This window comes from Streptomyces sp. NPDC045956 (assembly GCF_056430705.1).
Genome location: NZ_JBWKKZ010000009.1, coordinates 316,117 through 373,787, shown reverse-complemented (window position 1 = coordinate 373,787; position 57,671 = coordinate 316,117). Strand labels below are relative to the sequence as shown.

Below are 57,671 nucleotides of genomic sequence, written 5' to 3'. Positions count from 1 at the left end.
TCGAACTGAACATGCAGACCACCGCGTCGAAGGTCTCACCGAGGTCGAACGAGCGCATGTCGCCGCGGTGGAGGGTGACGCCGGGGAGCCGCTCCTCGGCGCGGGCCGCCATCCACTCGGAGAGCTCCAGGCCGCTCACCCGGTCGTAGAGCTTGGCGAAGGCCTCCAGGTGCGTGCCGGTGCCGCAGGCCACGTCGAGCAGGCCGGCGGCGTGCGGTGCCCGTTCCCGGATCAGCCCGGTGATCCGGGCGGCCTCGCCGGCGTAGTCCTTGCGGTCCTGGTAGAGCAGGTCGTAGACCTCGGCGGCACTGTCGTTCTCGTACATGGGAATCCTCCGGGCCGTAGCGGGAACCGTGGGTGTAGGGAGGGGAAGGGGAGTGCGCCGTGCGCTCGGGAGCGGGAGCGGGCGCCGTCCGCCGCCGTCCTCGCGATGATCTCCGTACGGACACCCAACAGTTCACGCCGAGTCGCGGTCAAGGAACGGCGGCTGGGTCAGTCAAGTCGGGCCGCCCGCCTTCGGGGCGGGGGCCCGCGGAAGACGGGCGCGGATTCGGACAACCGGTTGCCGGTTCTACCGAAAACGACGGTGTGCGGCCCCGGTCGCCGGGTAGCTTAAGCCTCGTTCGGTGCAACGGTTGAACAGGCAGCGTTCGACCCGGAACCGGCTTTCATGGAATTCATTTCCATCGCGCCGCGACGTCGCGGGGGCGCGGTTGCCCATCGGCCACGAAGCCCCGGCTTTTCGGCCGGCCACCCTCTCGCGGCGAATAGGTATGCCCTTCGAGGAAGCCACCGGAACCGGACGAAGGGGACGAACGGTTGGACCGGACGATCTGGACGGGGTCCGCGAAAGCGTAATAGCCTGTCAATGCTTTGGTAAAGCACAGGGATGGGGGTGCCTGCGGGATGAGTGACCTGGGTTCTGGTGAAGAAGGGTCCGACGAAGACGAGTCGGACGACGCGCTCGCCTTCCTCGAGTTCATCGCCCGGTCGGCCCCCCGGAGCGAATACGACGGCCTCATGGCACGCGCCGAACGCTCGGGCGCCGACGAGGACCGGATGCGCCGGCTGGAGCGCTTCAACCGGCTCGCCCTCACCGCGCAGTCGATGATCGAGTACCGCCGCGACCGGGAGGCGGAGCTGGCGGCGCTGGTCGACGCCGCCCACGAGTTCGTCGCCGCCCGCCGGGCCAAGGACCTGCTCGACTCCATCGCCCGCCGGGCCCGGCTGCTGCTGAAGCTGGACGTCTCCTACGTCGGCCTGCACGAGGAGGACCGGCCCGGCACGGTGGTGCTGAGCGCCGACGGCAACGCGGTCAAGGTCGCCGAGCACTACCGGCTGCCGCCCGACGGCGGTCTGGGCGCCATGGTGCGCACCTGCCGCGCTCCCTTCTGGACCCCGGACTACCTCGGGGACAACAGCTTCGTGCACGTCGAGGCCATCGACGACATCGTCCGCGCCGAGGGCCTGCGCGCGGTCCTGGCCGTTCCCCTGACCGCCGGGGGCGAACCGATGGGGGTGCTCTACGTCGCCGACCGCCAGGTGCGGCACCTGACCCCCAACGAGGTCACCCTGCTGTGCTCGCTCGCCGACCTGGCCGCCGTGGCGATCGAGCACAACCGGCTGGTCGAGGAACTCCGCGAAACCATCGGGCAGTTGCGCCAGGACATCGGTGAGGCCCGCACCGCCCTCGCGTGCACCCGCAGGTCCGCCGACCTCCAGTCGCACCTGATCACGCAGGTGATGGACAGGCGCGGGGTCGACTCGCTGCTCGCCACGGCCGCCGAGGCGCTCGGCGGCGGAGCGGGACTGTGCAGTCCGCTCGGGCGCCCGCTCGCCGAGTACGGGACCCTGCGCCCCGTCGCCCCCGCGGACCTGCGCGCGGCGTGCCGCCGGGCCGCGGAGACCGGCCGGCCCACCCCGGTGGCGCCGGGGCTCTGGACGGTGCCCCTGCTCCCCGGCGGAAACGCCGGCTTCCTGCTGACGGACCTCGGACCGGATGCCGACCACACCGCCGTCCCCCTGCTTCCGATGGTCGCCCGTACCCTCGCGCTGCATCTGCGCGTGCAGCACGACGACTCGCCCAAGGCGCAGAGCCACCAGGAGTTCTTCGACGACCTGATCGGGGCGCCGCGCTCGCCCACCCTCCTCAGGGAACGCGCCCTGATGTTCTCGCTCAGCTTCCGCCGCCCGCACGTGGTGCTGGTGGCGGGCGGGTCCCGCGGGGCCTCACCGCGGCTGGAGGCCTCCGGCGCCGACTACGCGAAGGAGCTGGGCGGGCTGTGCAGCGTCCGGGACGGCACCGTGGTGCTGCTGTTGCCCGGCGACGACCCCGTCGCCGTGGCGCAGACCGCCGCCCCGGAGCTGACCGACCGGGCCGGACACCCGGTCACCGTGGGCGTCGCGGGCCCCGCCTCGACCGTCGACGGCATCGCCGACGCGCACCGTGAGGCCGCGAAGTGCCTGGAGACGCTCCGCGCGCTCGGCGGCGACGGCGGCACCGCCTGCGCCTCCGACCTGGGGTTCCTCGGCATGCTCCTGGCCGAGGAGAACGATGTCCCGGGTTACATCCGGACGACGATCGGCCCCGTCGTCGACTACGACACCCACCGCTTCACGGATCTGGTCCCCACCCTGCGGGTGTACCTGGAGTCGGGCCGGAGCCCCACCCGGGCCGCGGAGACCCTGCGCGTGCACCCGAACACCGTCTCGCGGCGGCTGGAGCGCATAGGCGTGCTGCTGGGAGAGGACTGGCAGTCACCGGAGCGGGTGCTGGACATCCAACTGGCCCTGCGGCTGTACCAGGTGCGTTCGGCGCTCTCCTCGCACCCCTCGTCCGAGACCCGGGCCGTGCTCGGATCGCTGCGCGAGTGACCCCGGGCGCCCCCGGCGCCGTCGGCTCCCGGGCACCCGGGGCAACGGCTTCGCCCGCCGGCGCGGAATGCGCCGGCGGGCGGGCGGGCGTCGGCCGCCGGGCCCTCGCGGGGCGTGGCCCGGGGCCGGCCCGGTTCAGCCGGCACTGAACTCGGCGATGTGCCCGTCCCCCATGGTCAGCCGGGCGCCGGTGAACCGGGACCGCATCCGCCGGTCGTGGGTGACGACCACGACGGCGCCGCGGTAGTCCGCCAGTGCCTGCTCCAGCTCCTCCACCAGCACCGGGGTGAGGTGGTTGGTGGGCTCGTCCAGCAGCAGCAGGTCCATCGGGTCGCTCACCAGCCGGGCGATCTCGATCCGCCGGCGCTGCCCGTACGACAGGTCCTTCACGCGTCGACGCAGGTCGGGCGGGCTGAACAGGCCGAGCGACAGCAGCTTCTCCGCATGGTCCTCCAGATATCCCTCCCGGCCCTGGGCGAAGGCCCGCAGCACGGTCAGTCCGGGCGCCCAGGGCGTCTCGTCCTGCCGCAGGTGACCGACCCGGCAGGCGACGCTCACCGAGCCGCCGTCCGGCTCCAGTTCACCGGCCAGCACCCGCAACAGGGTTGATTTGCCTGCTCCGTTGGGTCCGGTGACGAGAAGCCGTTCGCCGGGCCGGATGGTCAGGGAGTCGACGGCGAGCCGGCCCTCGACGCTCACGTCGGTGAGTTCGGCCACCGCCTCCTCCGCCTCCGGGCCCGCGGTGTCGATGCGGGCGGCGAAGGACAACGGGTCGGCGGGAGCGTGCACCGGGTTCTCGGTCAGCTGCGCCACGCGCTGCTTCGCGTTGCGGATCCGGACCATCGCGCCGTGGTCGCGCCCCCGCCTGCGGTAGGCGCCGTGACCGAACACGGAGAGGGACATCTTGCGCGGGATGCCGTCCATCCGCGCCACGTTGGAGGTGATCAGGCCGCGGTTGCGGTCGAGTTCGGCACGCCACTCCTCGTACTCCCGCAGCCGCCGCTCGCGTTCCACGGCCTTGGCCGTCAGGTAGCCCTCGTAGCCGTTGCCGTAGCGGGTGACGCTGCCGGAGTCGACCTCCAGGATCGTGGTGGTGAGCCGGTCGAGGAAGACCCGGTCGTGGGTGACCGCGATCACCGTGCCGCGGTGGCCGGCCAGGTGGTCCTCCAGCCATTCCATCGCCCGGTCGTCGAGGTCGTTGGTCGGTTCGTCCAGCAGCAGCAGCTCCGGCGACGACGCGAGGGTCGCGGCGAGCGCCAGGCGGGAGCGTTCGCCGCCGGAGAGGGTCCCGAGCTTCCGGTCGCGGTCCAGGCTCGGCAGTCCGAGACCGTGCAGCGCGACCTCCACCCGTACGTCGGCCTCGTAGCCGCCGCGCGCCTGGTACTGCTCGACCAGGGCGGAGTAGCGCTGGAGGACGGCGGACAGCTCGCGCTCGGAGCCCTCCTCGTCGCGCTCGCCCAGCTCCGCCTCGGCCTCGCGCATCGCCGCTTCCAGCTCGCGCAGGTCGGACAGGGCCAGGTCGACGGCGTCCTGGACGGTGGCGTCCAGGGGCAGTTCCAGGGTCTGCGCCAGGTAGCCGACGCCACCGGGGGCGACCACGGTGAGCGTGCCGTTGTCGGGCTCCACGCGGCCGGCGAGGATCTTGAGCAGCGTGGACTTGCCGGAACCGTTGTCGCCGATCACGCCGACCTTCTCGCCCGGCCTGATGCTGAAGCCGACCCGGTCGAGCACGACGACGTCGTGGTAGCGCTTGGTGATGTGGTGCAGGGCGTATTGCGCAATCGACACGCGTGATCTCCTGTTTCCACGATGAGGATGAGTGGATGCGTGAGCGCGCTCGCAAAAGGAACGGGAAGCAGAACGGACGCCACCACTGCGGACATGGCCGGGCAGGGGGTGTCACGAGCGCGCTGCTGGATGCGACTGGCGGAGTCAGCTCAACGCCGGGCATCCTCATCTATCACAGAGATCCCATGCGCAGAACTATAGCCCTGCTACCCGGAGCCGCGCAACGGTATGCGTGCCGCACCGGCCGACGTGATGCAGTCGGAACGGGATGATCGCTCGTCCGGCGGCCGGGTGCCTAGCCTCGGGAGCAACCGCAGCGGTCTTTCAGGAGAGGGTCGGCCATGGGCGATCTCAGGCACCGCATCACCGAGCTGGTCCGCGCGTACCACCGGGAACAGGCGCCCGGGGACTTCGTTCCCGGGACGACGCACGTGCCGGTGTCGGGCGCGGTGCTGAGCGAGGAGGACCGGCTGGCGCTGGTGGAGACGGCGCTGGAGATGAGGATCGCGGCCGGCCCGGCCTCCCGGGGCTTCGAGCGGCGGTTCGCGCGGTACCTCGGACTCCGGAAGGCGCACCTGACCAACTCCGGCTCCTCCGCCAACCTGCTCGCCCTCACCGCGCTCACCTCGCCGCAGCTGGAGGAGCGGCGGCTGCTTCCGGGGGACGAGGTCGTCACGGTCGCCGCGGGGTTCCCGACGACGGTCAACCCGATCTTCCACAACGGGCTGGTGCCGGTCTTCGTCGACGTCGAGCTGGGCACGTACAACACGACGCCCGAGCGCATCGAGCGGGCCATCGGCCCCCGGACCAGGGCGATCATGATCGCGCACGCCCTGGGCAACCCCTTCGAGGCCGAGGAGGTGGCCCGCCTCGCGGACGAGCGGGACCTGTTCCTCGTCGAGGACAACTGCGACGCGGTGGGCTCCCGCTACCGGGGCAGGCTCACCGGCTCCTTCGGTGACCTGTCGACCGTCAGCTTCTACCCCGCGCACCACATCGCGATGGGTGAGGGGGGCTGCGTGCTCACCGACAACCTGGCCCTGGCGCGGATCGTGGAGTCACTGCGCGACTGGGGGCGCGACTGCTGGTGCGAGCCGGGTGAGGACAACCGCTGCCTCAAGCGCTTCGACCAGAAGATGGGCGACCTGCCGCCCGGGTACGACCACAAGTACATCTTCTCGCACGTCGGTTACAACCTGAAGTCGACCGACCTGCAAGCGGCCCTCGGGCTGTCCCAGCTGACCCGGATCGAGGAGTTCACCGAGGCGCGGCGCGCCAACTGGCGGCATCTGCGCACCGCGTTGGACGGACTGCCCGGTCTGCTGCTGCCCGAGGCCACACCGGGCAGCGATCCGAGCTGGTTCGGGTTCCTCATCACGGTGGACCCGGACGCCGCGTACAGCAGGGCGGCTCTGGTCGACCACCTGGAGTCGCGCCGGATCAGCACCCGCCGCCTGTTCGGGGGCAACCTCGTCCGCCACCCCGCGTACACCGACCGACGGTACCGGGTGTCCGGTTCGCTGGAGAACAGCGACCTGATCACCGACCAGACGTTCTGGATCGGGGTCTTCCCGGGCATCACCCCGGAGATGATCGCCTATGTCGCCGACACCGTGCGGGAGTTCGTGCTCAAGCACTCCTGACGGACGGCGGCACGCGGGGAGGGGAGGGCCGGGGCGGTCCTCCCCTCCAGGGCGTTCACGGCCGCGGACGTGTCCGCAGCTCCGAGGCGAGGTCGGGGTGGACCCGCGCGGTGAGCAGGGTGCCCTCCGGCGTGTGCTCGGTACTGAGCACCTCGCCCTCGTCGTGCACCCGCGCCACCAGGCTCCCCTCGTCGTAGGGGATGACGACCTCCACCTCCACCTCGGGGTGCGGCAGCAGGCGGTCGATCAGTTCCTGCAACTCGTCGATGCCCTGCCCCGAACGGGCGGAGACGGCGATCGCCTCCGGCTCCTGCTCCAGCAGCCGGGCGAGGACGTCCGGGTCCGCGACGTCGGCCTTGTTGACGACGACGACCTCGGTGGACTCGCCGGCGCCCACGTCCCGCAGCACCTCGCGCACCGAGGCGAGCTGCGCGCCGGGGTCCGGGTGCGACCCGTCCACCACGTGCAGCACCAGATGCGCGTCCGCCACCTCCTCGATCGTGGAGCGGAACGCCTCCACCAGGTGGTGCGGAAGATGCCGTACGAAGCCCACCGTGTCGGCGATGGTGTAGGAACGCCCGCTGGGCGTCGTCGCCCTCCGCACGGTGGTGTCCAGGGTGGCGAACAGCGCGTTCTCCACCAGCACGCCGGCTCCGGTGAGGCGGTTGAGCAGCGATGACTTGCCGGCGTTGGTGTAGCCGGCGAGGGCGACCGACAGCACCTTGTTGCGCCGCCGCTCCTCCCGGTTCACGTCGCGGCCGGTCTTCAGCTGCTCCAGCTCCCGGCGGAGCTTGGCCATCTTGTCGTTGATCCGGCGCCGGTCCGTCTCGATCTTCGTCTCGCCGGGGCCGCGCGTGGCCATGCCGCCGCCACCGCTGCCGCCGCCGCCCATCTGCCGGGACAGCGACTGGCCCCAGCCGCGCAGCCGCGGCAGCATGTACTGCATCTGCGCCAGCGCCACCTGCGCCTTGCCCTCGCGGGACTGGGCGTGCTGCGCGAAGATGTCGAGGATCAGGGCCGTACGGTCCACGACCTTGACCCCCACGACCTCCTCCAGGTGCATCAACTGACTGGGGCTCAGTTCCCCGTCGCACACCACGGTGTCGGCGCCGGTCTCCTCGACGATGTCGCGCAGCTGCGACGCCTTGCCCGAGCCGATGTACGTCGCCGGGTCCGGCTTCTGCCGGCGCTGCACGACGCCGTCCAGGACGAGGGCGCCGGCGGTCTCGGCGAGCGCCGCCAGCTCGGCGAGCGAACTGTCGGCCTCGGCGGCCGTTCCCGAGGTCCAGATGCCGACGAGCACGACCCGTTCGAGTCGCAGCTGCCGGTACTCGACCTCGGTGACGTCGGTCAGTTCGGTGGAGAGCCCCGCGACGCGGCGCAGGGAGGCCCGGTCCTCGCGGTCCAACTGGTCGCCGTCCCACTCCTCGGCGTCGGTGCCGGCGATCGTGTCGTCCATCAGTGCGTCGGCTCGCTGGGGGGTGCCGGCGAAGTCCTCGGGATGCGTCAAAGTACTTCCAATCTGGGGGGTGTTCGGCTGCGTTCCGGGCGCGGGGTGCGACCGGCCGGAGGTCGGGCGCGGGGCCGGGGGGGTCGGGGCCGACGGATCCGCACTACGCCGTCGGGGGCCGGTGCCGTGGAGGTCGCTGCCGGAACTCACATGCCGTCCACCCTAGCCATCCCGCCGTGGTGTGCAAGGACGTATCGGTGATCACGGCCCCAGCTGACAGAGTGTGCACCGGGTACTGCGCCCGCCGGCGCGGGGCGGGTGAGTGTGGGTGTCATGCGCGTACTCATCATCGGAGGTTCACAGTTCGTGGGCCGGGCCTTCGCCGCCGGGGCACTGGCGGCGGGGCACCGGGTCACCACGTTCAACCGGGGTGTCAGCGGCACCGACCTGCCCGGGGTCGAGGCGGTCAGGGGCGACCGGGAGGAGGCCGGCGACCTGGAGCGGCTGGTGACCGGGCGGCGCTGGGACGCGGTCGTGGACACCTGCGGTTACGTGCCCCGCACGGTGGGGGCCTCGGCCGCGGCGCTGTCCGGGCACGCGGACACCTACCTCTACGTCTCCAGCATCGCCTGTCTGCCCGACTGGTCGCGGGCGGTCCGCCCGGTCGACGACGACTCACCCGCCCACGACTGCCCGCCGGACGCCGGACCGGACCACGCCGACGGTGACTACGGCACCCTGAAGGCCGGGTGCGAGCGAGCCGTGGACCTGAACTTCGCGGGCCGGACCCTGCATCTGCGGGCCGGAGTCATCCTCGGGCCGCACGACACCATGCGGATGCTGGACGCCTGGCTGTGGCGCATGCGCCTCGCCGAAGGGGAGCACCGCCGGGTGCTGGCCCCGGGCAACCCCGAGGTGGGGATGCGCCTGATCGACGTGCGCGATGTCGCCGTCTTCGGCCTCGACTGCCTCGCCGAGGGCCGCACCGGCGCGTACATCGTCAACCCGCCGGAGAAGAACACCACCTTCGGGGAGCTGCTCACGGAGTGCGTCAAGGCCACCGGTTCGGCCGCGGAGCCGGTCTGGGTCGACGAGGCGTTCCTCGCGGAACACGAGGTGAGTCCCTGGACGGATCTGCCGATGTGGGTGCCCGACACCGCGCGGGACACCCTGGTGTGGGCGGCCGGGGCACCGCGCGCCCGCGCCGCGGGACTGACCTGCCGGCCGGTCTCCGACACCGTCCGTGACGCCTGGGAGGTGGTCCGGGACCGGCCCGTTCCGGAGCTGCCGCTAGCGGCCGGCTGCGGTCTGTCCCTGGCCCGGGAGAAGGAGCTGCTCGCCGCCTGGGACGCTCGCGGCGGTGCGGCGGGCTGACGACGCGGCCCCCGAGGAGGGCGACGCCGCTTCCCGCTCGCGGGGAGCGGCGCTCGTGCGTCCGCCCCGCGCGAGCGCGCGTCCCGCCGGCGCCTCGCACGCACCTACACGGTGAAGGTCTCGGCGCGGGCGACGATCTCGTCGACCAGCCCCGCCTGGCGCAGCGCGGCGTACGACTCGGCGGAGACGTCCTCGGCCCGGATCACCGCACGGCGGAAGACCGACAGGATGTTCACGAAGTGCCGGTCCACCGGCAGTACGCGCTCCTCCCGGTGGTCCTGGCGGGACAGCCGCAGTACGGGGTGGTGGCTGTCCGGCGTCGTGAAGACGTGGCTCAGGGCGAGTGAGCCGGTGCTGCCGTGCAGTTCGTACGCCGAGCGGTAGCCGTGTTCCATGCCGAAGGCGAGGTGGGCGGCGACTCCTCGGGGAGCGGCCAGCAGGACGCTGCCGGAGACGACCACGCCCCGGCGGCGGTCGCGGCGCAGCACGGCGCCCGTCAGCCGCAGGTCGGGACCGAGGAAGTGCAGGGCGGCCCGCAGCGGGTAGACGCCGTTGTCGAGCAGCGCGCCGCCGCCGATGTCGGGTCGGTAGCGCATGTCGTCGTCGGGGCGCGGCGGGATGGTGAAGGCGGCGGAGAAGGTGCGCAGCTCGCCGATCGCGCCCGCCTCCAACAACGCTTTGACGGTGGCGTGTTGTGAGTGGTGGAGGAACATGAAGTTCTCCATCAGGACCAGTCCGCGCTCCCGCGCCATGGCGAACAGCCGGTGCGCGTCGGCGTGGTTGGCGGCGGCGGGCTTCTCCACGAGGACGTGCTTGCCCGCCCGCAGCGCCGCCGCGGCCCATTCGGCGTGCAGCATGCTGGGCACCGCGATGTAGACGGCGTCCACGTCGGGGCGTTCCAGCAGGGCCTCGTAGGGGGCGACCGCCTCGCAGTCGAAGTGCTTGCCCAGGGCCTTGGCGCGCTCCGGGTCGCGGCTGCCGACGCAGGTCAGCACGGTCCCGGGGGTGGAGAGCAGGGCGGGCAGGGTGCGACGGCCCGCGATGTCGCCGCAGCCGATCGCTCCGAAGCGCAGCACCGGGGACGCTTCCGGCAGCGGCGGGCCGGGGGCGGCGAACGGTTCAGCAGAAGTACCCAGGGCGGTCATGGATGGTTCCGTCAATCGGTCCGGATGGTCACGGCACAGCGTGGTGAACGGCCGGCGCACACCCACGAGTCGCTTCCGGCAATGGGCGGCCCTGAAGCTATCCGGCGGCGGGACGGGACGGCAAGGCCGATCTGACACAGTGCCGCGCCGAGGGGTCCCGGGCGCCCCGCGGAACCGCTGACCTGACATGACGCCGACCAATCTGTGGACGGGGCGGCGCTCGCCCGGGTTAGGTGAGCGCGGCGCCCGCGGTGACCGCGGGCACCGGTCCGAAGCGGCCCTCGGGGCACGCCGTAGGAGAGAGGAGACGCGGGTGACGGACGCGATCACGACCGAGCTGGCCGACCGCGAACTGGGCCGCAGACTGCACCGGATACGCGGCGCCCACTGGTACTTCGGCAACTACGGTGACCCGTACGCGCTCATCCTGCGCGGCCAGTGCGACGACCCGGCGGTGTACGAGGAGCGGGTCCGCGAGGGCGGGCCGCTGTTCCGCAGCCGTACCGGGACCTGGGTGACCGCGGACCCGGAGGTGGCCGCGGCCGTGCTGGGCGACGCGCGCTTCGGCGCGCTGGACCGCGCCGGGCGGCGCCCGGAGGAGTACGTGCAGCCGTCGCCCGCCTCGGGCCTCGGGCTGGACCGTGCCGCGTACGTGCGTCTGCGGCGGGTGGCCGAGCCCGTGCTGGGCGCGGACGCCGCCGCCGAGTGGCGCCGGCTCGGCGAGGAGGCCGGGCGCCGGCTGCTCGCCGGGCGCGGTGCCGGCTTCGACCTGGCGGCGGACTTCGCCCGTCGGCTGCCCGCGCTGGTGCTGGCCGCCTGGTTCGGGGTGCCGGACGAACGGCTCGACGCGTGGGAGGAGTCGCTGCGGGCGGCGGGGCCGCTGCTGGACGGTCTGCTGTGTCCCCAGACGCTGGCGGCCACCCGTGCGGCGGACGCGGCCGCCGAGGGCCTGCGCACGCTGCTGGAGGAGGTGGCCGCCGCACGCTCCGGCGAGGGCGCGGTGGCCCGCATGACCGGCGCCGGGGCCGCCCCGGACGACGCGGTGGCCGCCGCCGTGTGCCTGGCGCTCTCGGCCGTCGAGCCGACGACGACGCTGGTGTGCGAGGCGGTCCGGTCGCTCCTCGACCGGCCCGGGTGGTGGCGGCGGTTGTGCGACTCCCCCGCGCTGGCGCCGGCCGCGGTCCGGCACACCCTGCGGTACGCGCCGCCGGTGCGGCTGGAGAGCCGGGTGGCCCACGAGGACGTGACGGTGGCGGGCCGTGCGCTGCCCGCCGGGAGCCACGTGGTGGTGCTGGTGGGCGCGGCACGGCGCGCGGGCGCCCCGGACGCGGAGCCCGCGGACCTGGCGGACGCGCCGGCGGCGGGGTTGCCGGACGACCTGTGGTTCGCGCTGTCCGGCGAGTTCGTCGGACGGACCGCGGAGACCGCCCTGGGCGTGCTGGCCGAGGCCGCCCCGGGGCTGCGGCGGGACGGGGACATCGTCCGGTGGCGCCGTTCCCCGGTCCTCGGCAGGTACGCGCGGTTCCCGGTCGCGTACTCCTGACGGGTCCGCGGCCGCCGTCCCCCTCAGTCCCCCACGAAGTCCGATGAAAGGAGTGCCGTGCGCGTCCTGGTGACCTCCATTCCGCACCACACGCACTACTACCACCTGGTGCCGCTGATCTGGGCGCTGCGCGCCTCGGGGCACGAGGTGGTGGCGGCCGGCCAGCCGTCGCTGGTCGACGCCATCACCGCCAGCGGCATCCCGGCGTTCCCCCTGGCCGAGGAGGAGTCGCTGGCGCAGATCTTCGAGGAGGTCGAGGGCGACCTCCAGCCGTACCAGCACGGCATCGACGAGTTCGACTTCCTCGGCACCCTCAAGGACGAGCTGGACTGGGAGCGGCTGCTCGCCCAGCAGGTGATCCTGTCCGGTCTGTGGCTGGAACCGCTCAACGGGGCGACGACCCTCGACAGCATCGTCGGTTTCGCCCGGGCGTGGAAGCCCGACCTGGTGCTCTGGGAACCGTTCACCTACGCGGGGCCGGTGGCGGCCCGGGCGTGCGGGGCCGCGCACGCCCGCGTCCTGTGGGGGCCGGACACGATCGGGCTGCTGCGGACGAAGTTCCTCCAGGCCCAGGCGCTCCAGCCCGCGGAGCACCGCGACGATCCGGTCGCGGAGTGGATGACCTGGGCCCTGGCGCGCTACGGGTGCGACTTCCGGGAGGAGGACGTGCTCGGTCACTGGAGCGTGGACCCGATGGCGGAGGGGGTCAGTCTCGGCCTCGACCTGCCGACGGTCCCGATGCGCTACACCCCGTACAACGGCTCGTCGGTGATTCCCGAGTGGCTGACCGAGGAGCCGAAGCGGCCGCGGGTCTGCCTGACCCTGGGGGTGTCCTCGCGGGAGCACAGTGAGGACGAGGTCCCGGTGCAGAGGTTCCTCGAGGCGCTGGCCGACCTGGACATCGAGCTGGTGGCGACCCTGGACGACGCCCAGCGGGACCTGCTGCCGCGCATCCCGGACAACACGCGGATCGTCGACTTCGTGCCCATGGACGCGCTGCTGCCGACGTGCTCGGCGATCATCAACCACAGCGGTTCGGGCACGTGCAACACCGCCGCGCTGCACGGGGTGCCGCAGATCATCCTCGGCGGCATCCTGGACGCCGCGGTGCGGCAGCACATGTTCGCCCAGTCCTCCGCCGCCCTCACCTTCGCCCCGGAGGAGGTGACCGGCGAGGCGCTGCGGAGCGCGCTGGTGCGTCTGCTGGAGGAGCCCCGGTTCCGCGACGGCGCGCGGCGGCTGAAGGAGCGGATGCGGGCCATGCCCAGTCCGGCGGGGATCGTACCGACCCTGGAGCGCCTCACGGCCGAGCACCGCCGGGCGGGCTGACCGGGCCCGCGGGGCCGTGCCGGCCGTCGGCGGTGGCCGCCTTCCCCTACTTGCGCATGTGATCGATCTCGTCGACCCAGCCGTGGACCGGTTCGCCCGTCCCCGCCCGACCCTGGAGTGCTGATGCGGGCCCTCTTCACGACCGCGCCGCTCGCGGGCCACCTGCTTCCGCTCGTGCCCCTCGCATGGGCCCTGCGTGCGGCCGGCCACGAGGTACTGGTCGCGACCCGGGAGGACTTCGTGCCGGTCGCCCTGCGCTCGGGTCTGCCGTCCGCCTCGTGCGGGCCCGCCGCGGACCTGGCCGGCGCGGTCGGGGCCGAGGATCTCGCGCGGCCCCGCGGCGAGGCCCGGGGTGTCCTGAGCGGGGCGCTCGCGCGCGTCGCCCGGGGTGGTCTGGCCGGGGTGCGCCGTTTGGCGGAGGTGTGGCGGCCGGACCTGATCGTCAGCGAACGGGCCGAGTACGCCGGGCCGCTGGTCGCGGCGGCCCTCGGCGTGCCGTGGGTCCGCTACCACTGGTCGGTCTCGTCGCTGGAGGAGTACCGGCGCGCGGCCGAGGCCGAGTTCGCGCCCGAGCTGGCCGCGCTCGGCCTCGACCGGTTCCCGGAGCCGGCGCGCGTGCTCGATCCGTGGCCGGTGTCGCTGCGCCGGCCGGACGCGGTCGCCCACGACGGTGTCCGGCACATACCGGCCCACGGGGACGTCCCCGTCCCCGACTGGGCGTTCACGCGCGGTCGGGGGCCGCGGATCTGCGTGACGCTCGGCACCCTGCTGCCCCGGCACGGCGCGGCCGGGACGGCCGGCTTCCTGGCGGAGCTGGTGGCCGAGACCCGCGGGTGGGACTGCGAGCTGCTCGCCGCGGTCGACGACGACGTCGTCGCGCGGTGGCCCCCGCTGCCCCCGGCGGTGCGGCACGCCGGCCGGCTGCCGTTGGCGGAGGTGCTGCCCGCGTGCGACGCGGTGGTGCACCACGGCGGACAGGGCACGTCCCTGACCGCGCTGGCCGCGGGTCGGCCGCAGGTCGTCATGCCCCGGCTGGACGACCAGTTCGACAACGCGCGGGCACTGGCGGGGGCGGGTGCGGCCCTGCTCGTACCGCCGTCCCGGGCCACTCCCGCGGCCGTGGCCGCGGGGTGCGCCGAACTGCTGGAGAACGCCCTGTATGCCAAGGCGGCAGCCGGGCTCGCCGAGGAGATGGCGCTGCTGCCGTCGCCGTCGGCGGCGGTCGGACTCCTGGCACAGCCGGGGCCCGGGCCGGGCATGCCGCGGAGTTACCCGAACGAGGATGCGGTGTGACGTGAATCTGGAAGTACTCAACCGTTCGAAAGATCCGCGCGGGCCGCTGATCACGGTGGTCGGCGCGTCCGGCTTCATCGGCTCGGCCCTGGTCGCCGAGCTGGCGCGCATGCCGGTGCGGCTGCGGGCGGTGGCCCGCCGCGAGACACCCGTCCCGGCGGACGCGCGGGCGGCCGTCGAGGTGCGCCGCGCGGACCTCGCCCGCAGTGGCGAGGCCGGGGCCGCCGTCGAGGGGGCGGACGCCGTCGTGCACCTCGCCGCCCACATCGGCGGGGCGCGGTCGTGGCGCGCGGCCGACGAACGGTCGCGGCGGGTGAACGTCGGCCTGCTGCACGACGTGGCGGACGCGTTCCGGGACCGGCCGGGGCCCGCCCCGGCCGTGGTCCTCGCCAGTACCCTCCAGGCCGGCGCCGACGCCGCCCGGCAGGGCGCGTACGCCCGGCAGAAGGCGGCGGCCGAGGAGGTGCTGCTGCGGGCCGCCTCCGAGGGGGTGGTCCGCGGGGTCGTGCTGCGGCTGCCGACCGTCTACGGCCGCAGCCCGCTGACCGGGTGGACGGGGCGCGGGGTGGTCGCGTCGGTGGCGCGACAGGCCGTGGCGGGCGAACCGGTCACGATGTGGCACGACGGTACGGTCGGCCGCGATCTGCTCCATGTGGAGGACGCGGCCCGCGCCTTCGCGGCGGCGCTCGGCCACGTGGCGGCGCTGGAGGGCGGCACCTGGCCCGTCGGCACGGGCCGGCCGGAGCCCTTGGGAGAGGTGTTCTCGGCCGTCGCCGGGCTGGTGGCCGAGCGGACGGGGCGGCCGCCCGTGCCGGTGGTCTCCACGGAGCCGCCCGACCATGCCGAGGCGGGCGACTTCGAGAGCACGGTCTGCGATCCCTCCGCGTTCCGCGCGGTGACCGGGTGGTCCCCCTTCGTGCCGTTGCGGACGGGGCTCGACGCCGTGGCGGAGACGATGGTGGCCGACGGAGCGAGGGGTGGGATCCGAACGTGAGCACGGACCGGGAGCAGGCCGCGCACACGCGGCTCGGCCGCAGCGCGACCCTGGTGAGCCGGCTCTGGCTGGGCACCGTGAACTTCAGCGGCCGGGTCGAGGACGGCGACGCGATGCAGTTGATGGAGGCGGCGGTCGACCGCGGCATCAACTGCATCGACACGGCGGACATCTACGGCTGGCGGGTCCACAAGGGGCACACCGAGGAACTGGTGGGCCGTTGGCTGGCCAAGAGCGCCGCACGGCGGGAGGACGTCCTGCTGGCCACCAAGGTCGGCGGGGACATGAGCGAACGGCTCAACGACGGCGGCCTGTCGGCGCGGCACATCGTCACGGCCTGCGAGCAGTCGCTGCGGCGCCTGGGCGTGGACCACATCGACCTGTACCAGATGCACCGCGTCGACCATGCCGCCTCCTGGGACGAGATCTGGCAGGCGATGGACCGTCTGGTGGCGAGCGGCAAGGTGACCTACGTGGGGTCGTCGAACTTCGCCGGGTGGAACGTCGCCGCCGCGCAGGACGCGGCCCGGCGGCGCCAGTCCCTCGGTCTGGTCTCCGAGCAGTGCCTGTACAACCTGGCGGTACGCCACGCCGAGCTGGAGCTGCTGCCGGCCGCCCAGGCCTACGGGCTGGGCGTGTTCGCCTGGTCGCCGCTGCACGGCGGGCTGCTCAGCGGGGTGCTGCGCAAGCTCGCGGCGGGCGTCGCGGTGAAGTCGGCGCAGGGGCGGGCCCAGTTGCTGCTGCCCGAGCTGCGCGCGACGATCGAGGCGTACGAGGGGTTCTGCGGCCGGATCGGCGCGGATCCGGCCGAGGTCGGCCTCGCCTGGGTACTGTCCCGGCCGGGGATCAGCGGGGCGGTGATCGGTCCGCGCACGGTGGCACAGCTGGACTCGGCGCTGCGGTCCCTGGACCTGGTCCTCGGTGCCGACGAACTGGCCGAGCTGGACGCCATCTTCCCGCCCCTGGGCAGGGGTGGCCGGGCGCCGGACGCGTGGCTCAGCTGAACGGGGCGCATCGGCCGACGTCGCGCCGGCCGATGCCGCCGGTCACACGACGTCGAGCGCGGGCAGCGGGAAGACGAGCCGGCCGCCGCCGTCGAGGTACTCCCGTTCCCGTTCGACGAACCCGTCCCGGTAGATCCAGGGCAGGACCAGCAGCTGGTCCGGCTTCTGCGCCTTGGCGTCCTGCTCGGACACGATCGGGATGCCCGTCCCGGGGGTGAAGCGCCCCGCCTTCTCCTCGCTGACCTCGCCGATGCAGGGCAGGTCCCGCTCGGTGATCCCGCAGTACTGGAGGATGACGTTGCCCTTGGTGGAGGCGCCGTAACCGAGGGTCAGCCGGCCCTCCTCGCGGGAGCGGTCGAGGAAGCCGCGCAGGGCGTCCCGCTGGTCGGTGACGCGGCGGGCGAAGGCCTCGAAGGGCGCCGTGCTGTCCAGTCCCGCGGCGGCCTCGGCGGCCCGGACGCGGGCCAGGCCGGCCTCGTCCCTCGGGTGCGGGGAGCCGGTCCTGGCGAGGACGACGCACAGGCTGCCGCCGTACACGTCGGTCGGCTCGGCACTGATGACGGTGAGGCCGACGCGGTCGGCCATCCACTCGATCTGGCGGAGCGCGTAGTACTCCAGGTGCTCGTGGCAGACGACGTCGTACGCGTCGGCTTCGAGCATCGCGGGCAGATAGCTCTGCTCCATCATCCAGACGCCGTCCTCGGTGAGGACGTCGCGGACGTCGCTCATGAAGCGCAGCGGGTCCGGCAGGTCGTAGAACATGGCGATCGAGGTGACGACCTTCGCGCGGCGCGTCCCGAAGCGGTTCTCGAAGGTCGCGCGGGTGAAGTAGTCGACGATCAGCTCGGCGTTCGGCGGGTAGAGGTCGCGGAACTTGCCGCCGGTCGGGTCGATGCCGACCAGCTGGGGGCCGTCGGCGGGGTAGCCCTTGAGCAGCGTGGCGTCGTTGGAGCCGATGTCGAGGACCAGGTCGTCCGGGCCCAGGTCCACCAGCCGGCGGACGGCGGCGACCTTGCCGTGCAGGTGGTCGACCATGAAGGGCCGGATGCCCGAGCGGTAGCCGTAGCCCTCCCCGTACATGAGGTCCGGGTCGGGGGTGTGGCGCAGTTGGACGAGGCCGCAGCCGGCCGGTGAGCACACGACGAGTTCCAGCGGCACGGACGGGACGACCTGGTCGCGGGTGGCCGGGAACACCCCGGTGAGCGCCTGTTCGCCCAGGTCGAGTACGGACAGCAGCTCCTTGTTGCCGCAGACGCGGCACGCGGTGGCGATCATGGGGTCCTTTCGGGATCCTGGGCGGGGCGCCGCCGGTCCGGGGCCAGGTCGGGAGCCTCCAGACGGAGGGTGTCGGGGGCGGGCCGGGGGGACGGCACCAGGTGCAGGCGGCCGATCGCGCCGGCGGCGGCGGAGGCGTCCTGGCACGGGCAGGGATCGTCGGTGAAACCGGCGAAGCGGTAGGCCACTTCCATCATCCGGTTGCGTTCGGTGGCACGGAAGTCGGCGCCGAGGTGCACCCCGGCCCGGTGCGCCTGGTCCGTCAGCCAGTGCAGGAGCACCGTGCCGGCGCCGACGGACACCACCCGGCACGAGGTGGCCAGCAGCTTGATCCGCCAGGCCTCGGGGCCGCGCCGCAGCAGGACGACGCCGACCGCGCCGTAGGGGCCGAAGCGGTCGGTCATGGTGGTGACCAGCACCTCGTGGTCGGGGTCGTCGATGAGGGCGCGCAGCTCGTCCTCGGAGTAGTGCACTCCGGTGGCGTTCATCTGGCTGGTGCGCAGGGTGAGTTCCTCGACCCGGGAGAGTTCCAGGGGGGTGGCGCGGCTGATCCGCATCCGGATGTCGAGCGAGCGCAGGAAGTCCGCGTCGGGGCCGGTGAAGTCGGAGCGTTCGGCGTCCCGGCGGAAGGACGCCTGGTACATGGAGCGGCGGCGGGTCGAGTCGACGGTGACGGTGCCGGGGCTGAACTCCGGGAGGCCGGTCAGCAGGGTCGCCTGCTCGGCGGCGTAGGTGCGGACCTCCGGTAGTTCGTGGTTGACCTCGGCCCGTTCGAAGGGCTGGTCGTCGATGAAGGCGACGGTGGCCGGCGCGAAGTTCAGCCGGTCGGCTATCTCGCGGACCGACTTCGACTTCGGGCGCCAGCCGATCCGCGGGAGCACGAAGTACTCGGCGACGCCGAGCTGTTCCAGCTTCGCCCAGGCGTGGTCGTGGTCGTTCTTGCTGGCCACGGCCTGGAGGATGCCGCGCGCGTCCAGCTCGGTGATGGTCCGCAGGACCTCCGGGGCGAGCCGGACCTCGTCCTCCTCGAGGATGGTGCCCTGCCAGAGGGTGTTGTCCAGGTCCCAGACCAGGCATTTGACCGGTTGCCCGGCGGCGTTGTCCCGGTGCACGTCGTTCCCTTCTCTCGCTACGGCGGTCGCGGACCGCGACTCCCCGGCCGGGCGTACTCGGCTCGCGGCCGGCGGCGACGCGGGCCGGTTCACCCGGCGGCGGACATCACGTGCCGGGCCAGGATCAGTTCGCAGATCTCGTTGCTGCCCTCGATGATCTCCATGAGCTTGGCGTCGCGGTGCGCCCGGGCGACGACGTGTCCGTCCCGCGCCCCGGCCGACGCCAGTACCTGCAAGGCCCGTTCGGCCCCGCGGGCGGCGCCGGTGGCGGCGACGTGCTTGGCCAGGACGGCGGCGACCACCATCTCGGGGCTGCCCTCGTCCCACTGGGCGCTGGCGTGCTCACAGGCCCGGGTGGCGTGCTGTTCGGCGACGAACAGCTCGGCGAGGTGCCGGGCGACGAGCTGGTGGTCCGAGAGCCGGGTGCCGAACTGCTCGCGTCCGCCGGCGTGCCGCGCGGCGGCGGCCAGGCAGCCGCGCAGGATGCCCAGGGAGCCCCAGGCGACCGACATCCGGCCGTAGGCCAGGGCGGTGGTGACCAGCAGGGCGGGGGTGCGGTCGTGGCCCTGGAGCAGGGCGTCGGCCGGCAGCCGGACCCCGTCCAGGTGGATGTCGGCGTGTCCGGCGGCGCGGCAGCCGTGCGCGTCGGTGATGCGCTCGACGCGGACCCCCGGGGCCGAGGCGGGCACCACCACGGCACCGGCGCCCCGCTCCGTGCGGCCGAAGACCACCAGCAGGTCCGCGTAGGCGGCGTTGGTCGCCCACACCTTGACCCCGTCGACGACGATCTCGTCGCCGTCGGTGGTGATGCGGGTCCGCAGGGCGGACAGGTCGCTGCCGGCGCCGGCCTCGGTGAACGCCACGGCGGCCAGCTCGCCGCCGGCCAACCGGGGCACCAGGCAGGCCTGTTGGGCCGCTCCGGCGAGCCGGCGCAGGGTCCAGGCGGCCATGCCCTGCGAGGTCATGACGCTCCGCAGCGAGCTGCACAGGGCGCCGACGTGTGCGGTGAGTTCGCCGTTGCGCCGGCTGGTCCAGCCGAGGCCGCCGTGGACCGCGGGCGCCTGTGCGCACAGCAGGCCACGGGAGCCTAGGTCGCGGAGCAGGCCGAGGGGCAGCTCGCCCGCGCGGTCCCAGTCGCCCGCCCGGTCGCCGACCAGGGCGGTGAACAGGTCCTCGGCCTCGGTGCCGTCGGCGTGGGAGGTGTCAGCCACCCGCGTGCCCGGTCGCCTCGCCGGGCGCGGTCAGCCGTCCGACCAGCCGGACCATCGCGTCGACGGTGCGGAAGTTGTCCAGCATCAGGTCGGCGCCGCTGATGACGACGGAGTAGGTCTTCTCCAGGTGCACGACGAGCTGCATGGCGAACAGCGAGGACATCCCGCCGACGGCGAACAGGTCCTGGTCGCGCTCCCAGGTGGTCCTGGTGCGGTCGGTGAGGAAGGCGAGCAGATCCTCGGCGACCTCGTCGGCGGTGGGGGTGGTGCCGGTGGGGTCCGGCCGACCGGACGTCGTGGTCATCGCGTGGCCTCCTGGTAGTCGTAGAATCCCCGGCCGCTCTTGCGGCCGAGCAGGCCCTGCCGGACCTTGTCCAGCAGCAGTTCGCTCGGGCGGAGCGCCGGGTCGCCGGTCCGTTCGTGCATCACCCGCAGTGAGTCGGCCAGGTTGTCCAGGCCGATCAGGTCGGCCGTGGCCAGGGGGCCGGTGCGGTGGCCGATGCAGTCGCGCATCAGCGCGTCCACGGTCTCCGGGGTGGCCCGGCCCTCGTGCACGACCGCGATGGCGTCGTTCAGCATCCGGTGCAGCAGGCGGCTGGTGACGAAGCCGGGGCCGTCACCGACGACGATGCCGCGGCGGCCCAGTCCGGCCAGCAGCTCCCGGGTCGCCCGGGCGGCCGCCTCCGAGCTGCGCGGGCCGAGGACCACCTCGACCGTGGGGATCACGTACGCGGGGTTCATGAAGTGCACGCCGACCAGGTCCTCGGGCCGGGGTACGGCGTCGGCCAGTTCGTCGATGGGGACGCCCGAGGTGTTGCTGACGAGCAGCGTCCCGGGGCGCGCCGCGGAGGCCAGGTCCGCCAGCAGCTCGGCCTTCCTCTTGGGGTCCTCGGTGACGGCCTCGATCACGGCGGTCGCGCCGGCGACGGCGGCCGGCGTCTCCTCGACGGTCAGCTCGCCGGGCGGGCGGTCGTGGGGCAGCGCGCCCATCAGCCGGGCCGTCCGCAGGTGCAGCGCGACCGCGTCGGCGGCGGACGCGCGCGCCTGCGGGGAGGTGTCGACCAGGGTGACCGGGTGACCGTGTCCGACGGCGAGTGCCGTGATGGCCGTGCCCATGACGCCCGCGCCGAGTACGACGAGCGGGGAATCTTCCTTGGAATCGGGCACGGATCCTCCAGAATCCCGGGGGCGGCGGCTGTGCGAAATGCTGTCCCGAATCGCTTCCGCGCTCCATCACCCGGCCGTGACTTTGTCACCTAGGAAACGGGGCGGGGCCCGGCGGAGGCTATGTCATCTCGGCCTTGTCCGCCGCGGAGTTCCCTCCCTAAAGTGCGCCCGGTGAACGCACGGCGGAATGGGCTCCGACGTCCGCCAAGGGCCCGCGGTTCGAAGGACCTCGACGCATGAAGGGTTTCACGTGGCTCATATCGCTTTCTTCATCCTTCCGGTTGCCGGGCATGTGAATCCGACCCTGGGCGTCGCCGAGGAACTGGTCGCGCGCGGCCACCGGGTGACGTTCGCGCTCTCCGAGGACCTGGCCGAGCGGGCCCGGCTGATCGGCGCCGAGGTGGTCACGTATCCGGTGGACCGGCAGCGGTTCCTGGACCAGATGGTGCCTCGGCAGGACGCGGACGAGTACACGGACGAGGACGAGTTCACACGGGTCCTGGAGTGGCTGCTGGACATGACGGCGCAGACCATGGAACCGCTGGAGCGGCACTTCGCCGGGAACCGTCCCGACGTCGTCGTCAACGACCCGTCGTCGCTGTGGACGGGGCGGCTGCTGGCGGACCGGTGGGGCATCCCGGTCATCCGCAGCACCCCGACCTACGCCGCCAACGAGCACTGGTCGCTGCATCCGCCGGTCGACTCGGCCGAGCCACCGGACGATCCCGAGCTGCACAAGCTGCTCGCGCGGATCGAGCGGCTGCTGGAGGAGCAGGGCGTCGAGCACGACCTGGCCGGCTTCACCGGGGTCCTGCACGGCGGGCCGGCCCTGCTGTACATGCCCCGCTCCTTCCAGTACGCGGGCGAGACCTTCGACGAGCAGCACCACTTCGTCGGCCCCTGCCCGCCCCGCACCGCGTTCCACGGCGAGTGGAGTCCGGGGGACGGGGACGGCCGGCCGCTGGTGCTGGTGAGTCTCGGAACCCTGTACAACGACCGGCCGGAATTCTTCCGCACCTGTCTGGAGGCGTTCGGCGACGAGCCGTGGAACGTGCTCCTGGTGCTGGGCGGCGGGGTACCGGCGGCCGACCTGGGTCCGCTGCCCGGCAACGTCCGGGCGACCGACTTCGTGTCGCTGCGCGATTTCCTGCCGCACACGGCGGTGGTGGTGAACCACGGGGGGATGAGCACCGCCATGGAGGTGTTCTCGCACGGTGTGCCGGTGGTGGCGATCCCGGTGATGCCGGAGCCCCGGGCCACCGCGCGGCGGATCGTCGAACTGGGCGTCGGTGCCCAGCTGCTGAACTCGGAGCTGACGGCCGAGTCCCTGCGCGCCACGGTACGCCGGGTGCTGGCGGACCCCGCCGTACCGGGGAACCTGCGGAGGCTGCGCGAGCAGATCACGGCGGCCGGCGGGGCGCCCGCGGCGGCCGACGCGATCGAGGGGCTGCTGCCCCGGGTGGGCTGAAGCGCCCGCGTCCGACACGCGTCCACCTACCGACCGGCGGGATCGCTCCATGCTCATCACCGAGACAGCAGTGCCCGACGTCTTCCGCATCGACCCGCAACCGCTGCCGGACCACCGGGGCCGGTTCTACGAGGCGCTGCGCCGCGGCCCGCTGGAGGCCGCCGTCGGGCACGCGGTGGAGATACGGCAGGTCCACTGCACCGTCTCCGGGCGCAACGTGCTGCGCGGTCTCCACGCCACCACCCTGCCACCGGGCCAGGCCAAGATCCTCACCTGTGTGCGGGGGGCGGTGCTGACCATGGTGGTCGACATGCGGGTGGGGTCGCCGGGCTTCGGGCGGTACGAGGCGGTGCGGCAGGACGCCGGGGCGGGCACGGCCCTCTACCTGCCGGACGGCATCGGCCTGGGCTACGTGGCCCTCGCGGACGACACCTGCATGAACTACCTGTGCACCGAGGAGTACGTCCCGGGCATGGTCATCGACGTCGACGCGCTGGACCCGGAACTCGGCCTGCCCTGGGAACTGACCGGGAAACCCGTCCGCTCCGCCAGGGACGCGGCGGCGCCGTCCTTGCGGGCGGCCGCTTCCGCGGGAATTCTGCCCACCTACGAGGACTGCTTACGGGTGCGCAGGTCCGTGCCCGCCGCTGGTGAGCGCACGGAAATCTGAACGCGATTTCCCGCCGGGCGGGGTGACTCGCCTCCGGCGGGCGGAAAGGGCCGCATCTCTTGGGTGCGGCCCTTTCCGTTCTTTCCCGTACCGCGGTTCGTCGTGAACGGTTCCTCGTGAACGGTTCCTCGTGAACGGTGAAAGCGGGCGGGCGATTTCGGCGGCCGTCCGTGCCGGGCACTCCTCCCCCGTCGCGACCGGCACGCTTTCCCGGCCGGCCGCGACGGGCGGGGTCACACCGCCGTCGCCTCACCGAGGTCGCCGCGCGCGGAGGGCTGCGCGAGCCTCAGGGTGTGGGCGATGGACGCCAGCGTCACGTGCCGGTGCCAGCCCTGGAACGACCGTCCCTCGAAGTCGCGCATGCCCACGCCCACGCTCACCCGGTCGAAGTCGGCGTCGACCTGTTCGGTGAGCATCGCCAGCCGCAGCAGGGCGCCGCGGTCCCAGGATGTGAGGTCGGTCAGCCACAGGTCGGCCGGGCGCCGCCGGTTGCCCCGCCACACCCCCATCAGCACCAGGGTCCGCCTCGGGACCACGCCCGGCAGCACGACGGGGTGCGGGACGACGAGACTGACGGAGCCCCGCCACTCCACGGGGCGGCTCAGCCGTTTCAGCTGCTCCATCAACTGCTGGGCCGAGGTGGCCCCCGTGTGGTGGTCCACCGGGCCGCGGCCGCTCGCCGACGCGAGCGGGAGGTTCCCGCCCACCCGCACCATGAAGGGCAGGCCCGCGAGACTGAGCCCTCGCACCAGGCGTGGCAGCACGGCCGCGCGTGCGTCCATCACCACGGGGCGTGCCAAGGCGCGGTTGGCCTGGGCGGCTTCGGCCACCAGGCGGACGATGTTCTCCTCCTCACCGGGTGCGCCCGGGTGCCGGGCAGTGCCCTCCCCGCTCCGGGCGCCGCCCAGCGTCAGACGCCAGCTGACCGGGGCGGCCGTCCGGCCCGAGGCCAGCCAGAGTCCGTGACTCCGCTGGCAGCTCACCACCCGGCCCAGGTCGGACACGAAGCGCCGGCTCACCCCGACGGAACGCACTCCCGCCTTGGAGACCACCATCGGCGCGATCACCCAGGCGTCGGGGGTCAGCCGGTCGTCCACGTAGCGGGCCAGCGCGGCCCGCACCTCACCCCAGTCCCAGGTCGATCCGGCGACGAAGTGGTGCAGGCTCTGTTCCGCCGCGCCTTCTCCGACGAAGGCGGCCAGGTTCCGGGCGGTCTTGCGTCCCTGGGCGGTGAGCAGTCCGCGGATGTACTGCTCCCCCCTTCTGCGCTGGTCCGCGCGGCGGAGCGAACCGAGTAACTCCGCACATGCGTCGGAGACGAGCGAGTCGAAGGTGTGCCCCGCGGCGGGGCCCGTGGGGGGCGCCGCACCGGCGGGTCGAAGCGTGCGTAAGGTCATAGGAGTCCTCGTGGGGGCCTCGTCATTGCTGCGAGTGGACTGCGACCAGCATCGCCAATGCACCCCGTCCTGCCCCAGGTACACCGGGCACACTCGTTCCGCTTCGCTCCCTGGGTGCCACGACCCGCGCGCGGAGCACTGCCACGGCTCGGCGAGGTGGGGGGAATCCCACCGCACACACCCCGGCGGGGGTGTCGGGGCACCACAACTCACCACAGGGTGCGATCAGCAGGACACGGTTCGTGACGGTCCCGCCGTCGCGCGACCCTTCTGGGTGACGGACCGTCAGAAAGACGTCACGCCGCGCACGCCGACCCCCGCCCCGGTCCCGCCCGACCACCGCCCCGCCTGTTCGACCGTGTGGGCCGACGCCCTCTTGACGGGCACGCCGTCGCGACCACCGTCCCGGGCGCCACCCGCCGCGCCCGCGCACTGCCCCTGGACCGCACCCGGACGCGGAAGGTGGCCGGCGGGCAGCCCTTGTTGGTGCTCCAGTGCTCCAGTGCTCCAGGCCCTCCAGCACAAGATTCCCGGCATGGCCACCGACTTCTACGCGGTCGTTCATGACCTGCGCGGCGCTCGCAGCCCTGGACGAGGGCCGGGAGCGGGCCCCCGCCCGCCCCTCGTACTGCCCGGCCGCCGTGCGGGCGGCCGGAGGGCCGGTGACTCTGAGAACCTACGGGAGGACGTGCGCGGTCGCCGCGCCCGACCCGCGACCGTCCGGCCGCCGCGTCAGGCGGGGGGGGGAAGAGCACGATGGGGATCAGGAGCAGCACGATGAAGACCGAGGACGAAGCAGCTCTCGACGACCCCGTCGGCCGCTCGCTCGGCGGCCGGCACGCACATCTCGCCCGTCGGCTCGGCCGGGCCGCCACCTACGTCGCGGACGTGGCGACCTTCTCCGCCGTGCCCGCCGACCCGGGCCCCGAGGACTGGGCCGACCTCGCCGGACTGCTCGGTCCGGGCGCCTTCGCCGACCTGTTCAGCGCCCCGGCGGTCCCACCGCCCGGCTGGGAACCGGTCTTCACCCTCCGGGGGCGCCAGTTGGTCCTCCCCGACGCCGGCCACCCCGGCCGTGCCCATGCCCACGACGAGCCCGGCACGAAAGTGGTCGAGCTGGGCGCGGGCGACGTGCCCGAGATGCTCGACCTCGTCGCCCGGACCGAGCCGGGCCCCTTCCGGGCCCGCACCCACGAACTCGGCACCTACCTCGGCGTCCGGGCCGGGGACACGCTGGTCGCCATGGCGGGCGAGCGCCTGCGGCCCCCGGGCTGGACCGAGATCAGCGCGGTCTGCACCGCTCCCGAAGCACGAGGGCGCGGACACGCCGCCCGGCTGGTCGGCGCGCTCGCCGCACGCATCGTGGCGCGCGGCGAGCGTCCCTTCCTGCATGTCGCCGAGACCAACACCGGAGCGATCGCGCTGTACGAGCGCCTGGGCTTCCGGACCCGCCGGCAGGTGACCTTCCGAGGCTTCCGCACCCCCTGACCGTCGCGCACATCCGGGACAAGACGCCACCTTCGCGACAGTGTTTAGGAAAAGTTAAGTAAAGAATTACGCGGACGCATTGCCAAGGACGACAGACCATTGACGCGCCCCGGCGCAGCGGCCACATTGGCGGCACATATCAAGTTCACCCCCAAGAGCTTGGACGCCCATGAGAGCAATTCGGAATTCCGCACGCCTCGCCATGGCTTTCGCGACCGTCGCCGCGACCCTCCTTCTCGGACCGGCCGCAAAATCCGCGCAAGCATTTCCCCCGACCCCGAAGCAGACGGTACTGAACCACCTCCGCTCCCTTTCCGGAAATCACATCGTTTCCGGACAGCACAACAAGGAACCCGCTTCCGCCCCGGGTCAGTACACCCAGCAGGTCAAGGACGTCACCGGGCAGTACCCCGGACTGTGGGGCGGTGACCTGATGTTCGCCGCGGCGGACGTGGCCGGCCGCCAGCGCGTCGTCGACCAGGCCAGGACGGAGTGGGCGAACGGCTCCCTGGTCTCGCTCACCTGGCACGTCTGTCCGCCGACCGGCCCCAGCACCTGCGCGTTCGAGGGCGGCGTCAAGTCCAACCTGACCAACGCCCAGTTCGCGCAGGTCCTGACGCAGGGCAGCGCCCTGAACAACGCCTGGAAGCGGCGCCTCGACGAGGTCGTCCCGTACCTCCAGCAGCTGGAGAACGCGGGCGTCCCGGTCCTCTTCCGGCCGCTGCACGAGATGAACGAGGCCTGGAACTGGTGGGGGAACCGGCCCGGCGCCAACGGCAGCGCGCGCCTCTACCAGATCACCCGCGACTACCTCGCCGGGACGAAGGGACTGGACAATCTGATCTGGGTCTGGAACGTCCAGGACAATCCGGCGGGAAACTGGAGCGGCTACTATCCGGGAGACCAGTACGTGGATGTAGTCTCCCTGGACGTCTGGTACAAGAACCACCCGAGTTCCGCCGACTACCAGCAGATGCGGAGCATCGCGGGAACAAAACCCATGGCGCTCGCGGAGCTGGGTAAAATGCCGACCGCCGCACTGCTGGACAGCCAGACGCGGTGGGCATGGTTCATGATGTGGTCCGAGCATCTGCGCGGGAACAATTCCAACGCCGAAATACAGGCGGCGTATTTCCACCCCCGTGTGCTGAACCAGGGCGAGGTCACCCTCCCCTGACCCTCCCCTGACCCTCCCCTGCACTGACCCGCACCCCGGGCCGGCCCCCACACGGGGGCCGGCCCGGGGTGCGGGAGCCGGGGCGCCGCGCCCGGTGCACACTGGAAAGCGTGACGGAGACGGATCGCCGGCTCGACCAGCGGCTGGAGCAGGCCATCAGGGACCTGCTGGAGCAACGGGCGGCCACGGCCTCCATCTGTCCGTCCGACGCCGCGCGCCGGGTCCACGAGGGTGACGACGACGGCTGGCGAGCCCTGATGGAGCCCGCCCGCCGGGCGGCCTGGCGACTGGTCGCGGCCGGCGAGGTCGAGGTGACGCAGGCCGGCCGGCCCGTCGAGGAGAGCGAGGCCCGCGGGCCCGTACGCATCCGCCGGGCGGGTTCCTAGCGGCCCTGCCCGAAGGCGCGGACGCCCGGGACGGGCGTCCGCGCCGGCCGGTGCCGGGAGGTCAGCGCCGCAGGGTGAGCACGCCCGGCCGCCACGGCAGCTGGTCGTAGGGCCCGCCCGCGGTCGGGGACTTGCCCTGGTAGAGGAGCTGCAGGTTGCAGGGGTCGATGGTCATGGTCTGGTCGGGGTTGTCGCGGACCAGGTCACCGTGGCTGATGTCGTTGGTCCAGGTGGCCCCGCTGTTGGCCTTGCCGGCGAAGGGGTTGCTCTCGCTCGCGGCCTGCGGGGTCCACGAGCCGCTCAGGCTGGAGGACGTGAAGGACCGGAAGTAGCGGCCGTTCGCGCCCATCGCCTCGACGATCATGAGGTACTGGTTCTGGCCCTGGACCTTGTAGACCTGTACACCCTCGAACAGGTTGGCCTTGGTGTCACTCATGATCGTCGTGTACGAGGAGCCGAAGTTGCCCGGGAAGTTCCCGATCGGCATGCTCGCCCGGTAGATCTTGCCGTTGTCCCCGGCGAAGAACAGATACATGTTCTGCCCGTCGGCGATCAGGGTCTGGTCGATCGGGCCGGTGTCGGAGCCGGAGATGCTCCCGGTGAACAGCGGCTGCGGGGCGGACCAGCCGTTGGGGTTCGTGGGGTTGCTCGACGTGCGGTAGACGAAGGGCGACGCACCCCACTGGTAGGCCAGCACCCAGATGTTCTTGGGCGCGAAGTAGAACAGCGTCGGTGCCACCGCGGCCTGGCTCATCCCCCGCTGGCCGGCCGACGCCATGTCCGACCAGTTCGTGAAGGGGTCGAACATCATCGAGCCGTAGGACGACCCCGACACGTTGGACGCGTAGACCAGGCGCTTGCCGTTGTGGGTCACGGCGGTGAAGTCCTTGACCGCCGCCCATCCGTTCGCCGGCTGCGCCAGTACGCCCGTCGAGTTCCACCGGTACGTCGACGGCAGGGGGCACGCGCCGTCGGTCGGCGGCGTCGCGGTCAACCCGGACCACTGCTGGCCGGCGCCACCGCCGCACGTCCCGATCCGGACCGCCGTGCCGTTGGCCGTGCCGGCGTCCGCGGCCTCCAGGCACAGCCCGGACTCCACGCCGACGACCGTGCCGTCCGTGTTCACCCGCCACTGCTGGTTCGCACCGCCGGAACAGCTCCAGATCTGCACCCGCGTGCCGGGCGCCGTGGAGTGACCCGGAACGTCCAGGCACTTGTCGCCGTACACGGTCAGCTGCCGGCTGTCCGTCAGCGTCCACTGCTGGTTGGCCCCGCCCCAGCAGTCGTACACCTGCACGTACGTGCCGTCGGTCTGGGCGCCGCCCAGCACATCGAGGCACCGGCCCGAACCGACACCCCGCAGGGCTCCGGTGGCGGCCGCCTGTGCCGGGGTGACGACGAGCAGCGCCGCCAGCACCGCGACGGCGGCGACCACCGCGGCGATCAGCGCGGACGGGCGCCCGCGGGTGGGACTTACTCTGCGCATGGGGACTTCCTCCACCGTGAGGGGACGATGCGGCACGTTCGACATGTCGAACGAGATCCGGAATATCGAGCAGGCTGAATGCTAGAGAGCGGACGAAGGGCGTCAACCCCCCTCGCAGCTATCGCTTGCAAAACCGAAACATTCAAGCCGATTCGAGTGACAAAACGTCATCGGCCCGCTCCCCCGAGCCCTCTGTCGAGCGCGAAAGCAGAGGCATGCCCGAAGCCAGGACGCTTCGAAAGTTTCGAACAAAGAACAGAAACATTTTCTGCGCCAGGTATTGACGATGCACGGTCAACGTCTAATCCTGCGCTTCAGTCCTTCCGTGATTTCGACCTTGGAGGCACAGTGATGGGCTCCTACGCCCTCCCCAGACCCGGCATCCGCCGACAGATCCGCGGCCTGCTGCTGGCGGTGCTCGTCGGCATCCTCGGTGTCGCCACCGCGCTGGTCGCACCGTCGACCGCACACGCCGCCGAGAGCACGCTCGGCGCCGCGGCGGCGCAGAGCGGCCGCTACTTCGGTACCGCCATCGCCTCGGGCAAGCTGAACGACTCGACGTACACGACGATCGCGAACCGCGAGTTCAACTCGGTGACGGCCGAGAACGAGATGAAGATCGACGCCACCGAACCGCAGCGGGGGCAGTTCAACTTCGCCGCCGCCGACCGCGTCTACAACTGGGCGGTCCAGAACGGCAAGCAGGTGCGCGGCCACACCCTGGCCTGGCACTCCCAGCAGCCCGGCTGGATGCAGAGCCTCAGCGGCAGCGCACTGCGCCAGGCGATGATCGACCACATCAACGGCGTGATGGCCCACTACAAGGGCAAGATCGCCCAGTGGGACGTCGTGAACGAGGCGTTCGCCGACGGCAGTTCGGGGGCCCGGCGGGACTCCAACCTGCAACGCTCCGGCAACGACTGGATCGAGGTCGCCTTCCGCACCGCGCGGGCCGCCGACCCGGCGGCCAAGCTCTGCTACAACGACTACAACGTCGAGGACTGGACCTGGGCCAAGACCCAGGCGATGTACGCGATGGTCCGGGACTTCAAGCAGCGGGGCGTGCCGATCGACTGTGTCGGCTTCCAGGCGCACTTCAACAGCGGCAGCCCCTACAACGCCAACTTCCGCACCACGCTGCAGAACTTCGCCGCCCTCGGTGTCGACGTCGCCGTCACCGAGCTCGACATCCAGGGCGCGTCGGCCTCGACCTACGCCAACGTGACCAACGACTGCCTGGCCGTCCCGCGCTGCCTCGGCATCACCGTCTGGGGGGTGCGCGACACCGACTCCTGGCGAGCGGAGCAGACGCCGCTGCTGTTCAACGGCGATGGCAGCAAGAAGCCCGCCTACACCGCCGTGCTCAACGCTCTCAACGGCGGTTCCACCACGCCCGAGCCCCCCACCGGCTCCGGGCAGATCAAGGGCGTCGGTTCCGGCCGCTGCCTGGACGCGCCGAGCACCACCGACGGCACTCAGCTGCGCCTGTGGGACTGCAACAGCGGCACCGGCCAGCAGTGGACCTACACCGACGCGGGCGAGCTGCGGATCCAGGGCAACAAGTGCCTGGACGCCGCCGGCACCGGCAACGGCGTGAAGGTGCAGGTCTACAGCTGCTGGGGCGGCGACAACCAGAAGTGGCGCCTCAACTCCGACGGATCCATCGTCGGCGTCCAGTCCGGCCGCTGCCTCGACGCCGTGGGGACCGGCACCGCGAACGGCACCCTGATCCAGCTCTACTCCTGCTCGAACGGCAGCAACCAGCGCTGGACCCGCACCTGACGGGTGCCGCCACGATGACGGCCTACGAGGCGGCTCCGCCCGCCCCACCGGGAGGACATGACTGACGACCCCGGGCCGCCGCCTCACCGGCGGCGGCCCTCGTCACACGGCTCACGCCCCGTGTTCCTCCCTCACGACCGGTGACTCGGGGTGCAGGAAACGCGGACCATACCGCCAGGCGCTTGGCGATGACCGGTACGTCAACCTGGTCCTGCGCGACTTCCTCGCCGAACCTGCCGACGAGCCCGCTCGGTGAGCTTCGCGTCAAGGTCGTCGTGGAGCCGGAATGTCATCGCCATACCTAGGTGGTATCAGAGCGGCGCAGTCGGCCTCGGTCGACCGGTCACGCCGCCGCCCGTGAGGAACCAGGTCGAGCCGTGAGGAACCAGGTCGAGCAATCCGCTGGAACCGAAGGAGCCCTGATCAGGACCCCTTGCCCGCAGGCTCCAGAATCGCCATGCACCTTACGTGATGCGTCATCGGAGAGATGTCACATGAGGTAGAGACATCCGTGCGAAGCGACATCATCACCCCGACCAACCAGGCGATTCCTCAAGGCGACACGGCAACCGTCGAGTCCAGCTCTCCGCCGCATCGCCCGGGTTACCGGATCGAGTGATGATCCTGGACAGACGTACTCCCGGTGGTGTCACGAGGGGAGTCGTCACTGCGTCCTCGCAGAGGCTTGCCGCGGTCGAGGCTGAAGCGTGTGGTCACCGCGCGGGGCAAGTGACGCAGCGCCTGGGACAGCAGCCGGTAGCGCAGACTCGGGATACTGATCGTGCGACCGCGCTCCATGTCCTTCAGGGCTGTGGCAACCACCTGCTCGCTGGTCAGCCACATCCACCGCGGCATGTGAGGGCTGGTCATTCCTGCGCGATGAGGGAAGGCCGTCTCCGTGTAGCCCGGAAGCAGAGCCATCATGTGTACGCCGCTGCCCTTGAGCTGGGCGGAGCGGGCGGTGGACTCGGTGAACGCCAGCACCCAGGACTTGCTCGCGGGATAGGTGCTGGCGAGCCATACGGGTCCGTGAGCCGCGACGGAGGCGACGTTGATGACGGCACCCGCTCCCCGGCTGATCATCGCCGGCAGTACCGCGTGCGTAGCGCGCAGAACGCACCCGACATTCACTTGGAGGAGCGCCCGCTCGTCGGCAGGATCGCTGAAAGGGAATGGGTCGGGCAGCCCGTACCCGGCATTGTTGATCAACAGGTCAGGGACAGAGGCGGCCAAACCGTCGGTGAGGCGGCTGACGCCCTCTTCGGTGGCCAGGTCCGCCGTCATGATCCGTGGGCTGTCACCGCCGTGGCCGAGCCGGGCGGCAACCTCCCTCAGGACCTCCGTACGACGGGCGACCAGGGTGAGTCGGTATCCAGCCGCGGCAAGTCGTTCGGCGAATGCCAGGCCCAGTCCGGACGTCGCTCCGGTGATCACGGCTGTGCGGCGGACAGTCGTGGCCGCGTCGGAAGCCTGGTGAGCGGGGACATTGATCATGTGCGCCTCCAATGCGGAGTGAGAGACGAGGGCATCGACTCGGGAGGAGCCCGTCCCCGAGGGGAGACGGCGCACAGAAGCAGAGGCGCCGATCGATCCGGGACACTACCGTCTGGTCACGACTCCCACGCTGCCCGTCACCCGAACGGCCGACTCCGCTTCGCGGATGCCTGCGCGGTGATCCCCCCGGCCGTTCACCACTGCCGGGTGGTGCGCGTGACCAGGTCCAGCGAGCACTCGTTTCCAGGTCATGATCCTTGGCGGTCCTACCGCGCCGAATACGTTCGCCTTGAGCCCGTCCCGCAGCTCGGCACCTGGACGGGTCCTGCGGTGACTGGAGGAGCCGCGCCCCCAGGCGCATCCCCCGCCGACCCCTCTGGTGTCCCTCCCGCGGGCCCGACGGCCCCCCACGACGTCATGACCGCCGTCTCCCGAGCACGCGTCGCCGGACTGGCCTGGAGCAGCCGGCCTCCGGCACATCGTCGGCAGTGGGCCGTGCGGTTCGTCGCCCTGGCTCGAAGGGACGCATCCCGACTGGCTCGCCTGGCCATGCAGACGGGCGGTCTGTGCCGTGGTGACGTCGTGACCGACCGACGCGCCGCTTTCCGGGCGTACCGGAACGGCTGGAGACGAACTCCGCGAGCCCGGGCCGACAAGCCGCCCGCGGCACACGTCGTGCTCTCCCTGAACGACGATGCCGCGCCGCTGACCCACGTCCTCAACGGGGTGGTGCCGGCGCTGCTCGACGGGGACTGTGTCGTCACCGCTGTCCCCTCACATGCCCTGCCGATGGCCGCTCACCTGCGTGCGCTGGCTCTGGAGGCCGGTCTTCCGGGCGGTGTCTGGCAACAACTGGAAGGCCAGGACCGCCGGTTGTTGTGGGTGCTGGCCGAGCACACTGATGCCTCGGTGACCGCCTGCTGCACGCCTCGGGCGGCACCGGGGAGCACCACGTGCCCTGGTCTGTTCGTCGTACGCAAGGATGCTCGCCTTCGTCCGGCCGTACGGGACGCCGTGCGATCCGCCTTTCGCACCGCCGGCAGGAGCTGCGGGGCCACGCCCGTCCTGGCGGTACACGCACACCACTACGACCGGTTCCTCGCACTGTTCGCCGCAGAGGTCCGCGAGGTCGGTGAACGAGCGCGCAGGTCACCACAGACCGTGCTGAGCGGACTGGCCTCTGCTCAGCAGGTGAACGCGGTGCGGGCGTACCTGCGTGGAGCGGCCGAGGAGAACGCTCGCGTGGTGGTCAGCGGGGAGGTCTCCTCGTCCGGCCGCCATACGCACGGTCCGGTGGTGTTGGGTCAACGAGATCTCGACCTGGTCGACACGGCCCGTATCCCTCCAGGCCCTGTTGCGGTTGTCGCGCCGTACACCGCCTGGTCGGAGGTGCTCTGGGCGGCCCGCGGAACAGGGCGACATGTGGTCGTCCACACCGCGAGCTCATTGAGCCAGCTCGCACCGCAGTTCGCCGCCCTCGGGGTGGACGACCTCCGTCTCGTACGCCCGTTCTTCACCTTGCGCCGGTGAGAGCACCCGCGCGGGACTGGGGGGCGAGACCTGGCATCAGTACAGCGCTCAAGGGCGTCCTCCACTGAGCGCGGCCGATTCTGCCGCACAGCAGAAGAAGCGAGGCCAGCGTCCCTGCCCCTGCTGCTGGTCCGGCCATCCAGGCCGTCGCGGCTACGAGCACCGCGGCGACCAGGCTGGGCAGGAGCACACCGCCCACGACGAAACCCAGGAAAGCCAGGACGCACCGGGTCGCCGAGAGTCCCTCCTGCCGTGCCCCGACCGCGTGCAGACACGTCATCACCACCACTGCAGCGGATACGCCCACCATGACGACAGCGGCCAACGCGGTCGCGACGTCGGCGCGTGCCCAGACCCCTGCCATGTGCCGCAAGGGTCGGTTTGCGCAGGAGGCAGGGTCGAAGGCCGTGGGCGACAGAAACCGGCAGTAGCCCTGGCCGTCCCAGCCGTACGTCAGCACGCCGAACGCCAAGGCCCAGGGAGCGGTCAGGTTCGCGTAAGCCGCCGGCAGACTGCCCTTCGCCAGGAGCCAGTGTCCGGCGATGCATCCAGCGATGCCGAAGGCGACGGTACTCGCACCGAAGAGCGCCCTGCCCCATACCGGTGCGCTCTGCATCACGTGCATGGTCTCCCACGCGGGGAACCGTGACAGCAGCCACACGCAGGACGGCGCCAGCAGGAGAGCGTGGAACAGCGCACACGGGACGAGGGAGGCACTGAGCCGCCTGAAGCGCCGGTTCGTCGAAGCGCGTCGTCCGCCGTGTGTCTGCCGAACGGCAGATGCCGCGAACAGGGCGCCCGTTCCATAGGCGAGGAAGAAGTCGACTTGCATCATCAGGGAACCTTTCGGTGGCATCCGGCTGCGGTGCTTCCTCAGCCGGTCGGCTCCTGTTCGTGCCGTTGGACCAGGGCGTCGAGGCGTTGGGCGACGCCGGCCAGAGTGGCCGCGCCCATGAGTTCCATCAGGGGCAGCTCGCACCCGAACGCCCGTTGCACCTGAACCTTGAGTTCGGCGCCCATCAGTGAGTCGAGGCCGAGGTCCGTGAGGTTGGCGGTGGTGCTGACGCGGTCCGGGCTGGTCTGCAGGATGTCCGCTGCGAGTGCCGTGAGAGCGTCTGTGACGAGGGTGATGCGTTCGGCGCCGCTTCCGGCCGTCTTGAGACGCTGCCTGAGGCCGTCAGCGGCTCGCGGGGAGGTTCTGCCTGTCACGTCGTGCAGTTGCGCACTGAAGCGCGGTCCGGTCAAAGCGGGCAGGATGTGGGCGAGTCGTTCCCAGTCCATGACCCCGACGGTGACGGTCGGCTCTTTGCCCAGCGCGAGGTGCCGGTCGAGGGCGGCCAAGGCCGTCCGCGGACTGATCAGGCCGATTCCGGAGCGGGCGATGGTCTCGGCCATCAGTGTCCGGGCGACGTAGCCGGTATCACTGATGCCGCCCCAGGCCAGTGCCAGGCCGGGGCGCCCCTCCGCTCGCCGCCTGCGCATCAGGCTCTCCAGGTAGAGGTTGGCGGCGGCGTACGGGGCCTGGTGGAGGTTGCCGACGAGCGCGGCGACGGAGGAGTAGGTGACGAAGAAGTCGAGTACGCAGTCCGTGCCGGCCTCATCGAGGATCTGCGCGCCCCGGACCTTGGCCGCGAGGACTCGGCGGACGCGATCGGGTGTCAGCTCGTCGAGCGGCGCGTCGTCCAACTGCATCGCCGCGTGGACGATCCCCCGTACAGGGCGCCCCTGCTCGACTGCCTCCCGGACGATCCGGGTGATGGCCTGGCGGTCGGTGACGTCAGCCGCGTGGACTGTCGCCTGGGCACCGCGCCGGCCGAGGTCTTCGAGCAGAGCTGATGCTTCGGGGGACGCGGCTCCGCGACGGCCGACGAGGGCCAGATGGCGGGCTCCGTGGTCGGCGAGATGACGGGCGGTGGCGGCCCCCAGACCGCTCAGCCCACCGCTGATCAGGTAGGTCGCCGCCGGATCCAGCGGCGCCGGGCCGACGGGCTGGTGAACCTCGACCGGCTCGGTACCGGAGAAGGTGATCACGACCTTGCCCAGGTGCCGGGAGTGACGCAGGCTGCTGAGGGCTTCTGTCACGCGGCCGGCGGGGTAGGCCCGGTGCGGTAGCGGCCGGTAGGTACCGTCGGTGACCCGGCGGGTGACCGTGGTGAAGGCGGCGGCTGCCTCGGCGGGGGTGTCGACGATCAGCCGGGTGATGTCCACGGCGTGGTAGGACAGGTTGGCGCGGAACGGGCGCAGCAGCAGTGGGCTGTTGGCGTAGATGTCCCGCTTGCCGAGTTCCACGAACCGGCCACCGGGGCGCAGGCATTCCAGGCTGCGTCCGATCGCTTCACCGGCCAGGGAATTGAGGACGACGTCGACGCCGCCTGCCGTCAGCTTTCGTACGTCGTGGGCGAAGGACAGGTCGCGGGAGTTCAGTACGTCCTCGACACCGAGAGCGCGCAGCAGGTCGCGTTTGGCCGGACTGCCGGCGGTGGCGACGACCCGGGCCCCGACCTGCCGGGCATGGTTCAGTGCGGCCAGGCCGATGCCGCCCGCACCACCGTGGACGAGCAGGATCTCTCCGGCCCGCAGCCCGGCGCAGCGTTCCAGGCTGTGCTGGACGGTGAGGTAGACGGCGGGCAGCGTGGTGGCTTCCGCGTAGGTCATGTGGTCGGGAACGCGGCCGGTCTGCTCAAGGCGCACGGTCACGTGGGAGGCCAGTGCGCCGTGCGCGAAGGCGTAGACCCGGTCGCCGACGTGCGAGGAGGCCACATCGGGTCCGACGGCGACGACATCACCCGCGCATTCCAGCCCGAGCCGCGGCGCGGCACCGGTGGCCGGTTCGGCGCCGGGCGGGAGCATGCCCTGGGCGAGCATGACATCGCGGTAGTTGAGAGCGGCGGCGCGCACCCGTACGACTACCTCGCCAGGAGCGGGGACCGGCGCGTCCGTAGCAGCCCAGGTCACGACGGGGTCGTGGCCTGTACGTTCGAGACGCAGAGCGTAATGGTCGCCGGCCCGCACGGTCCGTGTGACGGGCGGCAGGGCGGCGACCCGGGGCGTGAACCGTCCGTCCCCTGCCAGGACCACCTCGTCCTCGTCATCGGCGTGCAGGAGTTCATGGGTGAGCCGCTCGGTGTCCTGACCGATGTCACCGCTGGGATGCAGGCTGACGCGACGGACCTTCAGCAGCGGGCGTTCGTTTCCCAGCACACGGCCCACTCCCCAGGCGGCGGCGTGTACGGGAGCGGCCTCGTCGGTGTGTTCGGGCAGGGGAAACAGTCCGGTGGGGCCCGTGACCACCCACAGTGCCGACGTTCCGTCGTCGGCAGGTGTGCACAGTGCGGCAGCCGTCCTGATCAGCTCGGTGTTCTCGGCCACCGTCTCCACGTGGTCGGCGACGGCGGCCGTCTCGTGCAGGAGCGCGACCACTCCGACCGGAGGCGGCGCCGACGTGAGGGCCGACGTGAGGGGCTGTGCGACGCCGTCGGTGATACGGACGCCGGTGGCACCGGCCGCCGTGAGCGCGCGCCCCAGGTGCTGGGCGGTCGGGTGGCCGGAGTCCGCGGTGACGATGACCCAGTTGCCCGTGGCCCGTGCGGGTGCCGGTGGCGCGGCGGTCGTGCCGGGCTCGGCGCGCCGGGCGAGCAGCACGGAGTAGTCCTGGTCGGCCTCCGGCTGGGCACTGCCGGTCTGCACGACACCGTCGAAGCCGCCGGTGCGCAGCAAGGCGGGCCAGGACTCCCGGTCCAGCAGCGGGCTGCTGCGCACGTCCGTGTCCGTGAACGCCCAGAACTCCTCCAGCAGACCGAAGCAGGGACCCAGGATGTCGGTGTCATGGCTCTCGACGGCCAGCAGCTGACCGCCCGGGGCGAGCAGTTCGGCGATGCGCCCGCAACTCGCCCTGAGGTCCCGGGTGGCGTGCAGCACGTTCGAGGCGACGATCAGATCGAAACTGCCGGGCGTGAAGCCCTGTTCCCGTGCGTCGGTGTTGAGATCGAGGGTGCGGTAGGTGACGAAGTCGAAGTCCGTGAAGCGGGTTCGGGCGCGAGGGAAGAAGGCGGCGGAGACGTCGCTGAAGACGTAGGTCGTCAGGGGTGCCGGCAGGAGCGGAAGCAGGTGTCCGGTGAGGCCGCCGGTTCCGGCTCCGACCTCCAGGACGCGCAGCGGCCGGTCCTGCGGCCAGTCCCGCACCATGCGGGCCAGCAGGTCGCTCGCGTGGCGGGCATGCATCCGTACCTGCGGTGTGTCGGAGTAGAACCCCTCGACGAGGTGTCGGTCCGCCTCTGTGAACAGCAGTTCACGCGGGTCGACCCGGCCGGTGAGGATGTCGGTCAGATGCCTGCCGCAGCGGACGTAGACGGCAATGGCGGTGACCCACTCGGGGAAGTGGTCGACCAGTTGCTGTGTCTGCTCGTGTGGCTGTGCGACGCCGGTCGGGCGCCAGCGGTCCTCCCCCTCGGCGGTCACCGTACGGAGCAGACCGGCCCCCTCGGCCAGGCGTGCCAGCAGACGCATGTAGCGCCCGTGGTGTGGGCGTACGCCGGCAGCCATGAGGTCATCGATGCCGAACTCGTCCGCCTGCGGGAGAAGTTCCGTGAAAGCGGCCACCGCCCAGTGCCCGACCGCGGTCTTGACCTGGGGCGCGAAGGCCGCATAACCGTCGAGATGCCGGGCGTCCAGTTCCGAGCGCTGCCCGGCGGTGTCCCTCACGGTCTCCTCCAAGTCCGGCCAGGGGCAGGTTGCGTCGGATCGGAGAGAGGTTCTGCTGGTGGCTCGCAGGGTGTGGGTCAGCTCCTGGACCGGTGCCGGCTGTGCCGCGGCGGCCGCCACGGCCCTCATGCGGCAGCCGGTCAACTGCGCCCAGACGGTGCCGTCCTCCCCCGCGATCGTGATGTCGACGAGCGCGTCGGAGCCGGACAGGTCGCGCAGGCGTACGTGAGCGAGCCCCTGACTGGGCAGCGATCGCCACACGCGAGTGGCCTCGACAGCGGTGGGGAGGAACATCTTGCCGTCCGCCGCGGCGGCCAGCAGCGGGCCGGACGCCTGCAGCGCCCCGTCCAGGATGACCGGGTGGGCTTCGAGGTGCTCCTGATCATCCAGGGGCAGTCGGTAAGAGGCCAGTGTCTCGCCATCGCCCACGTGCAGGCTAGTCAGGACCTGGAAGGCGGGTCCGTAGGCCAGGCCGGCCCGTGCGGCACGGTCGTAGTGGGTGGTGGCCGCGATCACCGGCCCGGACAGGCGGGAGCGCACCGCGGGCGGGTCGATCGCCGAGGGAGCGGGATCGAGGAGGCGGCGTACGCGGCCGCGGGCGTGCAACGTCCAGTCGCCCGTAGGCGTGGTCCGGGAGGCGAAACAAGCCAGGCCGTCCTCCAGGGAGAGGGAGGTCTGGACGGTGACGCTCGTCGGATCGTCACCGGCCGGAAGGGCAAGGGGACGGACGATGTCCAGGTCCGTCACCTCGCATGCGGCGGTGAAGGCGGCCCGCCCGGCGGCGAGAAACGCCTCGACGTAGCCGGCTCCGGGCATGACGACGCTGCCGTCCACCTGGTGGTCGTTGAGCCAGCCGAGGCGGCTGGTGCTCAGCAGTTGGTGCCAGGCCGGTTCGGCGACCGCGGCACGCCTGCCGAGGAGCGGATGGGTGAGGGTCTTGTCCTGCGGCACGGTGACCCACCAGTCGGGCTGTCCGTTGCGGCACTGCTCGCGCTGGAATGGGTATGACGGCAGGGAGACCACTGCGCCGGGCCGGAGGAAGCAGCGGAGACGTGCGCCGGCGGCGATCAGGCGAGCGGCCCCGCGGCGGATGGCGGTGGGGGCGTCCTGCTCACGTCGGCACAGCGCTACGGTGGCGTCCGTTCCGACCAGGCGGCGCAGGTAGCCGGCCAGTACGGCGTGGGGGCCGATCTCCACGAACTGCGTGCATCCGCTGTCGGCGAGCGCACGAACGGCCTCGGCGAAGCGCACCGGTTCACGGACGTTGCGCCACCAGTAGTCGGCGTCGAGGCGGCTGCCCTCGAGGCGGTCTCCCGTCACGGTGGAGACGAACGTCCGCTGGTGGCGACCGGGTCGGAGTGGCAGCAGGCTGTCGGTGAGCTCCTGCCGGACGGGGTCCATGGCCCTGGTGTGGAAGGCGTAGTCGAGGTCGAGCTCGCGGAAGAACACCTCCCGCGTGGTGAGTTGCCGTCCCAGGTCTGCCAGCGCCTCTGCGTGGCCCGCCAGGGTGACGTCGTGGTCGCTGTTGATTCCGGCCAGCTCGATACGGCCGTGGTAGGCGGCGAGTTCCTTCTCAGCCGCTTTCGGGCCCAGACCGCATGCGGCCATGCGTCCGGTCCCGGCGGTGGCCGCCTGGGCGGTGCTGCGGGCGACGACCACCTGGCAGGCCTGCCCCAGGTCGAGGCAGCCGCTCGCGTACGCGGCGGCGATCTCACCGACGCTGTGGCCGGTCACGGCGTCGGGCTCGACGCCGTATGAGGCGAGCAGACGCAGCAGACCGATCTGCAGGGCGAAGAGCAGGGGTTGCGCCACCTCCGTCCGGGCGAGGCGTGGCGCGTCTGCGAGCAACTCGTCCAGTACCGACCAGCCCAGGTGCGGTGCGAGTTCGGAGTCGACGGCCTCGACCGCAGAACGGAAGACGGGCTCGTTGCGCAGCAGATCGGTACCCATGCCCGGCCACTGGGAGCCGTTGCCGCTGAAGACGAAGGCCACCTTCCCCGGCCGGCCGGTCACCCACGCGGAGTGGTCCCCGTCCTCAGTCCCGGCCATCGACAGCAGGGCATCGGCCGCCTCGGCGGCGGAGGCGGCCAGCACACCGGCGCGGCGTTCGTGACGGTGCCGCCGCACCGTGGCCGTGTACGCCACGTCGTAGAAGGCGTCGGTGGTGAACTGCAGGTGCTGCGCCATCTCCTGGCACGCGACCCGAAGGGCCTGGTCGGTGCGGGCCGAGACCACGACCGGCAGGACGGGGTGGCACGACGGACCCTCCGGGGTCTTCTCGGTGCCAGGGGTGTTCGGTGCGGAGGCTGCCAGAATCACGTGCGCGTTGGCGCCTCCGAATCCGAAGGAGTTCACTCCCGCCAACGGCAGACCGTCGTGGACGAGGGGCTGCGGCCGGGTCACCGGCTGCACGTTCAGGCCGGTGAAGTCGATGGCTGGATTCAGTTCCTCACAGTGGAGGGAAGCCGGGATCTGCCGGTGCTTCAGGACGAGAAGCGCCTTGAGCAGGCCGGCGATGCCCGAGGCGGCCTCCAGATGCCCGATGTTCGTCTTGACCGACCCGATCGGCAGCGCACCGGTGTTGCGGCCGCGGCCCAGCACTCGGCCGACGGCCTCGCACTCCAGCGGGTCTCCCACCGGGGTGCCGGTGCCGTGGGCCTCCAGATAGGCGAGGTCGTCGGGGAGCACACCGGCCCGTTCGTACACCTCGCTCAGCAGAGCCTGCTGGGCGGACGCGCTGGGCAGTGCCAGCCCGGGCGTACGGCCGTCGTTGTTGGTCCCGCTGCCGAGAATCACGCCGTGAATGCGGTCGCCATCGCGGCGTGCGTCGGCGAGTCGCTTCAGCAGCACCAGACCGCCGCCCTCGGCGCGCACGAAACCGTCCGCCCGTGCGGAGAAGGCACGACAGCGGCCCGTCGGGGAGAGCATCGACGCGGCCGAGAACCCGCTGAAACCCTGTGGATTGATCAGGACGTTGACACCGCCCGCCACAGCGATGCGGGAATGACCGGCCTTGAGATGCTCACACGCCTGGTGCACAGCCGTCAGCGCCGAGGAGCAAGCCGTGTCGACCATGACCGACTGGCCGCGCCAGTCGAAGAAGTGCGACAGCCGGTTGGCGACGATGGCGCCTGCCATACCGGTGACGGTGTAGGGGTTACCCGACTCCGGGGAGCACGCCTGCAGCTCACCGTAGTCCCGGCTGGAGCAGCCGATGAACACCGATGTGTCGGTCGCCTCGAGGGCCGTGGAGTCGATGCCGGCGTCGTCCAGCGCCTCGACCGCCATCTCCAGAAGCAGCCGCTGCTGCGGATCCATGCGGGACGCCTCGCGGGGCGAGATCCCTGTGAAACAGGAGGCATCGAAGCCGTAGACGTCCTGCAGGAAGCCGCCGGCGGCGGTGTAGGACTGCCCCGGGCGCCGTCGGACGGCGTCGACGAAGTCACCGGCTGGGAAACGGTCCGCGGGAACCTCACCGACCATGTCTCGCCCGGTGACCAGCACGGCCCAGAGATCGGCGAGCGAGTGAACGCCGCCGGGGAGCCGGCAAGCGGCCCCGACGACGGCGATGGAGTCATCGGACGGGAACGGCAGATGTGCAGACAAGGCTGATCTCCGGGGAGGGAACGGCGCGGAGGGGAGCAGTGGGCCGGCAGCGCGGCTTTCAGGACGTGCGGCTCGGATGGGCGTCAGGGCAGGCGAAGCCAAGGGCCCCTCGCAGGAACACGGCGTCGATCGGGGCGGGATCGGCAAGACCGGGCGTCGCCGCGGTGGCGTTCGAACGGTCGTACACCCGCTGATGTCGGCAGTAACGGAGGAAGCCGGTGAGACTTGCGGTCACGAACCGTTCAGCGTCTGTCGGGTCCGGCACGTCATCGTCGGCGCACTCGATGCGCAGACCCGGATACTGCTCCTCGATCACGGCAAGCAGGTCACGGACCGGCGTGGGTCGGGGGTGCACCACGTGGCAAGTGTGGACAGCCGCGCCTTGATCGCAGCGGTCATGACCGATACGGATAATCGCCTCGGTCGCGTACTGATCACCGACGATGTTGAAACTCGCGTTGGAGGACACTCGCAGCCGCAGAACAAGCTGCCGCGCGCCGGGGCGTTGCGCCGGAATACCAGGAGCGCCGCCATGGGACATCGCCTCCAGCATGTCCCCCAGGACGGACAGCGAGTGACCGGCTGCGCCTTCCGGCAGCGTTCGGTCAGCGGCGACGATGCTGGGGCGCAGGACCACCACCGGTCGTCCGTGCCGCTCCGCCCACTGCCGCACCAGGCACTCGGCCGTGTACTTCGAGGCGTCGTAATGGGTCTCGAAGCCGTGCACGTCACTCAGATCGCTTTCCGTGACGCGGCCGCTCGGGCGGGCGCCGGCCACCGCCACGGAGCTCACGTGCACCAGCCGGCAATGGGGCGGGGTCGCCGCCGCGAAGGCGAGCACTTGGGCCGTGCCGTGTACGTTGACCCGGTACAACCGCTCATGCTCCCCGGTCAGCGCGATGTCGCTGGCGCAGTGCCAGATGGCGTCCACTTCGCCGGCCAGGCGTGCATAGAGCGCGGGAGACAGGCCCAGCCACGGCTTCGTGACGTCCCCGCTCACGCACCGCAGGTAGCCGCCGTGACGTTCGTCGAAGGCGCCCTCACCCACCACCTGAAGGGCCTCGGCCATGCGGCTCCTCAAGCGGGACGGATCCCCGCGCCCCAAGACGACGACGGGCTCGGAGCGGGTGGTGATCAGGGCGTGCGCGATGCGGGAGCCGAGGAATCCGGTGGCTCCGGTGAGCAGAACTGTCACAGCACGTACAAGATCACAGGACCGCTACGATGGCAAAGCAGAGCGTCACCTTTCGAACACAATGCGTGATGTCCATGCGGCAGCGGGTCGGCGGTTGAGGCGTTCCGGATGAACGCGCGGGAGCGACGCGTCACTCGACCCGGTCTCTTGTCCGAGTGCCGTGAAATGACCTCATGACCGAGGAGGCCACCATGCGTTCTCTCCTTCGCAGCCGTGTGGGAAGCACGGTTCGCCGGGGTCTGCGATCGCCTGTCGTCGCAGCTCTGGCCGCTCCTCACGGCGTCGACCGGTACCTGGAGCATCTGAACCCCACGTGGACCGTGCACGAGGTGAGGGCACGCGTCGTGGATGTTCAGCACCGCACGGCGAGGTCCGTGACCATCCGATTGCGGCCGAACGGCACGTGGAACGGGTTCAGAGCCGGCCAGTACGTCCGCTTCGGGGTCGACGTCAACGGTGTGCTCATGCAGCGCTTCTTCTCTCCCGCCTCCTCGGCGCACGACACCGCGGAGGTGGAGATCACCGTGGCATCGAATCCGGCCGGGACCGTCTCCTCCTACCTCCGGGAGAACGCCCGGCCCGGGACGGTCATGACGATGTCGCAAGCCAGAGGCGTCTTCTCACTGCCCGAACGTCGTCCACAGCGCCTGCTGCTGATCAGCGGGGGCAGCGGCATCACCCCTGTGATGTCGATGCTCCGCACCTTGTGCCACGAAAATCATGCCGGGCGCATCACCTTCCTGCACTACGCGAAGTCAGCTCGGGAGATCGTCTACGGAGACGAACTCCGTGAACTCTCCCGGCTTTACCCGAACGTCGAGGTCCACAAGGTCTTTCCGGCCCGGGAACGCGGTGGTGATCTGCACGGGCCCTTCGGCATCGGGCACCTGCTCGAAGCGGCCCCCGACTTCCGCACCTCCCCGACCTACCTCTGCTCAGGATCACGTCTGCGACAGGCCGTCAGGGACCTCTGGGCTCAGCAAGGCATTGATGATCTGCTGCATACGGAGTTGTTCGCCCTCGACGCCGCCTGCCCTGCGAGTCGCGACGGCGGCCAGGTTGCGATCGACCAGGGTGTAGTGCGTCTCAGCCGCAGCGCAGTGGCCGTACCGGCCCGCGAAGGCACTCTCCTCGAGCATGCGGAGGCCGCCGGCGCCAAGCCCAGATACGGGTGCCGGATGGGCATTTGCCACACCTGCACCACCAGAAAGATCTCGGGCTCGGTGGGCAACCTGCTGACCGGCGCCGTGTCCGACGGCCAGGACGAGAACATCCAGCTCTGCGTCTCCGTGCCCCACGGAGACGTACTGCTGGACATGTGACGGAAGAATCGTGAAGGGAAGAAGGGCAGTGCATGCGACACGACCACGGCGAACCGCTGCTGTCACCGGAGCAGATGGAAGAACTCGGGCGGGAACTGGACGCGTTGCGCAGACAGGTGCTCGCGGACCTACAAGAACGCGACGCTGCGTACATCCGCTCGGTGGTGCGTACCCAACGCCGCTTGGAGATCGCGGGGCGGGGCCTCTTCTACTTCGGTTTCTTCCCGCCTGCCTGGATCGCAGGAGTCGTGTGTCTGGCGATCGCCAAAATGCTGGACAACATGGAGATCGGGCACAATGTCCTGCACGGCCAGTACGACTGGATCGGCGATCCCGACCTTCAGTCGAAAACCTTCGAGTGGGAATGGATGTACCCTGCCGAAGAATGGCGTCGATCACACAACTACGAGCACCACACCTACACCAATGTTCTGGGCAAGGACAGAGATATCGGCTACAGCGTGCTGCGCATGAGTGACGGCCAGCCGTGGCACCCGTACCATCTCGGAAACCCGCTGTACACGCTCGTCATCATGGTGTTCTTCGAGCAAGCAGCCGCTCTCCATGACGTACAAGTCGATCGACTTGTCACCAGGAAAAGAAAGTGGTCAGAAAGCCGTGAGACTCTCCTGCGGCTGCGACGCAAAGCAGGCTCCTGCGCACTCAGAGAGTACGTCCTCTTTCCGGCCCTCACCGGGCCCCTCTTCCTCAGCACCCTGCTCGGTAACGTTGCAGCAGGTTTGATCCGCAACATCGTCGCCTTTTCGGCCGCTTTCACCGGCCACACCCCGCAGGACGCGCAGACCTTCACCGAGCAGCAGGTCGAAGGCGAATCTCGCGCGCACTGGTACTACCGGCAGTTGATGTGCAGTGCCAACTTCAGCGGCGGCAAGCTCTTCCACATTCTCACCGGACACTTCGGCCACCAGATCGAGCATCATTTGTTCCCGGACCTGCCCTCCAGTCGCCTGAGAGAAATCGCACCTCAGGTACAGGACCTCTGCACCAGGTACGGACTCCCCTACAACACCGGCCCTTTCCCTCGACAGTTGGGCAGTGCTTGGCGTAAAGCCTTCATGCTCGCCCTGCCGAGTAAAGAACACGTCGCGGCACGCTTTCGACGAACCGGGTCCCGTCGCGAAACGACCTCTTGACTGAAACAGGAAACGACGTGAGCCTTCTGCTCGGCGCAGTGGACCGGAGCTTCACTTATGAAGGCAGCGAGCCACAACCGGTCACGGGCTTCTTCCTGGCCCTCGAAGGGAAGCCCCCTTCCAGGGAGTACCTGGTGGCACGGGTCTCCGAACGCGTGGGGTCGCTCCCGGCGCTGTGGCAACCACAGCCTCAGCGAGGACGCAGGCTGCGCCCCACGGCGGCGGTACGCCTCGACCCCGAGGAACATGTGCGTTGGGCCGTCGACCAGGATCTCACCGCTTTCTCTTCGGCATTGTTGGCCATGCCGCTCCGAGCAGGCGTACCGGCGTGGGATCTGTGGTGCGCACCCGGAAGAGATGACGGCCGGTTCCAGGTCGCGTTCCGCATCCACCACGCGGTCCATGACGGAATGGGCGCGGCCCATGATCTCCTGACTCTGCTTTGTGACGACTCCCCGCCGCCTTTACGTCCGGTGGAACGGAAACGGCCCACAGCCACTGGTTGTGCCAACGTCGTGAAGGATCTGACCCGTTCCCTGGGCGGCAGGCTGAAGCACGGCTCCATCCCCCTGCCACGCCCCGGCGATCCCGTGCGGTGGGCGTGGGAAGAAGTTCCCGAGCGCATCGTGCATGAGATCGCCCGTAGATCTCGGTGCACGGGAAACGACATCTGCTTGGCGGCTTTCGCATGGGCGCTGCGGCTGAACGCCTCACAGACAACGGCCGGCAACCAGGCCTGTGCACCCGACTTCGACGTCGTCATTCCCATGTCCACCCGTGACGACCGGAACAGAACGGCACCCGGCAACCAGTTGGTGGCTTTCCGACTTCGTCTGCCCGTATCGGCGGGAAGCTTCGAGGAAGCGGTGGATCGGGTGGTCGAACAGAGTCGAGCGGCACGCGTCCACCGGCGACGTGATGCGGCACGCTGGTTGCTGGAGCTGTCCCCGACCGCCGTAGGGGCCTGGGCAAGCAGAGTGATGATGGACCCCCGTACCGCGCCGGTGATCGCCAGCAGTCTGACGTTCCCCGCCGTTGGCCCGTGTCTGGGCGCGCGTCTGCTGGGAACGTCGATGATGTACAACCTCGCGGGTGGCACGAGGTCCTATCTCTCCTTCACACGAGCGCAGGGAGTGATGCGGTGTGGCCTGGCATACCGAGCCTCCTGGCAGGCGGACAGCGTTCCGGCACTGTGGCGGCACATCCTGGTACGGCTCGCGCGGCCGAAGACGTCCCCAGGCGCGAACAACCTCCTCACGGAGCGCTGATCAGGCGGCCTCCTGCGGAGCGGCCAAGCCCGTGCGGCGGTGTGCGGCTGCGGGAAGCCACCAGTTGGCGGGACCGAGCGCCGCCATGACAGCCGGCACCAGCACTCCGCGCACCAGGACGGCGTCGACGAGCGCGGCCAAGGCCACCCCTGCCCCGATCATCTTGATCACGGATACGGAGGAGGTGACCATGGCCGACGTGGAGACCGCCACGGCCAGTGCGGCGGACGTCATCAGCCGCCCGGTACGGGCGATGCCCTCCACCACAGCAGCCCGGTTGTCCGCACCGCGCTGGTACTCCTCACGGATCCGCCCCAGCAGGAACACCTCGTAATCCACCGACAGGGCCAGGGCGATGGCCAAGGTGAACAGCAGCAGCGAGACGTCGAGTGTCCCGGTGACCGTGAATCCTCCGAGTGCGCGGCGAGCCGTGCCGTCCTGGAAGACAGCAACCACCGCTCCCAGGCTCGCGCCGAGACTGACAACGGCCACGACCAGTGCCTTGAGGGGCGCGACGACGCTGCGGGTGAACAAGGCCAGGAGAAGTGCCAGCCCGATGCTCAGCAACGCCAACGCCCAGGGCAGCGCCCGCTTGGCGGCCGCAAGGGTGTCCTCGACCTCGGCGGTGAGGTTGATCCCCGGGGGTGGACACCGGGTTTCATGCGGCGAGTGACAGAGTACGTGACGTGATCAGTCGTTGTTCGAACTCGGCCGGTGTGAGGTAGCCGAGGGCGGAATGCCGACGGCGCCTGTTGTAGTACGAGAGCCAGCGGAACAGCTCGAGTCGGGTCTGTGCCTTCGAGGTCCAGCGGCGTCCGTGAAGCAGTTCTCGTTTGAGGCTCTGGAAGAACGATTCGGCCAGGGCGTTGTCGTAGCTTGAGCCGACCCGGCCCATGCTTCGGCGGATGCCGTGCCGGCGGCAGACCTCGGCGAAGGCGGCCGCGCTGTACTGGGCGCCCCTGTCGGTGTGGAAAACGACGCCGTTCACCTGGCCGCCGCGGGCGGCCACGGCCATCTCGATCGCGTCGGTGACCAGCGAGGTCCGCATATGGTCGCCGATCGACCAGCCCACCACGCGCCGCGAGCAGATGTCGATCACCGTGGCGAGGTAGAGCCAGGTCGTGCCGACGGCGACGTAGGTGATGTCACCGCACCACCTGGTGTTCAGGGTGTCCGCGGTGAAGTCGCGCACCACCAGGTCCGGCACGGGCGGCGCGGTCCTGTCCGCGATCGTCGTCCGCTTCTTCTTCCGCAGGTGCCGGCCGACGATGTCGTTGACCCGCATCAGCCGGGTCACGCGCTTGCGGTTGATCCGCTGTCCCCTCGCACGCAGCTCGGCATGGACGCGCGGGGCACCATAGGCGCCATCGTGCTCGGCGTGGATGGCGCGGATCTCGCTCACGGTCCGCTTCTCCTCGGCCTGGCGCTCGGCGCGGGCCTGCCCGGTGGCCAGATGGCGGTAGTAGCCGGCGCGGGACACACCGAGCACCCGGCAGATCCGCTTGACGCCGAAGTCGGCGCGGTGGTCGGAGATGAAGTCCCAGCGGCGAGGGCTCACTTCACCTCCCGAGCGAAATACGCGGCCGCCCGGCGCAGGATCTCGCGCTCGAGGTGCCACTCTTTCTCAGCCTTCAGCAGCCGGGCGTTCTCCGCCCGCAGCCGGGCCAGCTCATCCACCTCGCCGCCCGTGTCACGGCGTCCGGGCACGGCCTGGTTCTCGTCCTTGCGCACCCACGTCCGCAGCGACTCCGCGGTGATGCCGAGATCCGCGGCCACCGCCGCGTACGTCCGCTTCCCGGCCGCGGCACGGTAGAGCGCGACCGCGTCCTTCCTGAACTCCTCCGGATACGGCGACTTGCGTCCCACGTGGACATCCCTCCCTGGACCATCAAGATCCATTGTCAGGGTGTCCACTCCAAAGGATCAGCCTCACCGACCCACTGCTCCAGACGAACATCCCGCAGACCCTCAACGGCTACAGCAACGCCGCCCGGACCCGTCACCCAGGCGGACCCCAGCGGCCTGGGCCTGGCCTACGGCCCGCGGTTCGGTGTCGCCTGCCCGACCCGCCCCGACGGCACCCCTGGCAACGGACGCCCGAACGAAGCCGTGAAGCCGGTCTACGCATGCCCGAGCCTGATCAACCCACAGTGCCCGGAGTACACCGGCGGCACCTCAGGCGGTGGCGGGCGCGCCCGTGATAGCCAGGCCGCGCCGTCCGGTGGAGGCACCACCACGAGCGGCGGGAGCAACGCCTCCCAGCAGAAGGCTGTCCAGGTCAACGACGGCTGCAAGGACTGGGGCTTCCTGTCCTGTGTCTGCCGCAGCGTCGGCGAGGTCTTCTACGGCGCCATCAGCAACGTCCCGCACGCAGTCGAGTACGCCGGCTGGATCTGGGACGAGGACTGCTGGGGCGACGGTCCGGGAACGCCGGGCTGTGTCTACGGGGCCCAGTTCGACCAGCAAACCCGGCTTTGTATGGCGTGCCCCCAGAGGCCAGGACAGTGTACGCATCGACAAGGGGGACCCTGCTTTCGGCGCACGCCACTCAGCAGGTGCATCCCGTCGTGATCAACTCAGGCGGCAGGATCGTGCGCCGCGATGGTGTGCTGCCTCCCAAGCGACAATCCAGGACTACCCGGTCGAAGCGCACGTACCACTGAGCGAGTGGCAGACATGGAGGAGCTGGAATGCCCCCTGATGGCCCTGATGACACGGACCTGCAGACACCCTGGTTGCGTGATCAGCTTGTCGACTGGCTCCGGCAGCTCAGGGACAGGAGCCGACTGGAAGCGCTCCATGTTCCGTCCGGGAGCGAGTCCCTGGACCACCTGCTGGACTTCTTCGACGACACCGGGGTGCTGGACAACCCCGGAGCAAGCATCGGCTACCTACTCCGTGACGAAGAGAGGCAAAAGCCATGCGAAGGCTCGGCGTCGTCCTCGACGAGGCGTTGCACTCACAGCAGTGGGGACCGGTCATGGCGACTGCCCGGGAGACTCTGGAGGTCATGGAGGTGAGTACTCCTTACGATGCCTGAGGGCGGTGCGGTCGTGGAACACGTCGGCGGTTGGCTGCGGCGCGACAACCTGAAGGGGTTTCTCGTCGCCCTGTCGGAGATCATCGGGTATCGCTTCGACAGCTCCGAATGGGGAGCCGTCGAAGCGGGGCTGGAGGTGGGGGCGGCCGGCGACGGCTGGTTCAGTTATCCGCTGGGCGACGACGCCGCTGTTGAGGTCGCCATGTCCCGGGTCGTGGAGGAAGGGGAGACGGAGGTCAGGGTCGGCGTGTCCGAAAGGCTGCCCTGCCTGCGGGACCAGTTCCAGGTAGCCTGGATGATCTTCAATCGGTTCGAGGTGTCGCCCGAGGTGGAGATGACCGACTGAGACAGGGCTGGCCCGGCTCCGGATGTCGGGGTCGGTAGCGGGACCGGGGTCGCGGTCGCGGTCGCGGTCGGCAGCAGGGTGGTCGCGGCCCGGGGCACGTCGCGGATCAGTTCCACCGCGTCCGGCCCGTACGCCTGGGAGTTGACCACCTTCAGGAGCAGCACGAACGCGCCGGCGCCGTGCTTCCATTCACCGGTGTTCAGCGGGGCCAGCAGTATGTACTGGGCGACCCCCGGGTCCATGCGGTGGCGCTCGCGCCTACCCGGAAGGGGCCCGGGCCCCGGCCCGAGCCCGGCTCCGGGGCACACATTGACCGCGCCCCGGCAGCGTTGCCGCTTTGTTGTCCGCGTGATCGTCTGAATGCACCCCCGAGTACGAGTTCCGTGCACTACCGCTCAGGGCACGTCGGAGTCCCGCTCGATGGCCTGGAGGCGGTTCTTGAGCCGGCAGCTGTCGCCCGTTGATCGGCACGATCTCGCAGTGACGCAGGAGCAGGTCAAGGATTGCGGTGGCCAGGGCGTCGTCGCCGAAGACCCCACTCATCCGGGGCTGGCACTTGTTCCCTCACGGGGGTTGTCGCTGCCACCTGGCCGTACTCCCCTTCCTCGCTCGTCCGTGGCTACCAGCAGCAGCCGCTGCCCTTCGTCAGTTGCGGGAGCAAGACCTCGAACTTCACGGGCAGTCACTCGGATTCACGGAGCCAACACCACCTCCAAGACCTCATTTCGACTCCCCATCGCACGACGCCGCACGTCAGGAAACGGGGAACCAGGTCGAGAGGCGCTTGGCGACAACGGTTACATCGATGTTGTCCTGTGCAACGTCCTCGACGAACGGGCCGGCAACGGAGGCGGGCGGCGGGACGGTACTGGCGCTGGCGCCGTTGAACCGCAGGAAGACACGCATGGCGAGCCAGGCGGTGCGCTTGTTGCCGTCGATCAGCGCGTGATTGCGGGCAACGGAGTGCAGCAGCGCCGCAGCCTTCTCGTGCAGCGTGGGATACAGCTCGGCCCCGAACACGTTCGTGCGAGGTCGCTCGATCGCCGACACCAGGAGACCCATGTCACGCACGCTGTGCTCGGTACCGTTGACCGCGCGGGCGATGGCCAGGATCTCGTCGATCTGGATGTAGCGCACGTCCGTCACTTCAGGTAGTCCAGAATCTCCGCATCACTGTCCATCAGCTCGGCCAAAACGTCATCGACCTTCAGCTCGGCCCGGTCCTGGGCATCACGGATGGCCTCAATGGCAAGCTCCTGCTTGCTACGGCCTTCCCGGCGAGCCCGCTCGGACAGCTTCGCGTCAAGGTCATCAGGGAGTCGGAGTGTCATCGCCATACATGCATGATACCTGACTGGTATCACGTCTGGCGCGGTCGGGCCGTGTTCGCTGAAACGCAGAGCCCGAGATGGCAGCGCACAGCGCCTCAGGAAGTGCGACAGAGGCTTCTACTGCGAGCGTCGTCCGAGCGTCAAGAGTTCGCGAACGCCCCTCGAAAACGTCGCCCGCGCAACGCACCTCGCTTGCGAATTCGCAGGTCAGCGACTTATAGAGATGAATCCGCCCGCTCGAACCGCTGCACTTCGGGAAACAGGTCGAGCACCACCGGCCGCACCTGAAGAACCATAGAAATCCGCAGGTCAGAGCCTCTTTGCAGCAGGCTCAAGAATAGCTACACACTCCACGTGAGACGTCATCGGAAAGATATCGGCCTGGCCGCAGGCAGGAAAGCAGCAGGTCAAAGATGCTTTTGGGTCCCGGATGAGAGCCACCGGGCGCCCGGAGCGTCAAATGAGCGTCACGGCTTTACGTCGGTTCGGCACCTGAACTCTGGCACATCATGACTTCCCGTAGTACGGAGCGACTCCACCGGTACGAAGCCTCACGCCGTTGGAGTCGCGTCGGCACACCCAGTGCCTACGAGAGGCCAGCCGCCGAAGGGGCAGTGTGAGCGGAATTCGCTGACGGGGCCGCTGCGGGCCTGGGAGGCTTGTCCCGCCTGTTGCACGCCACCCGGGGACGGAGCCGCCTATTTTGATCACCGTGGACACGAACATGCTGTGGGGTGTCTCCCCTGACAACACCAGCGTCGACCCGCTCAAGACCATCCGGGCGACGGGGCGTAAGGCGTCGCCCGTGGACGGTCATGCAGGAGCTGGCCGCGCAGCGGGCGCCGCCTTGGCCGTGTTGTAGAACTCGCTGACCTGCATAATTGGCCGTCCGGGGACGACGCGGGCGGCCATCCATATGGTGAGGTCGCGGGTGACGTCGTTGACGCTGGTCGCCGCGGTGACCTCGTGCTCGTTGCGGGTGGTGTCACGGCGGACGATCTCGTAGCCGCGTTCGTCCAGGACAGCCACGGGGGCGAACCAGACGGGGTCGTTCTCGTCGGGCTGGACGACCACGAAGGTGTTGTCGGAGTCGTTGAGGTCGCTGATCATCATGAACAGCGCGTCCTCGGAGGGGTCGTCGATGCGGGCGCCATTCTCGCTGTCGGCGCCGTAGTACTGAGCCCCCATCGTTGCCTTTCCCCTCACGTGCTCACCTGGTCGCGGGCAGCATGGCATGAGGAACCGAGAGCTCAGGCCGGTCACGGCCCTTCACCGATCGCAGCGATCAGGACAGTGGCTTCGAAGCGGACGGCGAGTTTGTCGAACCGGGCGGCGACCGCACGGATGCGCTTGAGCCGGTTGATTCCGCACTCGACCACCTGCCGGGCCTTGTAGTCCTCGCGATCAAAGGCCGGAGGCCGCCCGCCGTCCTTCCCCCGCCGCTTGCGGTTGGCGGCCTGATTGGCAGGCTCCGGGATCGTGCACCGGATTCCGCGCTTTCGAAGGTAGGCCCGGTGGGCGCGGGAGGAGTACGCCTTGTCGCCGCGTACTCGAAGGGGTCGGACGCGGGGCGGCCCGGTCCGGGGCGGGGCATCCTGATGCCTTCCATGAGCCGTGCGTCTGCTGGGAGCCGACGTCCTGGCTCCGTATGTGCTGACGGGCCGGGGGATCGACCCGGAGGAGGCCGCGGCGGTGCGGCGGTGCCTGTCGGCATTGTCGCCGCAGGCTCGCCCGCCGGCCGTACCGCCGGACGGACCGGAGCGGCCGTGGATCAGGGCTTGGATCGACTGGGGGATGGTCACCCTGCTGACTCGTCTGGACTCTAACGATCCCTCTGCGCTGCCTCCGGCCCCCAGACAGCCTCCGCCGTGCGCCGATGACGCGTCACGGCGCCACCCGGGCGACGCCGGGGGCGGCGAGGGCTGGGTACCGTGGTCGCTGCGGATGGGCCGACTCGCGTCGCTGGCCCTTCCCGGCCTGGACGGGCCCGTTCATCACGTCGCACGCTCCCACGCACTGGCCCTGGCCCGCGGGGCCACCCGCGCAGTACTGCGCCGCGACTTCACCACTGCCGCTCGCATCACACGCTGGCTCGCCTGGCTGGCCGCCGACGGTGCCGAGCTTCCCGTAGACGTAGCACTGCTCACGAAGGACATCGCCCTCAGAGGCGGCGACGCCGGCCGGTGCACGCTGGACACTGCGATCGCCCGCCGCCTGCTCGACCTGGAGCACGTGTGAGTACACGTCTGGCACCCATCGCCCACAGCATCAGGGCCCGCGGTCTGCAATGGCTGCACACCCAACGGGAGCTGTCCGCATTGAGCGGCAAGGGCATCACCGAGGACCTGGACGTCTACAAAGCCCTGGCGGAGACGGCGCTGGCCGCCGGCCTGGTCCTGAGCGAGGGCACGGCCGGCAGCCGGGAGCGGCTCTTGGCCCATCACCTGACGAAGTTCTGCTGGGCGGAGTTCAAAGAAGGCGCACTGCTGTACGAGCGGCTGCTCCAGAACCCGATGACCACCGACGCCTTGGAGTTCTACGCCCCCTTCTCCCTGGTCGGTTATCGTCACGCAGGCATGGAGACACTGGTCGCCTACCTCTCTGAAGCAGGTGTTGGACGGCTCGTCGAGTGCGTGCCCAATCGGCGACTCGCCATAGCCAACGCACTGCGCACCACCGGCCATGACCGCATCACGCACAAGTCGGACTGGTCGGAGCTGACCCGGTCCACCTGGCTCGGAAGCAACCCGCAGCCTTGGCACATCAACTGGGAAATCGGCTACGCCCTCACGCACACCGTCTTCCATCTCACCGACTGGGGACGCCGGCCTACGGGACTACCCGACGACATGGCCACCCACCTCACCCGTTGGCTACCGGTGTGGACCGACATCTGGACGGAGACCTGCCAGTGGGACCTGGTGGGCGAACTACTGGCCGTCGGCGTCTGCCTACCGGAGCCCTGTACAGAGCTCGACGACTGGCTCCGCCTGGAACGGCTCCAGCACTCGGACGGCCTGATGCCCTGCGACGATCGTCCCGTCGCCGCCGACCCGGCCACTCGCTTCGAGGACCACCATCACACGACCGTGGTGAGTGTGATCGCCGCGACCATCGCCCTCGCGCGCGACCTGGACGTTCCGGGCACCACCGCACCACGCGGCGGCACATGACCTCCCCTCCCCCGGACAACACCGGCCACGGCCTCGACCCCGCCCTCGTCGAGAATGCGACTCGCACGCTGCTGACCGCCGCGCCCGCCGCCAGCGCAGTCGCAGTGGCTCTGCACCGCAGAGGTCGGCGCGCGCTCATGGTGCGCGGTCGCACCATGCGTCACGGCGGGCAACCGGTCGAGTCGGCCACCCGTTTCGAGATCGGCTCCCTCACCAAGACGTTCACCGCCCTGCTGTTCGCCGAACAGGCAGCCCGCGGCCTCCTGGGCCACAACGACCCACTGGCCCTACACCTTCCCGTCAACACCGAGCTGCCCACACAGGGACCCGCCATCACCCTGACCCACCTGGCCACCCACACCTCCGGACTGCCCAACACCCCTCCCGGCCTGCACGGCCTTCTGACCACTTTCCTGCACACCTCCCTCGCCCAGACCCCGTTCCCACCCATACTGACCACTCCTTACGCCGCCTTCACCACCGACCACGCACTCCGAGCTCTGTCCCAGGTCCGCTTGCACGCTCGCCCTGGTACCCGCTTCCGCTACTCCAACTACGCAGTCGGCCTGCTGGGCCATGCCCTGGCCCACTCCGCCCGGATGTCGTACCCGGATCTGGCACAGGCGCGCGTCATACGGCCCCTGCGGCTACACGACACCAGCTGCGCCACCACTCCGTCCACGGCCACCGGCCACTGGCGCCATCGTGCCCAGCCTCCGCTGCGCATGCCCGGTCTTCTCCCCTCGGGAGCCATGAGGGCCAGCGTGCGCGACCTGCTCACCCTCGCCGAAGCCCTCCTCGATCCCGCCTCGGCCGCTGAGATCCCCTCCACTCTGCGTACTGCTTTGTACGACGTTCAACGGCCCCGGCTACGCAGACCCCGCGGCTCCAACCTCCTGGGGCTGGTGTGGAACATCCGCCCCCGCCCCCGACGGGTCCGTCGTCCATTGCCACACCGGCGGCACGTTCGGGTTCACCGCCTTCGTCGGCTTCAACACGCACCACGGGACAGCGGTCGTAGCCCTGCCCAACACCGCAGCCAGCCGCCGCAACGACCTCGTCCAGCAGGCTTACAACACTCTGCTCACGCTGCATCGATGAAGACTGCTCGTCGTACCGGGCCACAGTGCAAGCTCCCTGATGGAGCGTTCCGCGCCCTGGCCCTGCACACGGCGTCGTCCAGGTCGGCGACGGTGTCGTTGGTGAAGGCGTTGAACGTGACGGCAGAATGCAGCTGGAGCACAACCAACTCGTCGACACGCGGTATGCGCAGGTTCTCCCTGGCGTCGACCGGAATCCGTTCCGGGTTGTTGTCCATCACCTTCACGTCGCCTTCTCGGCCTGTTGACCGCTCGGAGCGGACACGCAGTCAGGTCTGTCGGGACTGCACCGGACGAGAGGCGCTCGGCTCGGGTGCTGCGCGGCGCGAGCAGGAAGGGAGGCCCGGTTTCTGCGCCGTTCCGGGGTTCGGGAATTCACGCCCAACGCGACTCGTGACGTGCTCCTCACCGAGACGCCGACACCGGCATGCCGTCGGCGAGCCCGTTTCCCATGGACACAAGTGTTCATCGCGTTCACGTCTCCACCGCGGCCCGCCCTTACGCCGGCCTCGGCGGTGGGGTCTCATGGGGAACCGACCGGACGCCACCTGCACGGCGCCGCGTTCCCGTGGACACCCGAGGGCTGTCCGGGGCGATTCGGTGGCGGAAGAAGCAGCCACGTCAATGACAGACAGTCGGCAGAGCAGCAGGCAAACAGACCTCACGGTCCCGTTCTGCGCTCGGACTTAGGGGCGATCATGATCGAAGGCTCGGTTCGTCTGTACGCCGGACAGGGCAGTCGCGGTGTCCGGGCCCTGGCGGCCCTGGCGGAACAGCCCGACGCGCACGACCTGCTGGCCACCATCGGACGCAAGTGCGCCGTGCACGGCGTCGGCTCCGGCGCCGGCGCGTTCCTGTCAGCCGAGGCGTCGCCCGACGCCGACTGGTCCCTGGCAGCGGCCTTTGCGGTGGCCGTGGCGTCGGACCGGCTCATCGGTCAACCAAAGCCGGCGGACGTCATCGTCGGCCACAGCGGCGGGGAGATCGCCGGGCTCGTCGCCGCCGGCGTACTGGACCTCGACACCGGCGTCCGTCTTGTGTGCACCCGTGCGCAGGCCCTGCGGGAGAACGCGGCGGAAGCCGGCGGGATGCGGGCCTTCGAAGCCGGCCTCCAAAGAACGCAGGCCATGGTCGACGCGCTCGGTGACCCCTCGGTCGCCGTCGCGGCGGTGAACGCGCCCCGGCTGACCGTGGTGGCCGGGCCCCTACCGTCCCTCGCCGGCCTCAAGGAGGCAGCCTCCGCGCTGGGCATATCATCGGCGCGGGTGGACGCACCGTACCCGTTCCACAGCCCACTGTTGCGCGCGGCGGCAGACCGGTTTGCCGCCGCCATCTCGGGTATCCCCGTTGGCCGG

The 57,671-nt window shown here is 70.6% G+C and carries 43 protein-coding genes and 4 pseudogenes (2 of these 47 only partly in view); 23 read left to right on the top strand and 24 right to left on the bottom strand.

The features are described 5' to 3' along the window. On the bottom strand, positions 1-325 hold the 5' end (the start) of the coding sequence (locus AC07FV_RS25045; RefSeq protein ID WP_479089480.1) for a class I SAM-dependent DNA methyltransferase. It extends 395 nt beyond the left edge of the window; 325 of the gene's 720 nt are visible here — the first part of the coding sequence; its start codon is at positions 323-325; its stop codon lies off the left edge, out of view. Positions 326-1,020: 695 nt separating this feature from the next. On the opposite strand from AC07FV_RS25045, the gene AC07FV_RS25040 reads away from it, so the two are divergent. Then, positions 1,021-2,874, top strand: a complete 1,854-nt coding sequence (locus tag AC07FV_RS25040) for a helix-turn-helix domain-containing protein (RefSeq protein WP_479089479.1) — start codon at positions 1,021-1,023, stop codon at positions 2,872-2,874. A 135-nt stretch (positions 2,875-3,009) separates the two neighbouring features. On the opposite strand, the gene AC07FV_RS25035 is transcribed toward AC07FV_RS25040, so the two are convergent. Next, on the bottom strand, positions 3,010-4,662 hold the full coding sequence (locus tag AC07FV_RS25035) for a TlrC/CarA/OleB/SrmB family ABC-F type ribosomal protection protein (protein ID WP_479089478.1): 1,653 nt from the start codon (positions 4,660-4,662) through the stop codon (positions 3,010-3,012). A gap of 341 nt (positions 4,663-5,003) precedes the next feature. Here AC07FV_RS25035 and rfbH point away from each other — a divergent pair, with 341 nt between their 5' ends. Beyond that, positions 5,004-6,305, top strand: a complete 1,302-nt coding sequence (gene rfbH / locus AC07FV_RS25030; protein ID WP_479089477.1) for a lipopolysaccharide biosynthesis protein RfbH — start codon at positions 5,004-5,006, stop codon at positions 6,303-6,305. Positions 6,306-6,360: 55 nt separating this feature from the next. On the opposite strand, the gene hflX is transcribed toward rfbH, so the two are convergent. Continuing rightward, positions 6,361-7,764, bottom strand: coding sequence for a GTPase HflX (gene hflX, locus AC07FV_RS25025; RefSeq protein WP_479089495.1), 1,404 nt, complete (start codon positions 7,762-7,764; stop codon positions 6,361-6,363). A gap of 324 nt (positions 7,765-8,088) precedes the next feature. Between hflX and AC07FV_RS25020 the strand changes: the two genes are divergently transcribed. After that, positions 8,089-9,129, top strand: a complete 1,041-nt coding sequence (locus AC07FV_RS25020) for an NAD-dependent epimerase/dehydratase family protein (RefSeq protein WP_479089476.1) — start codon at positions 8,089-8,091, stop codon at positions 9,127-9,129. A 104-nt stretch (positions 9,130-9,233) separates the two neighbouring features. Here AC07FV_RS25020 and AC07FV_RS25015 read toward each other — a convergent pair whose 3' ends face one another. Further along, positions 9,234-10,274, bottom strand: a complete 1,041-nt coding sequence (locus AC07FV_RS25015) for a Gfo/Idh/MocA family protein (RefSeq protein ID WP_479089475.1) — start codon at positions 10,272-10,274, stop codon at positions 9,234-9,236. A 313-nt stretch (positions 10,275-10,587) separates the two neighbouring features. Between AC07FV_RS25015 and AC07FV_RS25010 the strand changes: the two genes are divergently transcribed. From AC07FV_RS25010 to AC07FV_RS24990, 5 genes are all read left to right on the top strand, one after another. Beyond that, positions 10,588-11,817, top strand: a complete 1,230-nt coding sequence (locus AC07FV_RS25010) for a cytochrome P450 family protein (protein ID WP_479089474.1) — start codon at positions 10,588-10,590, stop codon at positions 11,815-11,817. 57 nt (positions 11,818-11,874) lie between these two features. Further along, positions 11,875-13,146: an activator-dependent family glycosyltransferase gene (locus tag AC07FV_RS25005; RefSeq protein WP_479089473.1), complete on the top strand. Its 1,272-nt coding sequence runs from the start codon at positions 11,875-11,877 to the stop codon at positions 13,144-13,146. 123 nt (positions 13,147-13,269) lie between these two features. After that, entirely contained in the window at positions 13,270-14,439 is a 1,170-nt protein-coding gene (locus tag AC07FV_RS25000; RefSeq protein WP_479089472.1) for a nucleotide disphospho-sugar-binding domain-containing protein, read from the top strand. A 1-nt stretch (position 14,440) separates the two neighbouring features. Beyond that, positions 14,441-15,433 carry an NAD-dependent epimerase/dehydratase family protein gene (locus AC07FV_RS24995; RefSeq protein WP_479089471.1) on the top strand — a complete coding sequence of 331 codons (993 nt, stop codon included), beginning with the start codon at positions 14,441-14,443 and terminating at the stop codon, positions 15,431-15,433. Then, positions 15,430-16,437: an aldo/keto reductase gene (locus tag AC07FV_RS24990; protein WP_479089470.1), complete on the top strand. Its 1,008-nt coding sequence runs from the start codon at positions 15,430-15,432 to the stop codon at positions 16,435-16,437. Before AC07FV_RS24995 ends, AC07FV_RS24990 begins: the two co-directional genes overlap by 4 nt. Positions 16,438-16,479: 42 nt before the next feature. On the opposite strand, the gene AC07FV_RS24985 is transcribed toward AC07FV_RS24990, so the two are convergent. From AC07FV_RS24985 to AC07FV_RS24965, 5 genes are all read right to left on the bottom strand, one after another. Further along, on the bottom strand, positions 16,480-17,712 hold the full coding sequence (locus AC07FV_RS24985; RefSeq protein ID WP_479089469.1) for a class I SAM-dependent methyltransferase: 1,233 nt from the start codon (positions 17,710-17,712) through the stop codon (positions 16,480-16,482). Next, positions 17,709-18,824 carry an HAD-IIIC family phosphatase gene (locus tag AC07FV_RS24980; RefSeq protein ID WP_479089468.1) on the bottom strand — a complete coding sequence of 372 codons (1,116 nt, stop codon included), beginning with the start codon at positions 18,822-18,824 and terminating at the stop codon, positions 17,709-17,711. The genes AC07FV_RS24985 and AC07FV_RS24980 overlap by 4 nt, the downstream gene beginning before the upstream one ends. Positions 18,825-18,913: 89 nt before the next feature. Then, on the bottom strand, positions 18,914-20,035 hold the full coding sequence (locus tag AC07FV_RS24975) for an acyl-CoA dehydrogenase family protein (protein WP_479089467.1): 1,122 nt from the start codon (positions 20,033-20,035) through the stop codon (positions 18,914-18,916). Then, the gene (locus tag AC07FV_RS24970; protein ID WP_479089466.1) at positions 20,028-20,339 is read right to left on the bottom strand and encodes an acyl carrier protein; all 312 of its coding nucleotides are present in this window, start codon (positions 20,337-20,339) and stop codon (positions 20,028-20,030) included. The genes AC07FV_RS24975 and AC07FV_RS24970 overlap by 8 nt, the downstream gene beginning before the upstream one ends. Then, positions 20,336-21,202 (bottom strand): 3-hydroxyacyl-CoA dehydrogenase family protein, encoded by an 867-nt coding sequence (locus tag AC07FV_RS24965; RefSeq protein WP_479089465.1) that lies wholly within the window; start codon positions 21,200-21,202, stop codon positions 20,336-20,338. The genes AC07FV_RS24970 and AC07FV_RS24965 overlap by 4 nt, the downstream gene beginning before the upstream one ends. Positions 21,203-21,452: 250 nt before the next feature. Between AC07FV_RS24965 and AC07FV_RS24960 the strand changes: the two genes are divergently transcribed. Both AC07FV_RS24960 and AC07FV_RS24955 read left to right on the top strand, forming a co-directional pair. After that, positions 21,453-22,670: a macrolide family glycosyltransferase gene (locus AC07FV_RS24960; RefSeq protein WP_479089464.1), complete on the top strand. Its 1,218-nt coding sequence runs from the start codon at positions 21,453-21,455 to the stop codon at positions 22,668-22,670. A 49-nt stretch (positions 22,671-22,719) separates the two neighbouring features. Then, positions 22,720-23,340, top strand: a complete 621-nt coding sequence (locus AC07FV_RS24955; protein WP_479089463.1) for a dTDP-4-dehydrorhamnose 3,5-epimerase family protein — start codon at positions 22,720-22,722, stop codon at positions 23,338-23,340. Between the two features lie 233 nt (positions 23,341-23,573). Here the strand turns inward: AC07FV_RS24955 and AC07FV_RS24950 are convergent, their stop codons facing one another. After that, the gene (locus tag AC07FV_RS24950; RefSeq protein WP_479089462.1) at positions 23,574-24,737 is read right to left on the bottom strand and encodes an IS701 family transposase; all 1,164 of its coding nucleotides are present in this window, start codon (positions 24,735-24,737) and stop codon (positions 23,574-23,576) included. Between the two features lie 777 nt (positions 24,738-25,514). Here AC07FV_RS24950 and AC07FV_RS24945 point away from each other — a divergent pair. The 3 genes from AC07FV_RS24945 to AC07FV_RS24935 all read left to right on the top strand — a co-directional run bounded on the left by AC07FV_RS24945 (position 25,515) and on the right by AC07FV_RS24935 (position 27,788). Further along, positions 25,515-26,225 (top strand): GNAT family N-acetyltransferase, encoded by a 711-nt coding sequence (locus tag AC07FV_RS24945; protein WP_479089461.1) that lies wholly within the window; start codon positions 25,515-25,517, stop codon positions 26,223-26,225. Between the two features lie 202 nt (positions 26,226-26,427). After that, positions 26,428-27,402: a glycosyl hydrolase gene (locus AC07FV_RS24940; RefSeq protein ID WP_479089460.1), complete on the top strand. Its 975-nt coding sequence runs from the start codon at positions 26,428-26,430 to the stop codon at positions 27,400-27,402. A 110-nt stretch (positions 27,403-27,512) separates the two neighbouring features. Further along, positions 27,513-27,788: a DUF3253 domain-containing protein gene (locus AC07FV_RS24935; RefSeq protein WP_479089459.1), complete on the top strand. Its 276-nt coding sequence runs from the start codon at positions 27,513-27,515 to the stop codon at positions 27,786-27,788. Between the two features lie 61 nt (positions 27,789-27,849). Here the strand turns inward: AC07FV_RS24935 and AC07FV_RS24930 are convergent, their stop codons facing one another. After that, entirely contained in the window at positions 27,850-29,274 is a 1,425-nt protein-coding gene (locus tag AC07FV_RS24930; protein ID WP_479089458.1) for a non-reducing end alpha-L-arabinofuranosidase family hydrolase, read from the bottom strand. Positions 29,275-29,625: 351 nt separating this feature from the next. On the opposite strand from AC07FV_RS24930, the gene AC07FV_RS24925 reads away from it, so the two are divergent. Further along, positions 29,626-31,056 (top strand): endo-1,4-beta-xylanase, encoded by a 1,431-nt coding sequence (locus AC07FV_RS24925; RefSeq protein ID WP_479089457.1) that lies wholly within the window; start codon positions 29,626-29,628, stop codon positions 31,054-31,056. Positions 31,057-31,283: 227 nt separating this feature from the next. On the opposite strand, the pseudogene AC07FV_RS24920 reads toward AC07FV_RS24925, so the two are convergent. Together AC07FV_RS24920 and AC07FV_RS24915 are read right to left on the bottom strand one after the other, a co-directional pair. Beyond that, positions 31,284-31,355: pseudogene (locus AC07FV_RS24920) on the bottom strand (ribbon-helix-helix protein, CopG family); the annotation flags it as partial. 304 nt (positions 31,356-31,659) lie between these two features. Beyond that, entirely contained in the window at positions 31,660-32,550 is an 891-nt protein-coding gene (locus AC07FV_RS24915) for an SDR family NAD(P)-dependent oxidoreductase (protein ID WP_479089456.1), read from the bottom strand. A 417-nt stretch (positions 32,551-32,967) separates the two neighbouring features. Here AC07FV_RS24915 and AC07FV_RS24910 point away from each other — a divergent pair, with 417 nt between their 5' ends. Then, positions 32,968-34,080, top strand: a complete 1,113-nt coding sequence (locus AC07FV_RS24910; RefSeq protein WP_479089455.1) for an aldehyde dehydrogenase family protein — start codon at positions 32,968-32,970, stop codon at positions 34,078-34,080. Here the strand turns inward: AC07FV_RS24910 and AC07FV_RS24905 are convergent. From AC07FV_RS24905 to AC07FV_RS24895, 3 genes are read right to left on the bottom strand one after another with little or no spacing between them, the layout of a single operon-like run. Continuing rightward, positions 34,064-34,915 carry a hypothetical protein gene (locus AC07FV_RS24905; protein WP_479089454.1) on the bottom strand — a complete coding sequence of 284 codons (852 nt, stop codon included), beginning with the start codon at positions 34,913-34,915 and terminating at the stop codon, positions 34,064-34,066. The two genes, AC07FV_RS24910 and AC07FV_RS24905, sit on opposite strands and share 17 nt — an antisense overlap. 38 nt (positions 34,916-34,953) lie before the next feature. Beyond that, positions 34,954-42,387 (bottom strand): SDR family NAD(P)-dependent oxidoreductase, encoded by a 7,434-nt coding sequence (locus tag AC07FV_RS24900; protein ID WP_479089453.1) that lies wholly within the window; start codon positions 42,385-42,387, stop codon positions 34,954-34,956. A 58-nt stretch (positions 42,388-42,445) separates the two neighbouring features. Then, positions 42,446-43,582, bottom strand: a complete 1,137-nt coding sequence (locus AC07FV_RS24895) for an SDR family oxidoreductase (protein WP_479089452.1) — start codon at positions 43,580-43,582, stop codon at positions 42,446-42,448. 173 nt (positions 43,583-43,755) lie between these two features. Between AC07FV_RS24895 and AC07FV_RS24890 the strand changes: the two genes are divergently transcribed. The 3 genes from AC07FV_RS24890 to AC07FV_RS24880 are packed head-to-tail and all read left to right on the top strand — an operon-like array spanning position 43,756 to position 47,326. Further along, a complete protein-coding gene (locus AC07FV_RS24890; protein WP_479089451.1) occupies positions 43,756-44,904 on the top strand; it encodes a ferredoxin reductase in 1,149 nt (382 codons plus the stop codon). 32 nt (positions 44,905-44,936) lie between these two features. After that, positions 44,937-46,058, top strand: coding sequence for a fatty acid desaturase family protein (locus AC07FV_RS24885; RefSeq protein ID WP_479089450.1), 1,122 nt, complete (start codon positions 44,937-44,939; stop codon positions 46,056-46,058). Positions 46,059-46,075: 17 nt separating this feature from the next. Next, on the top strand, positions 46,076-47,326 hold the full coding sequence (locus AC07FV_RS24880) for a wax ester/triacylglycerol synthase domain-containing protein (RefSeq protein WP_479089449.1): 1,251 nt from the start codon (positions 46,076-46,078) through the stop codon (positions 47,324-47,326). Here the strand turns inward: AC07FV_RS24880 and AC07FV_RS24875 are convergent, their stop codons facing one another. Then, positions 47,327-47,962 carry an MMPL family transporter gene (locus AC07FV_RS24875; protein ID WP_479089494.1) on the bottom strand — a complete coding sequence of 212 codons (636 nt, stop codon included), beginning with the start codon at positions 47,960-47,962 and terminating at the stop codon, positions 47,327-47,329. A 22-nt stretch (positions 47,963-47,984) separates the two neighbouring features. Then, positions 47,985-49,192, bottom strand: a protein-coding gene (locus AC07FV_RS24870; protein ID WP_479089448.1) for an IS3 family transposase whose coding sequence is annotated in 2 segments (ribosomal slippage) — positions 47,985-48,946 and positions 48,946-49,192 — 1,209 coding nt in all. Because the reading frame shifts where the segments join, the coding sequence is not laid out codon by codon here. A gap of 1,187 nt (positions 49,193-50,379) precedes the next feature. Here AC07FV_RS24870 and AC07FV_RS24865 point away from each other — a divergent pair. Then, positions 50,380-50,712, top strand: coding sequence for a hypothetical protein (locus AC07FV_RS24865; RefSeq protein WP_479089447.1), 333 nt, complete (start codon positions 50,380-50,382; stop codon positions 50,710-50,712). 395 nt (positions 50,713-51,107) lie between these two features. Here AC07FV_RS24865 and AC07FV_RS24860 read toward each other — a convergent pair. The 5 genes and pseudogenes from AC07FV_RS24860 to AC07FV_RS24840 form a co-directional block, all read right to left on the bottom strand. Then, positions 51,108-51,249 (bottom strand): annotated as a pseudogene (locus tag AC07FV_RS24860) (ATP-binding protein); the annotation flags it as partial. A gap of 216 nt (positions 51,250-51,465) precedes the next feature. Next, the gene (locus AC07FV_RS24855) at positions 51,466-51,858 is read right to left on the bottom strand and encodes a type II toxin-antitoxin system death-on-curing family toxin (RefSeq protein ID WP_479089446.1); all 393 of its coding nucleotides are present in this window, start codon (positions 51,856-51,858) and stop codon (positions 51,466-51,468) included. Then, positions 51,855-52,049 carry a ribbon-helix-helix protein, CopG family gene (locus tag AC07FV_RS24850; protein WP_125490113.1) on the bottom strand — a complete coding sequence of 65 codons (195 nt, stop codon included), beginning with the start codon at positions 52,047-52,049 and terminating at the stop codon, positions 51,855-51,857. The genes AC07FV_RS24855 and AC07FV_RS24850 overlap by 4 nt, the downstream gene beginning before the upstream one ends. Positions 52,050-52,856: 807 nt before the next feature. Beyond that, positions 52,857-53,231: a hypothetical protein gene (locus AC07FV_RS24845; protein WP_479089445.1), complete on the bottom strand. Its 375-nt coding sequence runs from the start codon at positions 53,229-53,231 to the stop codon at positions 52,857-52,859. Between the two features lie 71 nt (positions 53,232-53,302). Then, positions 53,303-53,655 (bottom strand): annotated as a pseudogene (locus tag AC07FV_RS24840) (transposase); the annotation flags it as partial. 332 nt (positions 53,656-53,987) lie between these two features. On the opposite strand from AC07FV_RS24840, the gene AC07FV_RS24835 reads away from it, so the two are divergent. From AC07FV_RS24835 to AC07FV_RS24825, 3 genes and pseudogenes are all read left to right on the top strand, one after another. Continuing rightward, a complete protein-coding gene (locus AC07FV_RS24835; protein WP_479089444.1) occupies positions 53,988-54,281 on the top strand; it encodes a hypothetical protein in 294 nt (97 codons plus the stop codon). Then, a complete protein-coding gene (locus AC07FV_RS24830) occupies positions 54,278-55,216 on the top strand; it encodes a DUF6895 family protein (RefSeq protein WP_479089443.1) in 939 nt (312 codons plus the stop codon). The genes AC07FV_RS24835 and AC07FV_RS24830 overlap by 4 nt, the downstream gene beginning before the upstream one ends. Then, a pseudogene (locus tag AC07FV_RS24825) lies at positions 55,213-56,034 on the top strand (serine hydrolase domain-containing protein); the annotation flags it as partial. The gene AC07FV_RS24830 and the pseudogene AC07FV_RS24825, both read left to right, overlap by 4 nt. 266 nt (positions 56,035-56,300) lie before the next feature. Here the strand turns inward: AC07FV_RS24825 and AC07FV_RS24820 are convergent. Then, positions 56,301-56,543, bottom strand: a complete 243-nt coding sequence (locus AC07FV_RS24820) for a hypothetical protein (RefSeq protein ID WP_479089498.1) — start codon at positions 56,541-56,543, stop codon at positions 56,301-56,303. A gap of 471 nt (positions 56,544-57,014) precedes the next feature. On the opposite strand from AC07FV_RS24820, the gene AC07FV_RS24815 reads away from it, so the two are divergent. Continuing rightward, positions 57,015-57,671, top strand: partial view of an acyltransferase domain-containing protein gene (locus tag AC07FV_RS24815; protein WP_479089442.1) — the 5' portion only. 630 nt of this gene lie beyond the right edge of the window; 657 of the gene's 1,287 nt are visible here — the first part of the coding sequence; it begins with the start codon at positions 57,015-57,017; its stop codon lies beyond the right edge, outside the window.

Coding starts and splice junctions, on each gene's coding strand:
- AC07FV_RS25040 (WP_479089479.1), top strand. CDS start 1,021: ATGGCACGCGCCGAACGCTCGGGCGCCGACGAGGACCGGATGCGCCGG.
- rfbH (WP_479089477.1), top strand. CDS start 5,004: ATGGGCGATCTCAGGCACCGCATCACCGAGCTGGTCCGCGCGTACCAC.
- hflX (WP_479089495.1), bottom strand. CDS start 7,764: ATGGACGACACGATCGCCGGCACCGACGCCGAGGAGTGGGACGGCGAC.
- AC07FV_RS25020 (WP_479089476.1), top strand. CDS start 8,089: ATGCGCGTACTCATCATCGGAGGTTCACAGTTCGTGGGCCGGGCCTTC.
- AC07FV_RS25015 (WP_479089475.1), bottom strand. CDS start 10,274: ATGACCGCCCTGGGTACTTCTGCTGAACCGTTCGCCGCCCCCGGCCCG.
- AC07FV_RS25000 (WP_479089472.1), top strand. CDS start 13,270: ATGCGGGCCCTCTTCACGACCGCGCCGCTCGCGGGCCACCTGCTTCCG.
- AC07FV_RS24985 (WP_479089469.1), bottom strand. CDS start 17,712: ATGATCGCCACCGCGTGCCGCGTCTGCGGCAACAAGGAGCTGCTGTCC.
- AC07FV_RS24970 (WP_479089466.1), bottom strand. CDS start 20,339: ATGACCACGACGTCCGGTCGGCCGGACCCCACCGGCACCACCCCCACC.
- AC07FV_RS24955 (WP_479089463.1), top strand. CDS start 22,720: ATGCTCATCACCGAGACAGCAGTGCCCGACGTCTTCCGCATCGACCCG.
- AC07FV_RS24950 (WP_479089462.1), bottom strand. CDS start 24,737: ATGACCTTACGCACGCTTCGACCCGCCGGTGCGGCGCCCCCCACGGGC.
- AC07FV_RS24945 (WP_479089461.1), top strand. CDS start 25,515: ATGAAGACCGAGGACGAAGCAGCTCTCGACGACCCCGTCGGCCGCTCG.
- AC07FV_RS24940 (WP_479089460.1), top strand. CDS start 26,428: ATGGCTTTCGCGACCGTCGCCGCGACCCTCCTTCTCGGACCGGCCGCA.
- AC07FV_RS24930 (WP_479089458.1), bottom strand. CDS start 29,274: ATGCGCAGAGTAAGTCCCACCCGCGGGCGCCCGTCCGCGCTGATCGCC.
- AC07FV_RS24925 (WP_479089457.1), top strand. CDS start 29,626: ATGGGCTCCTACGCCCTCCCCAGACCCGGCATCCGCCGACAGATCCGC.
- AC07FV_RS24915 (WP_479089456.1), bottom strand. CDS start 32,550: ATGATCAATGTCCCCGCTCACCAGGCTTCCGACGCGGCCACGACTGTC.
- AC07FV_RS24910 (WP_479089455.1), top strand. CDS start 32,968: ATGACCGCCGTCTCCCGAGCACGCGTCGCCGGACTGGCCTGGAGCAGC.
- AC07FV_RS24905 (WP_479089454.1), bottom strand. CDS start 34,915: ATGATGCAAGTCGACTTCTTCCTCGCCTATGGAACGGGCGCCCTGTTC.
- AC07FV_RS24890 (WP_479089451.1), top strand. CDS start 43,756: ATGACCGAGGAGGCCACCATGCGTTCTCTCCTTCGCAGCCGTGTGGGA.
- AC07FV_RS24885 (WP_479089450.1), top strand. CDS start 44,937: ATGCGACACGACCACGGCGAACCGCTGCTGTCACCGGAGCAGATGGAA.
- AC07FV_RS24850 (WP_125490113.1), bottom strand. CDS start 52,049: ATGGCGATGACACTCCGACTCCCTGATGACCTTGACGCGAAGCTGTCC.
- AC07FV_RS24845 (WP_479089445.1), bottom strand. CDS start 53,231: ATGGGGGCTCAGTACTACGGCGCCGACAGCGAGAATGGCGCCCGCATC.
- AC07FV_RS24835 (WP_479089444.1), top strand. CDS start 53,988: ATGGGCCGACTCGCGTCGCTGGCCCTTCCCGGCCTGGACGGGCCCGTT.